The following is a 56,260-nucleotide window of genomic DNA, read 5'->3' as shown; positions in this document are numbered from 1 at the left end:
GGTGGTGGCAGCACCAGAGCGCGGTGGTCCGGCTCGGCCGCAAGATCGAGATCGGTCTCCGGTTCTCACTGGACGGCCTGCGGGTCCAGGGCGCCTGGTGGTACCCCGATCCCGGCCAGGTGGACATGTTCCGCAAAGCCGTGGCCTCCGAGGGGAGCGGCCGCGAACTGTCCGCCATCGTCGAGGACGTGCGGAAGAAGGGCTACGACATCTCCGGGGACGTGATGAAACGCCCCCCGCGCGGCTACCCGACGGACCACTCCCGTACGAACCTGCTGCGCCACCGTTCGCTGATCGCCGCCCGTTCCCTCGGCTGCGAGGAGTGGCTGCACGCCCCCGAGGCGGTCGACCGGGTCCTCTCGGCCGCCGCCGACCTGGACTCCCTTCTGATGTGGCTGGTCCGCCACGTGAAGCGCGCCGCCTGACATCACGAGAGCTCCGCGCGGCACGGGAGCAACCACACCCGTGCTGCCAGCCCCCGCGCTCAGCAAGTGATGTGCACCGTCCATCGCCCGATAACCGTTCGGCACCTCGGCAAGGGGGACGGCCCGGTCGAAGACGGGCCCCGGATCGAGGGCCGATTGGCCACGAATCCGAGACCGACTGGTCAGCCTGTTCGCTCTACGGAGTCAGTCGACGCGAGATCAGCTGAACCTGGTAGGGGTGGGGCAGCCACACCTCCAACTCGGCTCTCGTCAGCTGCGATTCCCGGTGTTGCCGCAGATAGGACCGGCGCCGACTTTGATCGATATGGCCCCGAGATCGCACGGTTTCGATACCGTCATGGGCGCGGTCGCCGTTCATGACGTCGTTGTACCGGAAAGTGACGAATGTTCATCGAGAAGCTCGTAGTGGAGAACTTCAAGTGCTTCGGGCCGGGGCGCACTTCCCTCCGCCTGGACCGGGGCATGACTGCCTTCATCGGGGCCAATGGTTCGGGCAAAACCGCGGCCTGCGAGGCGCTGCTGCGGTTGTTCGGGATATCTGGGCAGGAGCGGTCTGTACGTGTGGACGACTTTCACGTGCCCGTCAGCGAGACTGACCCGCCCGGTAGCCGCGAGCTCACAATCGAAGTAGTGCTCGCCTTCCCCGAACTCGACGGCAGCGGGGAGAACGACGAAGTCGGAAAGGGCGACGATGGTGATGCCGCGGAGGATGCGAAGCGCCAGCAACAGGCCGGCGCGTCCCGAGCGGTCCCGGAGTTCTTCCGGCGCATGGCCGCCACGGAGGATGGCGACCTGAAGGTCCGGGTGGCGCTCCGGGCCGAATGGGTCGATGACGGCACGGTGGAGGGAGCGATCACCGAGTCACGCGTGATCGTCAACACGCTTGCCGAGGAGTACGACGAGGACGACTACGTGCAGCTGACTGCTGCGGAGCGCAGCCGTATACAGATGATCTACATCCCGGCCTCTCGTGACGGCGTCCGCCAGGTGACGGCCTTCCTCCGCAGCCGGCTGTGGCGGGCTGCGCAGTGGTCAACTGGCCTGCGTGACCTCGTCAGTGGCCACGCGGCTGAAGTCGCCGAGAACTTCACCGAGGAGCCCGTGGTTCAAGCGGTCGAGGGCGCACTGACGGCCCGGTGGCAGGAACTGCACGACGCTGGGATGCACTCGGATCCGAAACTGCGACTCCTCGATGGCGACTTCAACCAGCTGGTCCGCGATTCCGAACTCGTCTTCGAGCCGGATCACAACGGTCGCCCCAGGCCGGCCCGCATGCTGAGCGACGGGCAGCGGTCGCTACTGCACCTCGCCCTGGTGGCAGCTGCTACCGACGTCGAGGCCGCGGTCTGCGCCGGCCAGCACATCGACGATTTCACGCTGCAAGCCGCTCATCTGCCGCACCTGACCCTGATCGCGGTCGAGGAACCCGAGAACAGCCTTTCGCCGTTCTTCCTGTCCCGGATCGTTGGCCAGCTGCAAGGTCTGAGCAGCGCCACGGCAACTCAGACGATCCTCTCTAGCCACTCCGCCAGTGTCATGCCCCGCATCCGTCCCGAAGACGTCCGATACTTCCGCGCGGAGTCGGCCACCGCGACCGCATCGGTCCGCGAGATCACCCTCCCCGACGACTCCACCGAAGCGGGCAAGTACCTACGGGAGGCTGTGCGTGCCCACCCGGAGCTGTATTTCGCTAAGTTCGTGGTGCTCGGCGAAGGCGACACCGAGCAGCTCGTCATCCCCCGGATCGCCCAGGCCCACGGGGTGCAGCTGGACCCGTCGTTCGTAGCGATGGTGCCGCTCGACGGCAGGCACACCAACCACATGTGGAAGCTACTCCACGACCTGGACATCCCCCATGCCACCCTTCTGGACCTCGATTACGGCAAAGTCGGCGCGGGCCCGGCCCGACTCCGTGACGCCTTCAACCGCCTCATAGACAATGGGCTCGACCCACTGGAAGATCTCGACGACTATGACAACGTCGACGACATCCACGACGGCCTCCTCCTCAAACACATCAGGCCGATCCTGGAACACCTGCGCACGTTCGCTGTCTTCTACTCCGAGCCGCTCGACCTCGATTACGCCATGTTGTGCGCGTTCGAGAACGCCTACAGACACCTCGAAGGCAAACAGCGCGGGCCTGACTCCAGTGACCCCACCACCACGGTCCTGGGAGAGAAGGCGACCAGGCCGGGCTACTGGAACGACACACGGGCCGAGTGGCTTAGCTGGTACCGATACCTGTTCCTGACGCGGTCGAAGCCGAGCACCCATATGAGCGCGCTCGGCCGCCTCAGTGACGAGGAACTCCGACTGAACGCGCCGGAGGTCCTCGTGGCCCTCGTGGAACACTTCCGCAAGGAGGTCTCGCTGTGAGCGCCTCCGACCACCTCGCCTCGACCACTGTTCCAACGCTGCGCCCAACGGCCCTGATCCCGGTGGAGGATTGGCGCCCGGCAGGCATCGAGGATCTGGAACCGGCCGCGTGGCAGGCCCTCCGGGACACCGGCAATGTGGCAGTCGTGGCCGGGCCGGGCGCGGGCAAGACGGAGTTCCTCGCTCAGCGCGCCGCCTATCTCCTGCAGACCGGGCTGTGCCCGTGGCCGCAGCACATTCTGGCGATCTCCTTTAAGCGGGACGCTGCCGCCAACCTCGGCCGCCGGGTCACCGCCCGCGTTCCGGACCACGCCAGCCGCTTCGCATCGATGACCTTCGACGCATTCACCAAAGGACTGGTGGATCGGTTCGCGCCGGCCCTTCCGCCGGACTGGCGGATGAACCACGGGTACGACATCCGCATGGCGCCCGACTCCGAAGTGAGGGCCTTCCTCAACACCGTCGCCTTCTCGGCGCCACAGACGCTGGCAAGGCAGCTCGGGTTCCAGCCCGGACGCTTCGTCTCCGACATCGTCGGGGGATGGAACCTGCCCGAGAGCGTGCCAACGGATGACGCCATCGACGCCGTCTCCTACGCCGCACGCGAGTGGTGGCGCGGCCGCTACCTGCGGCCGGGAAAGGCGGAAGTCGACTTCATCATGCTCAACCGGCTCGCCGAGCTGCTGGTCCGTGCGGTGCCGAGGCTCCGACGCGCCCTACGGATGACCTACCCCATAGTCTTCGTCGACGAATTCCAGGACACCACCAGCGCGCAGTTCTCCTTCCTCACATCAGTGTTCGGCGAGGAGACCGCGGTGACCACGGTCGGGGACAGCAAACAGCGGATCATGGGCTGGGCTGGCGCTGTGCCCGAGGCAGTCCAGCGCTTCACCAGCACGTTCCAAGCCACCACCTACTGGCTGGCGTGGAACTTCCGCTCCAGCGACGCCCTAGTCGAACTACAGCACGTGATCGCCAGCAAACTCGATCCGACCACAGTGCGGGCCACCTCGAAAGCAACTGCCGAAGACGGGCACGAACCGGCCGCGCTGTGGACGTTCTCCGGCGGAGACAAGGAAGCGAGGTTCATCGCCGACTGGATCGCCCAGGACATTGCCAACTCGGACCGTACACCAGCAGACTTCGCGCTCATCGCACGACAGAAGATCAAAGACTTCGAGCCGCTGTTTCGGGCGCGCCTCGCCGCACACGGCATCCGAGTCCGCAACGACGACGCACGGGTCGGCAAGATGACCCTCCAAGACCTACTGAAAAGCGAGACGACTCGCCTGTTCGTGGGGCTGCTCCGGCTGGCGCACCAGCCCCGTGGCCTCCCCGCAGTGTGGCAGGAGGTATCGGCGACGCTGGAGCGTGTACACGGCGCAACCGACGATGAGGCTGCCCAGCAGCGTGTCGGCCAGGACCTGAGCGACCTGACCACCCGGCTCCGTGCCTGGCTTCAGTCCCACCCGCCATCCGCCACGTCCGCGGCCGACGCCGTCCGAAAGGTGCTCGATCTCGTGGACAGCGCGACCCTGCGCCGCTACGTGAAGGCCACGGCACCTGGTGAGGAGTTCGATCTCATCACCGGCGCATTCGAGGCGCGCCTTGAGTCGGTGCTTGACGGGGCGGCCGACTGGGGTGTGGTGCTCGACGAGTTCGAGTCCGCCGATGCCGTCGTCTTGCTCACCACCCACCGCAGCAAGGGCCTCGAGTACCACACCGTTTTCTTCCTCGGTATTCACGGCAGACAATGGTGGGCGCTCGGAAGCGACCCACGTGAAGGGACATCGACCTTCTTCGTGGGTTTGTCCAGGGCAGCTCAACGGCTGGTCTTCACCACGGACCGGTCCGAGCGTGACGGCCCCATCGCGGCCCTCTTCGCGATGCTCACCGAGGCGGGCGTGCCCGAGATCGATCAAGGATAGGGACAGGCCCGTGAGACTCCCCCATCCGACACAGTGTGAGACGCCTTGAGAAGCCGCAGGCCCCGGCCTCGTTGTAGGACGCACGCTATGAGATCCCACAGCGGTAGCAGGCATCGTCAGTCCGCGATCGGAACGTAGCGGTTTGCAGCCACGTCCAAGCGGCGTCGCTCGACCGGTCCCACCCCGCGCGCCCGGTCCCATCGCATCAAGGTCATCTCGCCCTGGTCCCACTCTATGCAGCAGGCGCCGGTAAGACGCGGGGCGAAGAACTTCCAGGAGCCCGAAGGGCGCCATCCACTCGTTGCCTCGACCGCTGCAGCGGTCGCCCCGCGCTGCCTTTCATCCGTGTCCGTCACGTGACCCCGCAACCGAAAGGCGGTATGCGCAGCAGGCCCGCCGGAATTCCGGCGGGCCTGCTGCTCGAGTTTGGGTTAGCTGGTCGTCTCTTCGTCCTGCTCAGGCTCGGAGGCCGTCCGCCTGCGAGCGGCGACGACCGCACCCAGGCCAACGGCGAGGAGTAGTCCGGCCCCGCCGAGAATCCACGGGGTGGCGTCGGCGCCCGTGTGCGCGAGGGAACCGGCGGGAGTGTTCGGCGGTGCCGTGTCCGCCACGTCTACAGCCGGGGCGGGAGACGAATCGGCGTCGGACGCGCCGGTGGCCACGGTGTCCGGCTTCGACTCGCTGGTGGCCTCTTCGCTCGGCTTGTCCGCAGGCGAGGACGTGCCGGTCGGCTGCTGCGTCGGCTTGTCGGTCGGCGTGGGCTTCGCAGGGGTGCCGGTCTTGGCGTTCGTGACGGTCACGGTGACCGGGGCGCCGGGCCCGACAGTGAAGCTCTTGGTGGGCTTGTAGAGGTCGTAGCCCTCGGGTGCCTTGACCTGCCGGACCCAGCACTCGGTCTTCCTGCTGGCGACCGGCAGTTCGCCGGTGGTGGTGCCCTTCGGGCCGGTGGTGAGGGTGAGCAGGGTCTTGTCGCCGCAGCCGATGTTCACGGTCGAGCCGGGAAGGAGCTTGCCGGTCTTGTCGTCCTTGGCCTTCACAACGACCTGGGCAGGCTTGAACGGGTCGATGATCGTCAGGCTGGCGGTGGCGCCGGGGGTGACGATCACGTCCTGGTCGGCGACCACATTGTGGAGGGGACTGCCGGAGGAGGTCTCCTTCAGCCGGTAGACGCCGGGAGCAAGATCGGTGAAGGTCAGCTTCCCCTGGGCGTCGGTCTTGCCCGTGCCCGCTTCCTGGCCGGTGGCGTCGAGGAGGAGGAACGCCGCGCCCTGAAGAACATCGCCGGCCGGGTCCTTCTTGATGATGGCCACGCTGCCCGCGGCAGGCTCGGTCGCCTCGGTGGGAGCGGTGGACGGCGTCGGCTCGGGCATCTGAGCGCTGGCGGTCGGGGCCCAGGTGAGCGTGCCGGTCACCGCTGCGGCGACGGCGACGGCAGCGGGCAGGCGGCGGACGGGGCGGATACGCAAGAAGGACTCCTGAACGAAGAAATGAGGACGAAGGGGGTACGGGGGTGGGTTAGCGGGGTCGGCTTCCGCTGCGGGCGGGAGGCGGGACCGGTACCTTGCGCGCGCTGCGGCCAGGAGCGCGGGACGATGCGGTCGTCTTCCAGGCGCCGGGGAACCAGACGGACGCGTACTGCTCGATGGCCTCGCGTAGTCCGCCTGTGTGGGCGCCTTCCCATGGCACCCAGTCGGGGCGGTCGCGGAACTCGTGGAACGTGCCGTACCCCGACTGCCTTGGACTGCGCCCCTGGGCCGCGTCGCGGTGGTCGAAGGTCTTGTGATCCTCGAACCGCAGTATCACGACGTCGAGTTCACCGCGGTCCTGGTGAATGGTGGCGAGACGCAGACCGTCGTACTCACCGGCACGGATCGTCCCGGCGAAGTCGATGCGCAGCCGTAGCGGGCTGCCGGGGACAGGGGTCGCGTAGTAGGCGTTGCCGACGACGGCTGCCTCGGTGAAGGGGAGCTTCAGGTGGTCCACGAAGAACTCGTCAGCAAATAGGGCCAAGCGGATGTCTCCGGTCGTAGGGCGAGGTGGCGCGGGTCAGCGGCGGGGTCCGGGGAGTGCCGGACGGCTGGTGGTGCTCCAGCGCGGAACGCTTTGGGAGGTGGTCAGGGCGGCCGGGCGACGTGCGGCGCGCTGGACGTCGAGCGGGGTCGGGCCCGGCGGGCGTGGGGGCACGACAGGCGTGAGTCGGGCCATGCCCTGGACGTAGCTGTACGTTTCCTCCCGCCATCGCGGCAGGGGTGCGGGATCGGATACGCACTCGGTGACGGCCTTGATCAGGACCACGGGGGTGTCGGTACTGGCGGTGGCGTACCAGGCGGGGCGGTCGATGGAGGTGCCGGCCCACAGCTGCCAGCGGGCGTCGTGGGTGGTCAGCTCGGCTTCCGGGTCGAGGCGTCCAGTGGTGAACTCCAGGCCGGCGAGCCCGTCGGGTGACTGGATCGCGAACGCGCCCCAGCGGGGGCGGTCGATCTGCCAGCCGCGGTTGATGAGCGGGACCACGGCGAGGAAGGGGTCGCGGTCCGCGCTGCCGGTGTCCGGTGCCGCGAGATAGGCGTCCGGGCCCTGCTCGTACGCCTCGGCGAGTGCGGTAGTGAACGCGGTAACGAACTCCGTCGGGCACGAGTCGTTGAAGCAGACGCCCCAGGTCGGCGGGCCGAAGGGGTCCTTGTAGGCGTTGATGCGCCACAGGCCGTCGTCCTCGCCTTCCGGGAGGAAGCCGAGGCGGACCTTGCGGTCGGGGGCGGTCAGGTAGGCGTTGCCGAGGTCGTCGTGTTCCAGGTCCCAGCCGAGATCGCGGAGCGGTGCGAGGCCGGGGTCGCCGATCGCGGTGGTGCCGGCGAGGTAGCGCGGGGAGACATAGACGTCCCCGTCGATGGTGCGAAGGTCGTCGTCAGGTGACATGGGAAGTCCGGTGGGCAGGAGGGGGCGGCGGCCGGTTCGACGCGGGTGACGAGACGGCCGAGGGCAGTGGCGGCGCGGGCGCGGGACGCTTCTGCGGTTCGGCCGGTGGTGATGAGGTAGCCGATCCGGGCGGTGAACATGTCGCCCCCGTCAGAGGGGAGGAGGAGGCGGTCGCCCGGGCGGCGCTGGAAGTGGACCCTGTCCAGCCACGGCGGGCGGGGGCCATCGAATCGCAGGGCGGTGAGAGTGCCTGAAGTCTCGGGGTAGATCAGCTGGATCGCGGCGGCCGAGGACCTGGTCGGGGTGAGGTCGGGGGCACAGTCGCATGCGAGATCGGCGGCGGCACGCGGCAGGTCGATGCCGGTGGCGAGGCGGACCAGGTGGCCGACCATGTCCCCCGCGAGACGGCCGTTGACCTCGATGAGCCGGGGACGGCCGTCGACGAGGCACATCTCGACGTGGCTGACGCCGTCGGTGATCCCGAGCGCGCGGATCGCGGCCCGCGCGACGGGAGCGACCACATTAAGAAGAGGGTCGGCAGCGTCGACCGAGTGCGCCAGCTCCTCGAAGTACGGCTCGCTGACCGTCTTGCGGGTTACGGCCACCACGGTGGTCTCGCCCCGGTGCGTGACGCACTCGACTGAGACCTCCGGGCCGTTGAGGTACTCCTCGACAAGCACCTGCATGCTCTCGACACCCTGGCAGGCGGCTCGAGCGGCGACATCGTACGCAGCGGTGAGCTGGGCGGGGGTGTCGACGCGGATCACGCCGATGCTGGCGGCGTTCGCGGCGGGTTTCAGGACGACCGGGTATCCGATCCGCTCGGCCGCGAGCTGCGCCTCCTCGCGGGTTCGCAAGCTGACCGACGTGGCCGACGGGACACCGTGGCGGGCGAACAGGGTCCGCGCGGTGGCCTTGTTACGGCATGCCTGCATCACCTCGGGCGCGGTGGTGGGCAGACCGAGCTGGCGTGCGAGGCGGGCGACGGGGGCGAGGTACCACTCGGTCCACGTGAACACCCCGGCCAGGTCGTAACGCTCGGCCAGGGTCCGGCCGGCGGCGGCCAGTGCCGCCTGGTCGGTGGGATCGGTCACGACCACGCAGTCCCTGATGAACGGCACTTCCCACGAGGGCTCCTCGCCGGTGATCAGGACAACGTCGTAGGCGGCGGCCACGCTTTCCAGGCAGTAGCCGCGATACGCCTCGGCTTCCATGTCGGCCGCGGCCACGACCAGGACGACGGGTCGGTCGGACAAGAACGTGCTCCTTGAAGAATCAGTGGTGGAAGGCTTCTGCGGGTTCGCGATCAGGTGCTGCGCCGACGGCGGACCTCGATCGCGGGAGCCCACTGCGGGTGCTCGGCGAGCAGCCGTCTCGCGTACAGGGCCGTGTAGTTGTTGTTGAGGCCCTTCACGCCGTGCGGGTGGCGCCAGCGCAGGGTCTCGAGCAACGCCTTCATCCCGACTCTTTTCGCGCCGGCGGCGAGGCGCTGGGCAACGAGCTGCTCCAGGGCTCGGTACACCCATGGGTGTTGGGCGTCGAAGGCGTGGAACTGCTCAGTGATCGAAGGCCGTACGTCCCGGTGCGGGAGGTCAAGTCCGGGCAGTCCGTCCTGTGTCGTGGTCGCGGGCATGAGCGTCGAAGGCTCCTCTCGTAACGGGAAGGTCAAAGGGGCGATGCGGGCAGGGCGGGGAGTGTGCGCAGCCGCGCGAAGGCGGCTGCGAGGCCGAGTGCCTGGAGGACGGCGGCGATGGTGATGAGGTGCCCGAGATCGGCGGGTGGCACGGCCGCGACGAGCAGTCCGGCGGCGGGGAACGGCAGCAGGAGCAGCAGGATCGTCAGGCTGAGGGTGCTGCCGAATACCTCGGGCGGGATCAGGTGGGAGCGCAGGGTACGCAGGACAACGGTCAGCCCGCCTTCGCCAGCCATCAGGACGGCGATCAGCAGCAGGTAGCCGCGGTAGGTATCGGCCTGGGCGACGGCGAGCGTCGCGCAGGCCGCGACCGAGGCGGCCACTGCGCCGACCGGCCACAGGCCCCAGCGGTCGATCGCACGGCGGGCGGCGGTGATGGCGAGCAGGGAGGCGGTGGCGGCTGCGGACCAGACGAGTCCCGCGTCCGCGCTGGAGTGCCCCAGTTCGGTGACCACGATGACCGGCATGGCGGCCTGCAGGAGGCCGATCGCGCAGTTGGAGACGACCAGGCCCCCCACCAGCCAGGCGAGAGCCGGCAGCGACCGCAGCGTGGCCCAGCCCTTGCGAAGCCCGCCTGTATCCGCAACGACCGCCCCCCTCGGGGCGTGCCGTGATCGGGGAGCGAGCGCGGCACCGAGGAGGGAGAAGCCTGCCAGCGTTCCGAGCATCCCCGCCGGCCCGCACCACTCCAGGAGGAGACCTGCGGCGAGGGGGCCGGCGAGGGTTGCGGTCTGGTCGATGCCGAGCAGGACGGACTGCACGCGGTGCGCGCCGGCGCCGGCCTTCCTGCTCGCTTCGCCGCCGGCGGTCTCGGCAGCGACGTAGCTGAACTCGGTGAGCACACCGGTGGACGCGGCGAGCAGCATGACGGTGACCGTCGCAGTGAGCGTCTGCGCCTCCAGCGCGGCCAGGGCGCCGGCGGCGATGAGCACGACCAGGGCTCGGGCGAGGCACGCGGCGCGGAACACTCGGGTCGTGCCGTAGCGGTCGACCATGGTTCCGGCCACGGTGAACGCGCCGATGCGCGGGAACCACTCCAGAGCGAACGCCAGCCCGGTCAGCGCCGCGGACCCTGTAGTGGCCAGGACGAGCAGGGGGATGCCGTACGTGGTCATCGCGAACGCGGCGCCATCCGCTGTACGGGGGAGGTAGACGGCGCGCAGCAGACTGCTGGCAGGGCGGCGCGCGTACCGCGGTCCGATACGTGTCGTCACGCGGCAAGCTCGCCCTCGGCGATCTCGACCGCCTGCGGATTGGCGTCCAGCCATTGGGCCAGCGCATTCCACGGCTGGACGAGTTCCGCAGCGGCCTTTGCAGTCGACAGCCTGCCCGCTGCCGCGAGGTGCGAAGGGGCTTGTGCTGCGGCGAGGGCGGCGAAGACCTGCGGTTCGGCCAGCAGTGCGAGGGTGTGCCGGATCCGGCCGGTGAAGTCACCGGACCGCGCCGGATACTCGTGCCGCCGGGCCCAGCGGGCGGTCGCGTCGTAGACGTCAGCCAGGTCCGCGCCGGACTCGGTAAGTCCGAGACTGGCCCCGCGGCGGGCGTGGACGAGGCCGAGGGCGTGGGCCTGCTCGGTGGCGTGCCGGATCTGGTGCGGCGTGAGATCCGAAAGGGTGCGCGCCAGCCCCCTTGACGGGATGGAGCCGTTGTCGTCTATCTCAGAGATCAGGCGGATCAGGGCCGCGGAGGACAGCGCCGTACAGACAGGCTGGAGCTGCTCGGGGGACAGCGAGGTGGTCATCGGCGCACACCTCCGGCCCGAAGCGCGACCTGCGGGCGGGCCGGGGTGGCGTGGGAGAACAGGTCGCGGTTGTGCCAGGTGGGGCGGGTCGCCCCGGCCGGTGCCGGCACCACGGTTGGGGCCGGCAGGCGCGACTGGGCGCTGACCCAGGTCTGCGGAGCAGTGGGCGTGTCGCCGTCCGCTTGTCCCCAGATCGGGTGCCGGGAGGCGTGTGCGAGAGGCCGCCCAGCAGCCCACGCGGACAGCGAGGCGAACACGGCGTCCAGAGCGTTGCCGGACTCCGACAGACGGTAGGGCCGGCCGGGGGCGGTCACCACCAGGGCGTCGGCGGTGAGCTGGCGCAGGGGCGGATAGATGTTGGTCCACAGGCCGCCGGGCATGACGATGCTGGCCAGGGCCCGCGCGCTGGTCTCGTCACGGGACTTGAGCGCCCACAGGATCGCGGGGGCGTGCCGGCGGGTGAGCAGGGTGAGGCTGTCTTCGACGTGTTCGATCGCGGACAGCGGTGTGTCCGGCTCCTCCAGAAACTCCTTGCCCCAGGCGGCGATGACGGGCAGCACCGGCAGCAACGCGGTCCCACGTGCGGTGAGGCCGTAGGTGACGTGCCGCACGGAGTGTTCGGTGCGCTCGACGAGACCGTCCTCGCACAGCGAACGGAGCTTGGGATGCAGCTGGCCGCTGTGAAGCCACGACAGCTTGTTCGCGATCTCCGTGTAGCGCAGGGGACGGACGCTGAGCGCCAGCAGTACCTGCACGTTCCATCGCGGGGTGATCATGCCGAGGACTTCGGTGACCCGAGAAACGTCGGCATCGACAGCCGGGGGCAGACCGGTGGTGGCCAAAGGGGAAACTCCTGGGTGAAGAGAGGGCGCTGCCCGAGAAGGGTCAGCGGCTCGGCGCAGTGCTGGCGTGCGGCACGGGGCGCGCGGGCAGGGCGGGTACGGAGGCGGCCGGCGACTTGGGCGCGGATGTGCGGCCGAGGCTTTTCAGGACCGCGGTGACGGTCTTGGCCTGGGCGTCGCGGACGGCTACGGCTTCGGCAAGCCGGCGAGTGCAATCGAGGAGGTGGGATACCTCGTGGGGGCCGATGCTGCGGTCGGGGTGGGCGAGCCGCAGGAGCCGGTCTCGGTGGAAGGAGATGCTCTGCTCGGCGAAGGCCAGGTCGTTGTGGCTGGCGATGAGGGCGGCGAGCATGCCGGGCGGCTGGTCCTGGGCGTGGGCTTCGAGGCCGCCGAGCGGGGCGCCGTACAGGTCCTCGATCCGCGCGGCGATCTCAGCGGACGTGGGGTGGGTCAATCGGCAGGGCTTTCAGGGTCGGCGGCTGCGGGCCGCCCCGGCACGCGCGGGTGCCGGGGCGGCGGAGGAAGGAGGCAGGGCGGTGACCGTCCGCTGGACGAAGCGGACTGGCCGGGCCCGTGCCTGGAGCGGCGGCATGGTGCGCAGCAGGTCGTCGAGGGCGGCGCGGTAGCCGTCGCGGGCCTCCAGCGCCGCCGCCAGCCACTGCGTGTCCATCCGCAGCTCGTCCGCGGACAGCTCGTCCATGTCGCGCTCGGGTGCCATCGCCTCGTGCACGCGGTCGCGGATCCGGGCGACTTGTTCCTCGGCCAAGGCCAGAAACGAGCGCAGTCCGAGAGCGCGGGGCATCGCTACGGGGGCGTCCGGGCACGCGGCCATCTCGTACAGCTCGGCGACCGGGGCGCCGAAGACCTGCTGGAGCCGGCCATCCTGAGTGCAGGGCTGGTCGCGGACGCTCACCGCAGGACTCCTCGGCCTGTTGCCTGCGCCGTCGCGGGCCGGGCTGGCGGGCTGGTGGACACGGCCGGGCCCTGGCGGGCCCCGCGGCGGAGACGGGCCAGACGCTCGGCGGCGAGGTCCTGCTTGCCGGGCGCGTCAGGGTCGAGGAGCCAGCGCACGACCATGGCCGCCCATCCCGTGCGGTCACGGCTGCGTTGACGTGGTGGGCAAGGGCCATGGTGGGGTCGTCGACCTCGCCGGGCTGCGTCTCCAACGCGGCCAGGAGAGCGTCCTCCGCCCGGTCGAGCGCTGCCTGGGACTCGACCAGAAGGCCGTGCCACTTGACGACGTCGGTGGCGTCAGGGCTGGCAGCGGGTGCCGCAGCGACTGCGGCCTTCAACTGGTCCATGCCCATCCCGAAGCGGGCTTCAATCTGTTCGGTCAGCACGCCCACGACATTCTCTGTGCCGTCGGGTATGTCGTCGGACAAGGAGAACTCCTCTCCGAAAGGGGCACAGCGGCCCGGTTGTTCACGGGGGTGGGATACGGCGAAGGAGCGATTACTACGCCACGGGCGGTTTGCCCAGAACGCCGGTCAGCTGAGGCACATTCGGACGTCGCGGTAGACGTAGGTGCCAGAGACCCAGCCCTTCACGCCGGTGGTCTTGTCCGTGATGTAGAGCCAGTTCCCGCTCTTCTTGTGAACGGTGAACTTGTGGCTGCGATAGAGCACTCCCAGCGCGGTGGACTTCGTGGTGGCCTTGGACCGGATGGTCACGGCCTTGGCGTGGACCTCGTACGGCAGCGGCGGGAGAGACGAGCAACTGCTGGCGGGAGCCGCGGTTACGGCGGTGGCCACGGGGGCGGCGCTCGCGGTGGTGGCAGACAGCACCGGGAGAGCGAGTGCTCCGAGCATCGCCGCGGAGATGGCAATTCGGGTGGAACGCATGCGGAAGAAACCTCCGTAAAGGCACAGGGATTGCGTGGATGGCGCCGCGGGGTCGTCCCGGCGGCTGTATAAGAGTCCGGAGAAACGCCGGTTTGGCTAACCGGCGATCGTCGGCTATGTTTCGCCGCGCCCGCCGTCCTTGGCGCTTAGCGCGATCGGCCGGGCGGGCGCGGAGCAGGAGCCTTCGGCTGGGCAGTTGGGCGGGTGAATGCGGCTGCCGGGCGGACCGGCGGGAGGGGGCCAGCCGTGCCGGTGAGCCGGTCGTCGCACCACTGCAGGGCCTCGTCGACCGTGTCGAAGCCGCCCTCGCGCAGGGTGTGGGTCCACGCGTCGGTGTCGACCTCCTCGACAAGGACGCGGAACGGGCTGGGAGCTCGCTCGTCCAGGGCGCGCAGCACCACGATGGTGAACATGTCGTCCGGGTCGTCGCGGGTGTAGGAGTCGCCCATGGCGTAGTGGTCTCCGTCGCTTGCGAGACGGTGCTCCAGTGCGCGCGTCGCCTCGTCCGCCGACGGCGGCCCAAACTCGGGGTTGAGGCCGATGACCTCGTGCGGGCAGCCACGGTGGATGAGCCAGGACTGCGCCATCGAAGGCAGCGGCAGCCGCTCCCCCTCGAAGGCGAACGTCCCGTTCTCCCGGTCCCGTTGGAGATGCACGGCCATCAGCTGCGGCACACCGGGGACCCCCCAGGTGACAGAGCCGTCGAACAGCACGTAGTAGCTGTGCACGCCGTCGGCGGAGTGGTGCTCGGCGAGAGGGATGAGCATGTCCCGGCTGACGGCGACCTGGCGGTAGAAGTCGAGGTAAACCTCTTCGTCAGCGTCGAGGTCGTCCAGGTCGAAATCGACTTCGGGGATGGACTTCCGGCCAGACGCCGGTTCCGTGGAGGACAACAAATGCCTTTCGGTGGAGTTCAGCGCCGCTGCACTGGGGCGGACGGCCATACGCCGGGTCGAGCCGGAGGCTTCGGCACCTGGGTGGTGGTGGGTGGCCGGCGGGCGGCGAACAGCGTGGCGCGGCCGGCGTCGGTCAGAGCGACCGGCTGACCGGCGTGCACGGGGTGGCTGGTGTCCCGGGAGACCAGGCCGGCGTCTTCCAGCGGCTGCAGCTCGGCATAGGGGATGCGGGTGCCGGACGCAGTGGTCACCGACATCCGGCTGGTTAGGAGATGCTCGTAGAGCTTGGCTCCGCCGGCGATGGCGAGCAGCAGCGCCTGAGTGGCAGCCGAGATCGGTCCACTCTTGGCCACCGGTGACGTGCTGGCGGCGGCCTCGATCGGCTCCAGGGCCGCGATCACGCGGGCCGCGGCGGCCTCGCGCACGGCAGCGGTCTCCTCCAGCTGGTCCACCGTGCGGTCGATGCGCTCGAACAGGGCGGCATCGACGGGGAACTCGCCGCTGCTGAGCCGGTGAAGAAGGGTGCGGTAGAAGGTCACGCCGGTCTCGGCCGTGACCAGCTCGCGATGCCGGTCGACCAGGCGGGCATGGGGCTCGTCGAGGACGCCGCGGTCGCGGTGGGCCCACAGGGTGTCGACGTCGTGGCCGGTCACGGCCTCGACACGGTGGTCGAGCGGGGAGACCGTACGCCGGGCTCCTCCCGGCGCGGGATCAGGGGGCATAGGCACGTACTCCTTGGGTCAGCGGACGTGATGGTGCGCGGCGCCGAGGGCAGGGCGGGGCAGCCCCGGCATCGCTGAGGGCAGCGGTCCCGGCTTCGGGGCGGGCTGGCGCGTCGTGAGCTGCGGCGAGCGGGAGCGGGCAGCGTGAGTCCGGGCGCTGAGCGGCCGGCGCGTCATCCCCAGCCGTTGCCCGACGGTGTCGTACACGTCGTTGCGGGCCCTCGGCCGTACGGCAACGACGTGGATCTCGTTGCCATGAGCGGACGTCGGCGGCGCCGGACGCAGGGCGTACACGACCCTCCACTCCTTGCGGGAATCGACGACGAGCTTGCGGTAGCCCGACAGGTCACCGGTCAGCTTCGTACCGAACAGTTCGGCGTTCACCACGTCCTGCAGCTGGGCGAGGGCGAGGTCGCGGATGTCGCCGGGGGCCTGGAGGAGGTCGGTCAGGGCCCGTGGGTCGAAGCTGAGGCCGAAGGCCGGCTGCTGCCCGGTGTTCATGACGTCGGCTCTCCTGGCTCCCCGGAACCAGAGGTGTCTCTCTCAGCGGTGTTCGTCTTCTCAGCGCGTGCCGACGGCGGCGGGCCGGGCAGGATCCGGTGCGCGGGACGCTCCGGGGACGTCATGCACGCCGACAGCGGGCCGCCGGGTGCGCGGATCGCCGCGATGGCGTGAGTGAGGAAGTCCCGGTGCCACACGAACAAGCCAGACAGCCCCGCTTCGGGGTCCTTGTGCTGCTGGTAGGCGAGCCACAGCGCGTGCAGCCACGCGACGACGTCGTCGTGCTCCTGCCACTGCAGGCACCAGGGCGCGGCCGTGGTGACCTCGGCCCCGTAGACCGGCAGGAGGAAGTCGTCGACCCAGTCACTCAGCGAGTCGATCTCGTCCTCGTACTCCTCGCCCTCCAGCTCCAGGATCGGGCGCGGCTCGGGCGGAGTCACCGGGGCCGGCCCGCTCAGTCCCGGCATGCCGAACGCGGCGAACGGTGAATGACCTGGGGGCGGCGCGGAGGCGAGGTGGTCGAGCTGCTGGGCCTGCTGAGCGGACTGCTCCATCAGCCGCCGGACACTGGCCTCGATCCCTTCGAGGTGGGGGTCGGGAACACGAACCGGCTCCAACTGCCCCTCATCATCGGGTTCTACGGGTTCAGGCATGGAAAGGCAGTCCTCCTATGAGCCATGGGAGATAGGGGTGAAGCGCAATCACCGGTGCGGACCGGCCTTCCGGCTTTCCGGATATCCACGGAAGGATCGGGGCTCCGGACAAAGAAATCCCGAATGCCCGCTGCAAACCGGGGTTGAGACGTCAGACGGTCAGGCCGACGTCGTCCTGGCTGAGGGTCTGGCGGACGGTGTCGGTGAGCCGGTCGGCCGCGATGGAGGCGTAGTGCTCGGTCTTCTCCACGCCGACGAAGTCACGGCCTTCGAGCATGGCCGCGACTCCGGTGGAGCCGGAGCCGGCGCAGAAGTCGAGCACCGTGCCGCCCGCCGGGGCGATCTTGACCAGCTCGCGCATTACCTCCACCGGCTTCTGCGTGATGTGCTGACGCTTCGCGCCCGAAGGCTGAGAGGCGCTGTACAGACCCGGCAGGTAGACCGGGTTCCGGGAGGCGTCGATCGGCCCATTGGACGCCCAGACGATGAACTCACAGTTCTGCGTGAAGCGGCCCTTCTGGGGCCTGGCCTGCGGCTTGTGCCATGCCAGCACCCCACGCCACAGCCAGCCGGCCGCCTGGATCGCGTCCGTCGTGACGGGCAGCTGACGCCAGTCGGTGAACAGCAGCGCCGTCCCCCCGACCTTCGTCAGCCGATGGGCCTCGGTCATGATCTGCGTGAGCCAGAACCCGTACGAGCGCTGGTCCATGTTCTCGCCGGTGAAGTCGGCAAGGCCGTGGCCGGCGTCGGCGGAGGTGTACTTCTGCTTCGCGCTGCGCGAGGTGCGTTCCTTCGCCGTCCTCCCGCCGCTGTTGTACGGCGGGTCGGTGATCACGGAATCGACGCAGTCGCCCGGAAGGCCGGCAAGGACGCTGAGCGCGTCGCCCTGGTGCATGGAAAAAGGCAAAGAGAGACCCCGATTCGGGTGTGAAGGTCCAGGAAGAAGACCCCGTCGCACAAGGAAAGCCTCGCGGGCCGGAATTGGGCATGTAGGAGCCCAGGGGCCACAGACCGAGGAAGGGCGAGGGGAGTCCCAAAACTGTAGAGGCCAATGCGCCGCCGACCAAGAAGTGCCGTGCCGAGGTGTCGGTTTCCGACCCCTCACGCCGACTTTTTGGTCGGCCGCCAATCCGGCCCTACTGTTTTGGAACTGCCCGGCGGCCACCGCCGCTGGCCGAATCCCACCCTGCCTAGCGGAGGTTTCCCCCTGCCCCGGCACACCTAGGTCACCCCGGCACGCGGACCGAGCGGCAACTCGCCCGCACGCCGGCACACCTCGTTCGCCCACCCCGGCCGCCGCACCCTTCCACCACACGCGCACGCGGCAGGCCGGACACTGCATCCCCAAGGACATGTCTATGACGCCTCGTTACCCGCTCCAGCCCGTAAACGGTGACCTGCGAGCAGGCCGTACCGGTTGAAGGCGCTCGCCGCCGGCATCGGCGTCGTCTTCCTCTCCCCCCTCCTCCTCGGCGGCGCGGCCATCATGATGGCCTCCTCCAGCGAAGCCGCCACCGGTAGCAGCGCCACCTTCCAGTGCCTGCCCGACCTCGACACCGGCAAGGTCACCGAACAGGTCACCAAGGTCCTCGACGGCACGGACGCATCCAAAGTCCGCGTCGAGGGCCTGGACCTGCCCGGCGAGCAGATCCCCCACGCCCAGACCATCGTCGCCACCGGCATCAGCCTTGATGTTCCCAAACGCGGGCAGATCGTCGCCCTCGCCACCGCCATGCAGGAGTCCCGGCTGCGCAACCTCTCCTACGGAGACCGCGACTCCCTGGGCTTGTTCCAGCAACGCCCGTCGCAGGGCTGGGGCACCGCCGACCAGATCCGAGACCCCGTCTACGCCAGCGAGCGCTTCTACAAGGAGCTCATGAAGGTCAAGGGGTGGCAGCAGATGACCGTCACCCAGGCCGCCCAGGCCGTGCAGAAGTCCGGCTACCCGGACGCGTACGCACAGTGGGAGCCGCTCGCGACCGCGCTGCAGAAGGCCATCGCCGCGACCTTCCCCGGCGCCGGCGGCAAAGACAAGCCCGCCAAGGGCACCGACCCATCTCCCGCCCCCTCCGGGTGCGGCGAGGACGGCTCGTCGTTCGGGAAGATCCCCGAGGGCGCCGTCCCGAAGGGCTACGAGATCCCCAAAGGCACCGACCCGCGGGCCCGTAAGGCGATCGTCTGGGCGATGCACCAGCTCGGCACGATGTACCAGTGGGGCGGCACCTGCACCGCCCCGCATGGGCCCGACCCGATGGGCCGCTGCGACTGCAGCTCACTGATGCAGCAGGCATACGCCAAGGCCGGCATCAAGCTCACCCGCACGACGTACACGCAGGTCAACGAGGGCAAGGCCGTCTCCCAGAAGGCACTGCAGCCCGGTGACCTGATCTTCAGCCGCGGCACCGCCGCGCGCCCCGAGCACGTCGGCATGTATCTGGGCGAGGGACTCGTCATCGAGGCCCCGCGCACCGGCAAGCCGGTGCGGATCACGCCGATCAAGGACTGGACCGTCCTGAGCGCTCGCCGCGTCCTCTGACGCCGCCCCGCAGCCGTTCTGCGGCTGGCCTTCTCGCGCCCCTCGCGTACTCCCCTCTCTCCTCTTCTGCCCTCTCGCGCGTGCCCTTTGGCCCGCGCATGCAAGGAGCCCTCCATACCCATGCCACCGCTCGCCGACCGGATCGTCTATCTCGCCTTCGACCCCGGCATCACCCCCAAGGGAGGCGGCCTGCCGGGCCTCGCCGTTCTCAAGAACGTCGTCAGCTCGATCAACATGTTCGGCATCATCGCCGTCGTCGGCGCACTCGCCGTCTCCCTCGGTGTCTGGGCGTGGGGCCACCACACCGGTGGCCACCAGGCCGAGGCGAACGGGAAGAAGGGTGCCGTCGTCGCCGCAGGCGCGGCCCTCGGCCTCGGCGCCGCCAACGGAATCGTGGCCTTCTTCTCCGCCCTGGGCTCCCAGGTCCAGTGATGAAGAAACGATTCTCACTGTCCGGATACGGCGTGGGCTGGTCATCCACCCGCCGCACCCTCCTGATCGCCGTCGTCCTCGTGGTCCTGCTCGCCGTCGCCGGTGCGACCGCCTACTTCACCGGCCGCGGTGAACAACACCGCGCACCCTCCAGCACCCCGGCCCCGGCCTCGACGAGCAGCTCGCCGACCCCGGACGACGTGCAACAGCCCGCCAAGGTTGGTTCGGTCCCCGCACCTCCGCGGATCTCCGACCCCCTCGCGTACTCGAAGGAAGCCGCGGCGATGCTCTGGTCCTACGACACCCGGAACACCAACCACGCCCAGCAGCTCGCCGGCATGGAGGCGTGGATGACCAAGGAGTCGCAGTACAGCGACTGGGCCTCGGTCTCCGCGCAGATGCCCGACCCGGTCCTGTGGTCGCGGATGGCGGACCAGAAGCAGCACGCCACCGCCACCGTCACGGGGGCGCACTACCCGGCGGCGTTCAAGCAGGCCCTGGCCGAAGACCCTTCCGCGATCACCGAGGCGTACATCTACGCCGTCACCGTCACCGGCAAGCAGACCATCGCCTGGTCCAAGGGCGGCGGAGGAGCGGAGGACCGCTCCATCACCCTCGCCGTGCAGTGCCGGCCCTCGTCCGACTGCTCGCTCGTCGCCATCGCCCCGCGCGTCGCGCCCTGACCGTAAGGAGGTAGCTCCCCCATGGGATTCTGCGACCTTCCCCTCGCGGACAAGGTCTGCGCGGTCGGCGAGGCAGTGGACTTCGCATCCGACCCCGGCAAGGCCATCGGTGACTGGATGGCGAAGTCCGCCGGCGAGCTGGCCGCGGCCTCCGCCGACCTCGCCGCCAAGGCGGTCGACGCCACCACCCGCGTCGACCTGAACGCGACATGGTTCCGCGACAACTACGAAACGATTCTCCCCATCGGCCTGATCGTGCTCGTGGCCACGTTCTGCGCCCAGCTCATCCGGGCCGCGATCAGACGCGACGGGCAGGCACTGACGCAGGCATTCACCGGGACGGCGTCCGGCGTGATCTTCGCGTTTGCCGCCATCGCCCTGACCACCGTCGCGATCGAAGTGATCGACGCCCTGTCCGCCGGACTCCTCAAAGCCTCCAACCTCTCGATCGAAAGCGCGGTGCGCCGGATCGTCAAGGTCGGCCAACTCGGCGCCCTCACAGGTCTCGGCTGGCTCGTGACGGTCTTCGCCGCACTCGGCGCCGCGATCGGCGCGTTCCTGTACTGGTGCGTGATGATGGTCCGCAAGGTCGGCATCCTCGTCATGGTCACCCTCGCCGTGTTCGCCGGCGCGGGAGGCGGCTGGGAAGCCGCACGCCGCTGGCGCAAGGGCTGGATCGAAGCAACCGCCACCCTCGTGGTCAGCAAGCTGCTGATGACGATCGTCTTCGTGCTCGGCATCGCCGCGATGGGCAAGACCGAGAGCAAGGACGGGCTCGCCGCGCTCGCCGACGTCATGGCGGGCATCGTCATCATGGTCTTGATCTTGCTGTGCCCCTACGCCACCTTCAAGTTCGTCCACTGGGCGGCTGAAGGATCCGACGGCGAGTCCCTCCACCGTGCCGGCGGCGCGGGTGCGCAGCTCGCGAAGCAGCACGCGGAGAAGGCGACCCGAAAGGCCGCCGCGATGGCGGCCACCGCCGGAACCGGAGGTGCCGCCGCCGGAGCCGGTGCTGGAGCGGGGGCCGCTCCCCAGGGACCGGACTCCATTCCTGGTGGCGGGTTCCCCGGTGACATCGCCCCCAACTCGACCGGCGGAAGCGGTGGCCAGGACAGCGGGCAAGGCGAAGGATCCGGCGTCTCGCCTGGTGGCGATGCCGTCAAGTCCGGTCTGGAGAAGGCCGTGCAGCCCCCGCCGACCAGCGTCTCCGACGACACCAGCGGCCAGGTCGGCGGCACCCCGGGCACGGGCGGCTCCGGACCGGCGAGTTCCGGAGCGGGCGCTGCGGCCGGGCAGGCAGGCGGATGGCAGTCCGCGCCGGCGACCACGACCCCGCCTCCGCAGGGCGCCCCGCCCACGTCCACCCCGGCGGCCGGGAGCAGCGGCACGGCCTCCCCGCCGCCTGCGCCGACCGGCACCTGATCGGCCCTTCCCACACCCCCTGGGCGGGAGGCCCCCCCGCCTCCCGCCCTCGGGGCCCCGTCCCGCGTCCCCAGGAACCAATCCTTATGTCTGACCTCTCCGTCGCCCCGGTCACGGTGAAGTTCCCCCACCGCTCCCGCCGCGGCATCCTCCTCGGCCTCTCCCTGCCGCAGCTCGTGCTCGTGTCCGCGGCCTTGGCGCTGCTGCTGGCGACCGTGGTCTCCGCCGGGCTGCTCGGCGCCATCGCGCTCGCCCCGCTGTGGGCGGCGGTCGCCGCGCTTGTCGCGATCCGCCGGCACGGCCGGTCACTGATCGACTGGGCTCCGATCGTCACCCGCTACGCCCACCGCCGCCGCACCGGGCAGACCCTCTGGCTCGCCCGACCGGTCACCCGGCCCCGGCAGGACGGCATCCTTCACCTGCCCGGCACCGCCGCCTCCCTGAAGGTCGTCACCCCCGGGGACTCCGCCAACGGCGCCGCCGCCGTTCACGACCCGCACCGGCACACCCTGACCGCCATCGCCCGGGTGAGCAGCCGCGCGTTCGCGCTGCTCGACCCTGCCACGCAGAACCACAACGTGAACGGGTGGGGGCGCGCTCTGGCGGGCATCGCCCGCACCGGACACGTCGCCACCGTGCAGGTCCTGGAGCGCACCGTCCCCGACTCCGGCGACACCCTCGCCCGGCACTGGGCCCAGCACGGACAGCCCGAGGCTCCGGTCGCCGGGCAGGTCTACTCCGAACTGGTCGCCTCCGCCGGACCCGCCGCCGCCCCGCACGAGACCTACCTCGCCATCTCCCTCGACCTGAAGGCCGCCAAGCGTCTGATCTCCCAGGCCGGCGGAGGGCTGCCGGGCGCGTTCACCGTCATGGAGCAGACCACCGCCTCCATCGCCCAGGCCGCCCGCAACGCCGGTCTGATGGTCACCGGGTGGCTGAGCGCCCGGGAGATCGCCGCCGTGATCCGCACCGCCTACGACCCGGGGGCGCTCGCCGCGCTCCAGCAGTGGTCCGACACCGGCCGTGCCGAAGCCGACCCGGCAGCCGCGGGGCCAGTCGTCCAGTTCGAGGAGTACGACCGGCTCGCCACCGACACCGCCCGCCACGCCACCTACTGGGTGGAGAACTGGCCTCGCACGGAAATGGGAGCCGGATTCCTGCACGGGCTGATGTTCACCGCCGGAGTCCGCCGCAGCCTGTCCCTTGTCTACGTGCCGCAGGGACTCGAGTCCGCGCTGCGCGACGTCCAGCGCAAGAAGGCGGCGATCATCGCCGACGCCAGCGAACGCGCCCGCCGCGGACAGGTCGACAGCGAGGAAGACTCCGTCGAGTACGCCGACGTCAAAACCCGCGAACGGCAGCTCATCGCCGGCCACGCCGACGTCGCCCTGACCGGCCTGGTCACCGTCACCGCCGACACCGACGCCCTCCTCGACGCCGCCTGCGCACAGATCGAAACCGCCGCCGTCACCGCCGGAGTCGACCTGCGCCGCCTCAACTACCAGCAGCCCGACGCCTTCACCCTCACCGCGCTACCCCTCGCCCGCACCGCCCTGTGATCCCTGTCCCCGGCGGCAGGAAGGAACCTAGCCCTTTGACCTCTCTTCCACGCGCCGACGACGCGCACCCCTATCTCCGCGCCGCGACCGCCGGAGTGCACCACCACACCCTCGCCCTCAACCGGTCGGCGCCACGCGGGCCGGCGGACCGAGTCCACCTCGACGTGCTCCACGCCCACCTCACCGCCCTGCACCAGCTCCTCGACCAGCTCGCCGAGACCACGCGCCCCGCACATCCCACCGCGGGCCGGCACCTCGCCACAGCGAACACGCGGCTGTGGCAGGCCACCGCCGAAGTCCACACCGCCTTCCACCTCATCCCCGCCGCTTCAGCGAACGCCACCGATTGCCGACCCGAGCGACTTCCGGAAGGACCGCCGGTCCTCACGATCTGCCAGCGCCACCTCTCCGCCGGACACACCATCCGCCGCAAGACCACCCCCACCGACCTCCGTTCGCACACCACGACGTGCGTCCGATGAGCACCATCCGCCGAAACGAGGGCCCCCGATGAGCCACCGGCCCGCCCGCCGCGCCCGCCGTGCCACCGCCAGCCCCCTGTTCACCCCGCACGGCACCGACCGGGCCAGCCGCAAGGCTGCCCGCCGCCAGCTCGCCGAAGCCGCCGCCAAGGCACGCGCCGAAGCAACAGCCCACCACGCAGAAGCCGCACCGGCGGAACGTGAAACTCCCGCACCCCTCTACCCGCCGAACGGACGCCCCGGACCTGCATCCGCACGCGGGAACCGCCTGAAACTGCCGGCCCACCGCATGACCACCGCCATCGCAGCCGGCGCGTACCCCTTCCTCGCCGAAGGAGGACTCGGCGCCGAAGGCATCTACATCGGCCGCGACGTCCACGCCGAAGCATCCTTCGTCTTCGACCCGTTCGCCCTGTACGGCAAAGTCGAAGGCTTCACCAACCCCAATGTGCTGCTCGCTGGCGTGATCGGCCAGGGCAAGTCCGCGCTCGCCAAGAGCTTCGCGCTCCGGTCGGTCGCCTTCGGCTACCGCATCTACGTACCCTGCGACCCCAAGGGCGAATGGACACCCGTCGCCCACGCCCTGGGCGGTACATCCGTCGCCCTCGGCCCCGGACTGCCCGGCCGCCTCAACCCGCTGGACGCCGCGCCCCGGCCGGAGAGCATCACCGAGGCGGACTGGGTCGGCGAGATCCGCAAGCGCCGGCTCCTCCTGCTCGGCTCGCTGGCCCGCACCGTCCTCGGCCGGGACCTGCTGCCCATGGAGCACACCGCCCTCGACGTCGCCCTCGACGCCGTGGTCACCAACGCTGCCGCCGCCGGCCGCACCCCGCTCCTCGGCGACGTCGCCGCCGCCCTGAACAACCCCGACCAGCTCGAAGAAGCCGCCGGGATGATGTCCGGACGGCTCGGCGACGCGGCCCGCGACCTCGCCCACGCCATGCGCCGCCTCGTCCACGGCGACCTCGCCGGCATGTTCGGCGCCCCCTCCACCGTGCGCTTCGACCCGCATGCGCCGATGCTCACCATCGACCTGTCCCGGCTCGGCGGATCCGGCGACGACACCGCCCTCGTCCTCGCCATGACCTGCGCCTCCGCTTGGATGGAATCCGCACTCACCGACCCCCGCGGCGGCCGGCGATGGATCGTCTACGACGAGGCATGGCGCCTGATGCGTCACGTCGGCCTGCTCCAGCGCATGCAGGCCCAGTGGAAGCTGAGCCGCGGCCTCGGCATCGCCAACCTCATGGTCATCCACCGGCTGTCCGACCTGCTCACCGCAGGCGACGCCGGATCACAGGGCCGCGCCCTCGCCGAGGGCCTCCTCGCCGACTGCTCCACCCGCATCATCTACCGGCAGGAAACCGACCAGCTCCACGCCGCCGCCTCCCTGCTCGGCCTGACCTCCGTCGAATCCGAAGCCATCGCCCACCTCAACCGCGGGCGCGGCCTCTGGAAGGTCGCCGGAAGATCATTCATTGTTCAACATCTTTTGCATGGGCACGAGCTGGCGCTGTTCGACACCGACGCCCGCATGCACTGACGGCGCCCGGGCGCCCGGAGAACCACACCCAGCAGGTACTACGCCTTCCCCGACGGAGATCATCATCGAATCCCACCCCACGAACTCCCTCATCCCGCCGCTCGACGAGGACGACCTGGCTGTCCTCATGCACGACATCCAGGAGAACGGACTTCTCCAGCCCATCGTTCTGGACCGCTCAGGCCGGATCCTCGACGGTCGCGGCAGGCTCGCGGTCTGTGAACGTCTGTACATCGAGCCGGCCTTCATCACATACGACGGCGCCGGGGCCGACATCTACAGCCTGTCCGTCAACCTCAAACGCCGCAGCTTCACCAAGGGCCAGTCCGCGATGATCACGGTCAAAGCCCGGGCGACCATGGGGTACGAAGCCTGTCCCGAGAAGGGACATGAGGCTTGTCCCGATGGGGGACACGAAGCGCGTCCCGAAAAGGGACACACGGTCAGGGACATTGAGGAGCAGCTCGGAGTCGCGCGCGCCGTAATCGGAAGGGCGAATGTCGTGTGGCAGCACGCACCTGAACTCGTCGATTCTGTGATCAGCGGCGCCGTCGGGCTGGACCGCGCCTACGAAACCGCCAGGCAGAAGAAGGCGCTGACCGACTCGGCGGAAGCCCAGCTGGCCAGACTCCGCAACGAGGATCCGGCCCTCGCCGCCCGCGTGGTGGAGGGTGAGCTGACTCTGCAAGGTGCCTGGGCAGAGCGCAAGGCACGGCAAGAGGAAGAGACGCGACAGCGACGGGTTGCCACGCAGCTCCTGTGCGAAGTTCTGCCGTCCCTCGCGCAAGTCCGCGGCAGCAAGACATTCGCCCTCTACGACGCGGAGTTCGCTCCTCCAGGACGCGCCGTGACCCGGGAGGTCATCGCACACGCGGCGACGGCACTGCAGGAGATCGCGTCGGTATGGAAGGAGCGTGACCTTCCCTGAAGAACCCTTTCGACCCGGCACTCCGAAAGCTCGCTCTCGAAGTAGCCCTGCAGGTCACCACAGACGTCGGTCGCATACACACATCAGAATTCCAGGAAGCTCTGGCCAAACGCCTGTGCCAGGACCAGGAACTGAGCGATGCAGCCTTCCACAAAGCTTCCCAAGCCGTCGCGCGCGACTTCGGCGAACGCCGCAGTCCCCGGCGCCACCGCAGGACCGGCGGGCTGTACCACCCGCACAGCGTCCTCCGGCTCGGCCAGGGCATCTGGGTGTGGATGAAGGACGCCACCCCCACCGACACAACCCAGTGGGCCCGCATCTCCTCCCGGAACACCGCCCAGGTCATCGCGGCAGAGGCGGAAAAGCAGCAGTACGCCCTCGACCGCACAGACGCCTTCCGTGCGAACCCCTCCTGCGAGCGGCTCTCCCAGCTCGAAGAGACCGTCTTCCACTACCGGCAGGGAACCCTGGACGATCTCGCCTTCGATGAGCCGTAACCCGTCGGCAGGTCCCTGGTCGCGAACGCCTCCCATATGCGGCCCTGACCAGCGGAGAGCACTGGCCCAGCAGCGCCATGGACCACCTGGTCAGCAACGGACCATCGACCTGAAACCGCTCGCCACGAGCAACCAGATCGGACCTCTCCTTGCCGTACCCAGATCCCGAACAGCATGACGCCTCACCCAGCACACTTCACCGCTATGCCCGTCGCGACGCCGAGCCCTTCCTGGCCGCGCACCCGTTCCCGCACGAGCCGCTACCGCTCCCCGATCTGACTCCATACCTCACCGCACTCGCCGAGGCCGAGACGCCCGCCGAGGTCAGCGCCGTCACCCACCGGCTCGTCGACGCCACCGCGCCCCTGCTCGACCACATCGCCGGCCACTTCGTGGCCGTAGCCCTCTGGGCCGGCCACGAGCACCGTCACACGCCACAGGCAGTGCGCCTCCTGCGCGACGCCGCCCACGGTGTCCGGTCGGCCTCGACGCAAGTCGCCCAGGCCGACCTGGAGAATCTGCTGGCCCACTACGCCCCGCCCGCAGGGAGCCCAGGCGAAGAACAGCCCGCCCGGCCGGCCGCAGCACGCCCCTCGCCCTTGGGCCCTTCGGCCGCCTCCAGCCCGCCGCGCTCCCGCCGCTAGAAGCGCACCCGCCCCTTCATCGCCTTGGGAGCACATGCTCACACCCCGCACGGATCTCTCCGCGTTCGCCACCGCCCTGGCAGACCGGCTGCCCGGCCAATGGAACAGCGAGTACGTCCGACACAACTCCTACGACGAGCAGTTCGGCACCGGCGAGAGACTCTGGGACGTCGGCCACGTCGATTACATCGTCAGCCAGTACGTCCTCGGTCACCACGCCGTCCTGCACGACCAGGATGGACGACAGCTCTACGTCACCGACCGGCCCTTGTACCGGCACCAGTTCGTCGTGGCACCGCTCGAGCCCGATAAGCCCGGCATCAAGCCCCACCACTTCTCCGGCGTCAAGGAACCAAACGGCATCGCCGTCCCCGACCAGCCGGCACAGGCATCCGCCCAGGTCACCCTTCGCCTGCTGCCCCGCTACCAGCAGGCCCTGGACACCGTGCTGCGCAACGCCGCCGGCCAGCCCGAACCCCCGCTCCGGCCCGGACCGCCGCAGATGGCCGACGTCGTCACCCTGACCTGGTACGAGGACGGCGCACTCGGCACTCCGTACAAGAGCGTCCCCGCGGACGCCCGTACGACGCTGTACGCCCTCGGGTTCCAGTACCACCCGCACCAGGCCGCGTTCCTGCTGCCCGCCGCGTACGGCGAGGACGGCCGCGCGCTCCGCCTGCGGGCACTGGTGCACCACCTCGCCCAGAAGGGCATCGGCGTGAACCTCCGCCACACCACCACACCGACCACCACGCCCCCGCGCCTCCCCGTTCCCTCGCCGACCAGCGCCGCTGCCGCCGCGCGCCACCGGTAAACCGACACCGGACCGGAGCCCCGACACCGGCCCCGCCACCCCCTTCCCCTTTTCCACAGCACAAGGAGCACCCATCCCCCACGCTCGCCATCGCCGCACCCTGCCCTTGATCACCGCGGCTCTCGCTGTCGCCCTGGCCGCGACCGCCTGCACCAACGCCGACAGCAACCCCTCAGCCAAGAAGACGGCCCCCAGCGCCAGCGTCGCGCCGACGCCCGCCCCCGCACTCACCCCTGCGCAGGCACGCGACGCCATCACCCACTACTCGACGACCAACAACCTCGCGCACGCCGAGAAGGACCGCGCGCTCCTCGACACCGTCGAGGGCGGCCCCCGGTACGCGATGTCCCTGGCCGACCTCAAGCAGGACGAAGCCCTGCCGAACGCCGACCAAAAGCCGTACCGGCCCTGGTCGTACGACCTCTCGGCCACCGACCTCTACATCCCGCGCCTGAAGGACGGACAGCAGCGGTGGTTCGCCGCCGTCACCCGTGCCGACAGCCAGCAGCAGTACGCCCGCGTGCTGATACTGGCCGAGAATACGAAGTCGAAGCAGTGGGAGATGGTGGCCGCCGTCGACCTCGACGATCCGAAGCAACTCCCGGAAATCGTGCTCGACAAGGACGGGTACGCCACCGCGGTCGACGCCTCCTCGAAGTACCTGGCCGCACCAGTGGGCGTGCTGCGCTCGGCCGTGACCGACAACTTCGCCACCGGCGGCGAGACGACGGGGAAGAAGGTCTTCAACCCGTCGGAAGCCGCCCAGCGTCAGATCAAGGTCCACGACGAGACGACCCGGAAGTTCGGTCCCCGCGGCACCACACGGTTTGCCGCCGCCGATCCTGAGTTCACCGACGCGTACGCGCTGAAGACGACCACGGGCGCGCTCGTCGTCTTCTCCCACACCCACACCCAGCACGACGCGGTCACCGCCCCGGGCCTGGGGATCGTTCCGGAGAAGCACGACCGGGCCTGGCTCGGCACCAGCCCCAGCCCCGCCTTCACCTACACGTTCACCTGCTCGGACATCGCAGCAGTCCCGAGCGTGCCCCAGCCGTCCAGCCTCCTGGGCTACGGCTGCCGCCGCACCGACGCCGAGGCCGTCGGCCCCAGCACCTCCGTCTAGAAGGTCCCGTGCCCCAGAACCCCGACTTCGAGTTGTACGACAACGTGGGCCGCGACGCCGAACAGATCGCCGCCGCCCGCTACGGCATCGCCACCCGCGGTGATCTGCTCCGCTGGGCCAGACGGGACGCCGAGCCGTTCCTGGCCAAGCACCCGCTGCCGGACGAGCCGCTGCCGAGCCCTGACCTGACCCCGTATCTCGCCGCACTCGCCGCCGCGCAGACCCCGGCCGAGGTCAGCGCCGTCACCCAGCGCCTTCTGGACGCCGCCGACCCCATCCTGCGTGCCGTGAGCGAATACCTCTTGGCCGCCGCCCGGTGGCGCGGCCAGCACCGGGGTGCGGAGAAGGGTTCGCCGCCCAAGCTGCTGATGGAAGCGGCCAGCCGCAGCCTGTCCGTGACAGCCATCGCGGACCAGGCCGACCTGACGATCCTGCGCGCCGCATACGACCCCGCGCCAGCACCCAAGCCGCCGCCGCCGGGCCGGCCTGAGACAGCGCCAGGGCTTCCTCCGGCTCCGCCGCCTGCCTCGCCCGCCGGCCCGACACCCGGCCGGTAGTCCCGAAGCCTTCTGGAGGCCCCTTCTGTCGACTTCTTCCTTCATCGCCCGCCCCACCGACACCGGCTACACCGGTATCTACGTCCATTTCGACGGCCAGCCGAGCGAGAAGCTGCCCATGCTGCTCGCCGCCCACCAGTATCGGTTCGGCCATGACGTCGAGGCGATGGCGCGGCATCTCGTGGATGGCGTCGCCGTCGGCTGGGATGAGCTGGGCACCGATCTCCTCGACGGCACCCCGCCCCAGATCGTGGCTGCCCTGACCGGCGGAGAGCACTGGCCCAGCAGCACCCTGGACCACCTGGTCAGCCCCGACGGCTCACCGCCGGTCCGCATGACGGTCACCGAGAAGACCGCAGCCGATCAGAACCTGCACTGGGGCTATGTTCTGCGCCCCCACGGGATCGAAGTGATCAGCGTGCTCCACGCCGAGGCCGGACCCGTCGTCGCCTGGAACACCGACCCTCGCCTCGGATTCAGCAACCACCCGGCTCACTGGCCCGCCCCCTCGAAGGCACCCGTCACCACTCCCGCCCCGGCCGCTGGGCCCAAGACCACTCCCACGTCGAGCCCCTCCCGTTCAACATCTCGCCGCTGACCCCACCACCTGCCCTCCCCGGAGAATTTCCCCTGCCCACGCCCCCGATCACCGTCGTCATCGCCACCCGACTTCGCGAGGACCGCCTCGACTACCTGACCGCCATGCACGCCAGCCTCAGCCGGCAGTCCGTGCCGTGGGAGGCAGTGATCGCCCTCGACGGCGCCGACCCGAGCCGTCTGCCCGCGCCTCTCACGGCCGATCCCCGCGTCCGCACGCTCGCACTGCGCCGCCCGGTCGGCGCCGCCTGCGCCCGCAACCTCGCCCTCACCCACGTCCGCACCAAGTACGTGAACTGGGCAGACGATGACGACGAGTTCACCGACGACGCCATGGCCGTACGGCTGTCCACCCTGGAATCGACCGGTGTGGGCTGGTGCGCCGGGTGGAGTGAGGACCTGCACCCCGACGGTACGACCGCCCTGTGGCGGTGCCCGGTGCCGCCCGGCCGGCACGAGGCCGGCGACGTCATGAACTACTGGACTGACCCGCAGGACACGATCCCGATCGGGCCGACCACGATCCTCGCCCGCACCGACCTCGTACGCGCAGCCCCGATGGGCGGCCTCGTCCAGGGCGAGGACTACATGGCGGCCGTCGGCGTCACAGCCCTCGCCCCGGGGATTCTGTTGCGCCTGCCGGTGTACCGGTACCGAAAGCACCCGGGGCAGATGACACAGCAGACGTCGTACGACCAGTTGGAAGCAGCGGCCCGCGAGCACGCGCACGCCTACGGACTCAGCCTGCGCTCGGCCGTACGAGCCGGTCAGGCCCTCGCCCGTGACTGACGCACACATCACCCTCGCCTACAGCCGGGATTCCGGCATCGTCGCCATCGCCGGCGGCGAGCAATACCGCTGGGCCCACACGGCGTTGGAGGAGTCCGGCTTCCGCCGCGGCGAGGCCGGCGTCTACTGCCTCGCGGCCGACGACCCGGACGCCTCCCGCACGACGGTGGCTGGTCTGATCCGCTGCGCCGAGCGGCACCGCACCAGCGTGTCCACCAGCAGCCGGCGCTTCATCGGCGACGCCGCCCGTGACATCGCCCGTCTGCTGCCCGGCCAGTGGAAAGCGCAGGTCGAGGTCTACTCCCACCCCATGTGGCAGGGAGACCTCGTGCCCTGGCTGTGGGACAGCGGCGAACTCGGCCGCGCCGTACAGAGCTGCCGCATCCCGTACGCCGCCACCCTCACCGACACATCCGGGACGACCCTGCTGCTCGTCGAACGGCCCGGCCAGCAACTCGGCTACCTCGTCGGCGCCTTCGTCCCTGAGTTTCTTGGAGAAGGCTACGGCGACCGGCACGCCCCGGCGAGCATCGTCCTGCCGCCCTTTCCCGGCCGGGCGGCGAAGGCGATCACCGAGCGGTACCTGCCCGCGTACGACCGCGCTGTCCATGCTCGTCGGACCACGGCAGTTGCCGACGCGCTCGACCGCATCCGCACCGAGCACGACACCTGGGCGGCCATGGTCGCCTCCGGCCGGTACAGCGACGCCACGCCGCTGGCCATCGACGCGCTCGGGGCCGCGACCGATCAGTTCCTCGACGACGCCTGGCGCGAGTTCCTAACCGTTCTGGTCCACGCTCCCGCCCTGCTCGACCGGCGCGGCCCCACCGACACCCACCGTCCCGAGGACACCGATGCCCTCGCGCGGCTGGCCGGCGCGCTCGGCGACGCCGAGACGGTGCGCGAGGAGCTGATAGCCGGCACGCCGCTCAGCCGCCCGGAGCGCAACACGCGGACATGGTCGGCCATCGAAGCCTGGATCACCCACGGCGAACCGTTCCTTCGCCAGGCACGAGCAGCAGTCCCGCACCAGCGCCCCGCCCTGGCCGTCTCGGCGCCGCCCCGCCCTCTCCCCCCGGGTCGGCCCGCACCATGCCGCTGACCTGCGGCACCGCCACCGTAAGGAAACTCCCTCTTTGGATCCTGGCACTCACTTCGCCTTCGGCACTCACGAGCAGCACGGCTTCGTCGCCGCCTTCACCGCCTCCATGCCCGCCCACCTGGCCCACTGGTTCCTCGTGCGGGAGCAGTTCGAGCCCGTACCCGACCAGCCGGGTCTCTTCCGGCTCACCGAGCCCGAGCGCGACGGTCCGCGCCGCACCCGCCAGGCCGTCCACGACCTGCGCCGCCACGGCTACACGGTGCAGGCCGACGTCGCCCTCGACCCCGCAGCCTCGGCGAGCCCGCCCCGCCCTGTCCGGCCCCACGGGCTGATGGAACGGCGCAGCCGCATCGCACAGGCCGCCGGCAGGTCATCCCAGCACGGTAAGGCGCCCACCACCACGCCGCCGGCAGCCCGGCTGCCGATCCCGCCGAAGCCCACCTACGCACCCACCGTCCACCTCACCGCCTCCGCAACCGGACGGTCCCGATGAGACCTGACAGCAGGCCGATCCGCATCACCCGCGGACAGGGTGGCGAGGTCGAAGTCGACGGCGCCTTCGATGCCTTCGCCGCCGACGTCCTGCGACGGGCGGGCTTCCTGTTCGAACCGTCCCTGCGCGGGCACTGGATCCGCCTCCCGTTCGACCTGGGCGAAGCGTGGGAGAACGAGCACGCGACCTGGGCCGCCGAAATGCTGTCCGCCGCCCGCTACCGCGTCGACCTCGACCCGTCACTGCGCACACCCACCACCAACGCGCCGCCGGCGGCCAACCGCCTCACGAGGACAGCAATGACGGCCCAGGCACCGCCGCCGCCCGCACCCCGCCGACCCCGCTCCTGAGCGGCCCCGGCCTGACTACCAGCGCTGGCCGTCACCGCTGACACCGACCCCCTGGAGGAACTGATACCCGACACCTCAGCGACTGCCGTGGCCGACCTCGTCTCACGGGCCCGCGACTTCCGTTTGCGGATGGCTGTCATCGACCGCGCGGCCGAGGCCGCACTGGACACCACCCGGGACCGCTACGGGCGCACGGTCCACCACGACGCCGCGTCCGCTGCCCGTGCCCGGCGCAACCAAGCCGCTGTCGAGGCGTACGCCGCGTATCTCGCCCGGCATGCCGATCAACTGCTGGACGCAGCGGGCCGCGCTCTCGACGAGCTGCCGCCCGCCCGACACGTCCCGGCGTGGCGAGCGCTGCTCGACGGCCTCGCCGCCTCCCACACGGAGATCGTCCGCGTCCTCGACCGGCCCGCCGTCCCCGGCTCGGACGCCGAGCGCGAGCAGCACACGGCCGTGTGGCCGCACCTCGCCGTCTGGGCGGATCACAGCTCCATCGCCACCGACCTCGCAGACCAGCACCACCAGCCCGAACGTGAGCTGAGCTGCGAGGAACGGCAGATGTGGACTGCGAGGGCCCAATCGGCGCAGCTGCGAGGCGCACTGGACCTGATCGAGTCGTGGTACGTGGCCGACGGCCGCCGCATCACGCTCGCCCATCTCGTCCAGGACGACGACTCCACGGTGGTTGCTCTCGCCGGCGACCCCGGCGCGCCGGGCTGGGAGGTCATCGGGCACTACGAACACGAGTACGCGGCCGGGCAGGCGCTGTCGCGAGCGGTCCCGCCCGGAGTCCTGCGGCCCGATGCCGCGTCCCGGTTCAACCGTCCCGAGCCTGCTCCCGAACGGCCCTTGCAGGAGCTGGTCCAGGAGGTTGTCGAGGCCCGCGCCGCCGGCGACGTCTCCGAGGTGCTGCTCAGTGCCACGCAACAGGGCTACGGCGCCGGTCCTATGGTCCGCCTGCAGCACGTCCTGTGCGCCGCAGCCGAGTTCTCGTACGCGCTCGACACCGTCCAGGGCCGGCAGATCGGTGCCCGGCTCGACGTACTCGGCCGGCAACTCGACTTCCTCGCCCGCGAGGTCCACGACGCCGCAGAGGACCTCGGCGCCACCGTCGCCGTCCTTCCACCGCACCGCGCCCCCAAGCCCCCGCGGATCCGCCCGCGCCCCGCCCTGGGCACCACGCCCCCGGCGCCTCCCCGCACCACGGCACCCGCGCGCCACCCATAAAGCTCCCTGACAGAAAGCTCCCGTTGTCCCTGACCGCTCCCTCGGCGGCCCCGGCACCGCGCATCACCTACCGCGCGGTGCTGGGCAGCCCGTACGTCGCCCGCCTCCTCGGCGGCACCCTCACCGGCCGCCTCCCCAACGGCATGGCGCCCATCGCGATCCTGCTGTGGATCACCGCGAACGGCAGCAGCCTCGCCTTCGGCGGCCTGCTCAGCGCCCTGTACGGGCTGGCCTCCGCGCTGGCACAGCCGGTCAAGGGACGCCTGATGGACCGCTACGGACAGACCGCCGTACACGTCCCCACCGCCCTGCTCAACTCCAGCCTGCTCCTGGCCCTCCCCCTGGCCGGACCCCACGGGGAGCGGGCGCTCTCCACGGTCATCGTCGTCGCGGCCGGTCTGAGCACGCCTCCCCTGGAAGCCGGCATGCGAGCCCTGTGGCCCAGCGTGCTGCCCGACCAGCGACTTCGGCACGCCGCCCTCGCCCTGGACACCGGCACGCAGGGCCTGCTGTACATCGTCGGCCCCCTGCTCGCCGCCGCACTCGCCGCCGCACACAGCCCCTCCCTCGCCCTGGTCGCCACCGCCGTCCTCGGCCTGGCCGGCACGACCGTCGTCGCCACCGCGCCGCCGTCGCGCCGATGGGCTCCCGCAGCGGGGAACCCCGGCGGCACACCGGCACAGCGGCTGCACTCCCCCGGCCTGGTGCTGCTGTTCGTCTCCCTCGCGGGTATCGGCTTCGCGATCGGCGCCCTGAACGTGTGGGCCGTCGCCATGGCCGAGGCCCATGGCCAGGACATGCTGTCCGGCCTGCTGCCCGCGGCCTTCTCCACCGGCAGTTTCCTCGGCGGACTCCTCTACGGGCGCCGCACCTGGCCTGGGTCCGCCACCCACCAACTCCTGGCCGGCACCGCCGCCTTCCTCGCGGGGTGGCTGCCACTGCTTGCCCTCCCGGGGCCGTACGGCGCCACCGTCGCGGTCGTCGCGCCCGGCGCGTTCCTCACCGTCGTGGTCGCCTGCGCCTACATAACCACTGACACCCTCACCCCCGCGGGCCGCACGAGCGAGGCGTACGCGTGGCTGATCCTGTCGATCGGCGCCGGGCAGGCCGCCGGCACCGCCCTCGCCGGCCACCTCGCCGACCACCCCCTCGCCAGCGCCGCACTGCCCGCCGCCGGAGCAGCCTTCGCCGTAACCGTCCTGCTCCTCGCCCGACCCCGCCTCTCCCCGAGCGGGCACGGCACGCACCGCCGCCGCCTTCGGCCGACCCGGTGCGCACGCACCTGAACGGTCGGCACCCGCAACTCCCCCCTTCTGCAACCGATCAAGGAGATTCATCCATGGCTGTCCGTACGACCTGGAATGTTGTCCACACCTGTGGACACAGTGTGGATCACGACCTTTCGAACCGTCCCGCCGACAAGCGCGCCGGCTTCGCCCGCTGGCTCGGTGGCCGGGACTGCACCGACTGCTGGAAGGCATCGCGCGAGGCCGACACCGAGTCCAAGGAGCAGTGGCTCGCCACCAAGCGAGCCGAGGAGCAGCAGGCCGCCGCGGAGTGGGCCGCGAAGTTCGACATGCCGACGCTGGAGGGCCCGGAGCGGGCTCTGGAGTGGGGTGAGCGTTCCCGCCACCAGCTGATGTCTGCCGCGCATACCGCTCTCGTCGTCGAAGGCACCTGGGACGAGGCGGACTGGGCGGAGCTGGAGGAGAAGGCCCGCATCATCAGCCGCGCCGGATGGTGGATCGACCAGCGGGACACGGAAGGCTCTGACCTGCTCGAACTCCTCGACGCGGCCACCGAGACGGATAAGGGGACGGAGAACCCGTTTCGCTGACAGCGGCGGAACATAGCCGAGGATCGCCGGTTAGCCAAACCGGCGATCCTCCGGACCATTGATCCTCCCACCGCCACCCCCGCCCCGTGTGAGGATCCACATGAGCCTGCCCCCGACCACCCCGGCGTTCGCGCCGACGCCCGACCCGCTCACCCCGGCCCGGGACATCACCCACGCCCACTTCCAGGCCGGCGACCAGGTCGTCGTCCTCAAGGGAGTCGCGGGCGGGGAACTGTGGGGGGATTCGATGCGCATCGTCGCCCCGTCCTGGCACACCCCGACCGACGAGGACGGATGGCGACTGCGCGACGCGACCGGCGGCGCCCAGACCTACATCACCGCGCACCCCCGCTACCTCGTGCATCTCTCCCGCCGGTGCCCGGACTGCCTGATCTACCTGCGCGCCATGGAGGACCACCTCCTGCCGAAGCACAACGGACACGACACGCTGATCGACTGCGGCTGGTACACCATCACGGCGCTCAACCAGCTGGTCCACGTCGCCGATGCCCGGGGGAGTCGGTGATCCCGCGCGTCAACGAGCGCGCCATCGCCGCCCACGAACCGCTCGGCGACGCTCTGGCACGCCCGGTGTCAACCGACGAGGGCCTCACCGAGCACACAGTCGTCGCCTACTGGCCGGGCATGGACTTCTACACCCTGGACGACGAGCAGGCCACCTGGACGTCCGCCCAGTGGGCCGGACACCTCGACGATCCGCTCATCGAGCACCCTTTCGCCGCCAGCCCCTACGAGGACCGGCGGGCGATCTTCCACCTGGGTGTCCGGCTCCACCCCGACGACCGTGATCTGACCGGTGCGCAGTGGGCCGAGGTCGCCCACCGCCTCGCCCGAGCCGCCGGGATCGAGATCCCCGGCAACGAGAACGGCTGCCGCTGGATCGCCGTCCAGGCCCAGCCGAGACGCCTTGATGTGATCGCCAACCTGATCCGCCTCGACGGCACGTGGCAGCAGCAGCCTGCCGATCTCCTGCGACGGCTTTCTGATGAAGCCAGCCGCATCGAGCAGGACCTGCACCTCCTTCCCGTACGCACACCTCCGGAGCCCCGGATCGCCGCCCGGCCGGCACCGACCGCCTCGGCACCGCTCGCCACGGTCCTCTCGCAGCTCGCCGACGAGCAGTCCGGCCCGCTGGCCACGGTCCGCGGACTCGTCGAACACGCCGCCCACCGGATCGCCTTGCAGCCCGGCGCTACCGGCCGCGACACGGCGCACGCCCTGGAGCTGATCGCCCACCGTCTCTACCGCATCCAGCAGGACCTCGACGCAACGGCAACACGCCTGACCGCCCCGCCCCTTGTCACCGCAGCGCCGTCCCCCGTGCGGCACACCGCACATAGATCACTCTAGGAGAAACGTCTCTTTGCCCCTGGCCGACCGCTTCCTGCTCATCCGCCGCGACCCGCACTCCGCAGAGGTCCTGGCCCGCGGCGGCGACGGCGAGGCCCACAGCGTCCTTCAGCGCGCGGGCTTCGTCCCGGTGGTCCGCGTCCATGAGACCTACCACCGCGCTCCCACCGGCCTGGACGGGCACGACGAGGCGCGTCTGGCCACCGAAGCCGTGGCCCGGCTGCGGGCCGTCGGATACCACGTCGAATGCGACAACGACTTCGACACCGAGCGCCGCCCGGCCCGCGACCTGCCGCTGGGTGCCTCCATCGCCCATCTCGCCGAGCGGATCCGGCACGCCACCACCACCGAGGAGGCAGCCGACGTCCTCACCGAGCTGACCGCCTCGCACGACGGCATCCTCACCGCCCTCGACGACGTGCTCGTCACGACAGCCGAGTTCCACGACGGCCTCGGCGGCGCAGCCGACCCACACATCGCCCGCCGCCTGCGCTACCTCGCCGACGAGCGCCTCCACATCATCCGCAGCGATCTCGCCCACACGCGCACCGCCCTCGCCGACCGGCACGCTGCGCACCCCGGCCGCAGCACCTGCACCCAAGAGGTCCCTGCCGGCGAGCGTGAACGGTCGGCCGTGTGCGCCTGCCCACCGCCTGCACGCACCGTGCCCCCGCCGCCCCCGGCCAAGGCCGGGCTGCGCCGCTGACCCCTATCTCCCCGCCCAAGGACACCATGCACGACCACGAAGATTCCGAACGCCTCGCCTCGTTCGCCGACGTCCTCGCCGGCGAACTGCCCGACACCTGGGCCAGCGCCTACCACTCACCCGAGCACAAGGACGACCTCGCCGAACTCACCAACCGCATCTGGGATATGGACCTCGTCGCCGAGTCCCTCGCCGAGCACCCGCTGCGGCACGCCGCCGTCCTGACCCGACAGGACGGCGCCCAGGTGGCCGTCATCGACCGGCACGACGAACTCGGCGGCTTCCTCATCGCCGCCGTCGGCCCGCGCGATGTGCCCGACGAGGCGTACCGCGGCATACGGGAACCGTACGGGATCGCCCTGAGCGACGACCCCTTCCTGAGCGCCGAGCTGGTCGCCGGCGACCTGCTCGCCCGCTACGACGCCGCGCTCGCCCAGGCCCGCCACAACGCAGCCGCCGCCGTCCGTCCGTCCCAGCCTGACCGTGTCGTCCTGACCTGGCAGGTGGACGGCAGCCTCGCCGCCGCCCCGGTCGGCGAGACGGCCTCCGCCATCCTGGCCGCGGGCGGCTTCGTCCACGACAAGCAGACCAACATCTACCGGCTGAACGGCGACGACACCGCCGAACAGGCCCGCGCCGTTCGCGAGACCGGACAGCAGCTGGCAGCCCACGGCATCACCGTCGCACTCCAGCACCCCTCCGGCTTCATCGCGCCCACCGCCACCGCGCCGGCCACGCCGCCGGCCCCGGCCAAGGCCCGGACCACGACCGCCAGGGGCCGATGAGCCAACAAACGAAGCCCGACTTCCTGGTGCGGCCTTGCGCTGGTCCGCTGAAGCCACCGACCGCCCCCACTGCGCGCCGCCGCTGAACAGGAGCACCACCTTTGGGCAATCGTGCCGACGATTGCGGCACCGACGTCGAGATCTACACCAAGGCCCTGACCACCACGATCTACGCGGCCACCCCGACCGGAGCGCCCGAGCAGCTCCTCGACCTGCTCGACCACCTCGGCCTGGAGCGCCAGGAGGTCCGCACCGCCGGCCCCTGCTACGTCTGGCACATCGTCCCCGAACACCTCGACGACGCCGACCAGAAGCGCCTGGCCAGCCGCGCGATCCCCTCCCTCCTCATGGCCGGATACAAGGTCAACATCGACCCCGATCTGTTCGACGAACCCGCCTACCAGCAGGCCGCGCACGAGGTACGCGCCCGCCGGGCCCGGCCCGCCGCGCAGAGCCCGGCCTCGTCCGCTGCCCCAGCTCCCCGGGCGAGGAGCCGACGTAGCCCGTAAGCCCGAACGGCGGCCCCGGCGCCCACGTGCCGGGGCCGCCCCCGACCGCACCACCGACTGGAGCTCCCGCAATACCCCGCACCACCCCGCCGATCTCCCGGCGTCTCAAGCCCAGCCTGGCCACCGCCCTGTTCCGCCGCTACCTCCGGGCGTGCATCGCCACCGGCCCCGACCGCGTCTCCCCGCTGGCCGGGACACGCCCGGAGGCCGTCCTCAGCGAAGCCCGGCGGATCGGCCACCGCCACCACCACTGACCCCACCCGTCCTGGAGGAGCATGCCCCACCCCACCCCGTACCAGGTGCGGCTGGCCGACGAGATCGCCCGTCAGCTCGGCCAGCTCGCCGACCAGCTCGCCATACTTCCCCCTCACAAGGCCACGCAGGTGATCGCACGCGTCGTGGACCCCGCCGACGGCGTCCTCGGCGGCGTCACGCACCTCGTTGCCGTCAGCAGCATGTTCGCCAAGGTCCAGGCCGAGCGCGGCGGGCTGCCGCCCGAGGTGTGGCTCGCCCTGGGGCGGGCCACGAACGAACTCGACGCCATCGGCGACGACCTGGACGAACACCGCGAGACTCTCCAGCACGTCGGCGACCGTCCCCGCACCGAACCGGCGAAGCCGTCGTCCCCTGCCCCACTTGTCATCCGGCGGCACCGGTGAAGAAGAAGCAGTGGCAGGGCTGGGGCCCGGGCGAGCAGGCCGAACAGCACTACCTGGTCGAACCCCGTGCGCTGGCCGGCGGCGGCGACCTGCGCCACGTCTCGGAGTTCCTGCGCGCCTCCGGCTGGCGTGACAAGTCCAAGAGCGGCGGTCCGCTCTTCCTGGAGAGTCCCGACCGTACGGTCCGTATCTCCTACGACCCCTACGTGCTGCCGGGCGGGTGGACGATCCACGGCAAGGCGGCCGGGCACCAGGAGGAGTGGCGGGTGAACCTCGGCCGGCAAACCCCGGTGGAGATCGTCGCCGGTCTGACCGATGCCCTGACCCGCCCCCGCTCCGCCCACGCCCCCAACGTCTGGGCACCTCTGCACGAACAGCGTTGGCGCACCCCGCCCAACGCTGAGCACGTCACCGCAGTGAGTCCCGACGGATCGGCGTGGATGCAGTTCCACCAGGACCCGAACGGCGAGGCGATGTGGTGGTCCGGCGCCAAGGACCAGCAAGGCAACGGCTGGACCGCCAGCTTCACCGCCACCACCCCGATGCACCTCGTGCAAGCCTTCTCCGCCGCGCTCGCCAGCCCCGAGCGCGTGATGCGCCCGCGAGGACGCGTCCCGCACAGCGGACAGATCCGGACCACGTCCGTCTCCGTCCTGCCCTCCCAGCTCAGCGCCTGGCAGCAGGCCCGCATCACCGCCGCCCGCGCCGCCACCTGGGCCCGCAACTCCTGGGCCGCCGGCCGGCCCCGCACCACGACCCGCCCCCACGCCACCGCCGGCGGCGCCCGCGCCCGCCGCTGAACCCACCCCCGACGACCCAAGGAGCCCTGTGCCCGCACTGACCCCGGACGCCATCCGCACCGCTACCGAAACCCTGACCGACCTCACCGAGTACCTGCGCGAGCACCCCGACCCGGCCAAGGCGCTCGCGCTCGTCGAGCCGCTGCTGGACGAGTACACGGGCGTGCCCGTTCAGCTGGCCGACATCCTGCGCACCCTCGCCCGCACTCTGCAGGACCACCCGGCCATCCCGCGCACCGCAGAAACCGACCTCCTGATCGCAGAGCTGCGCACCGCGGCGTGGGAGCAGTCCGACCAGCACGTCCTCCACTACGTCCTCGACGGCTTCCGCGATCACTTCGACAGCACTCCTTCTGACGTGTCGGGGTGCGGCCGGTGTCGGTGAGCGAACGGCAGCTTGCCGCCTTCGCCGACACGCACGCCTGGCGGATCCCGTTCGACACCACCCCCCGTCACCTCGCCGGCCCCGGGGACGCCCGCCACGTCACCCACGGTCTGGCCGCGGCCGGATGGACCCGCACGTCCGACCCGCTGAGCCCCGAGATCGTCCTGCGCGGCCCCGACCACCGTCACAGCCTGCAGTTCGACCCGCAGTCCGCCACCTCCGCATGGTGGCGGCTGCGGGCCGAGCCCACCGACACCGAGCCGGGCTGGTACGCCGAATTCGGTGAACTCGTCCCCGCCGAGATCCTCAGCGGACTCACCGACGCCCTCATCGCCCCCACCCCGGCCCAGCGCATCGAACCGTTCCAGGTGCTGGAGTCGGCGGGCTGGCTGCTCGACGGACACAACGCTGCTCACACCCCTGACGCCATGTGCCACGTGGAGCAACGCTCCGAGCGGGGCGAGAGCACCGCGTACTGGCATGTGGAGACCTGTGAGCCGGGACACGGCACCGCGATGGGCCGCCGGATCTGGCACGCCTGGTTCGACGGCCGCACCCCTGCCCATCTGGTGAGCGCCTTCGTCACCGCGCTCGCCGACACCGCCCCGCTGCAGCGCGGCATGTACGACCGAACCGCCCACCACAGCGTCGTGCAGAAACCGAGCCCGCTCACACCCGAGCAGATCGTCGAAGCGCACACCGCCCGACTCGCCGGCATCCGCCGGCAGGCACGCGCCGCACACCGTCGGCACCGGCTGGACGCCGTGACGGCGCCGCCGAGGGCCGGCACCGTCCGTTCACCCGCTCGCCGCTGACCCCGACAGGACACCCCACCATTTCCTTCGATCCCTCCGCCCACCGCGCACTCCTGCGCCACCTCGACGGCTTCGTCCGCGACAGCAAGAAGATCCTCGACGCCTGGGACGCCTACTCCGACGAGCACACCGGCCTCGACGGATGGCCCTACGACGACCACGCCTACGGACTCCGCCAGAGCCAGCGCGACGCCGACACCGCCGAAGCGTTCGAAACCGTCCACGCCGGCGCCCGCCAGCTGCTGGCCACCGCCGAGACCCAGCTCGCCCAACTCCCCGCCCGCGCGGCGCAGAACCACTGGGTGTGGCAGCTCGGCGTCCTACGGGATGCACTGGACCGCCTTGACGCTCTGCGTGAGGAGTGGCTGCAGACCCGCGACAGCCTCCCCGTCGCCGCCCGGCCCGGCACCCCGGCCTACGACGACGCTCTCGCGGAGTACCACGCCGAATCGTGGAGCTACCTCGACGACTGGGCCTGCCACGGCCAGACCGTCCTCGACATCAACTCTGCGGCCCGGCACGCCCCCTCAACCCTGGCCCCGCCGCCGACCGCGACCACGGTCCCCGCGTCCGGCCGGACCTACACGGTGCGGAAGTGACCATGCTCAAGACCCCCGAGATCGTCGATGTCAACTTCATCGCGCCGCGTCACCTGGCCGGCGGCGGGGACCCCGCCTGGGTCACCGTCCCCCTGCACCGGGCCTGCGGCTGGAGCTACGGCCACGACCCCCTGATGCCGCGCGTCATCCTCTCCAGCCCCGACCAGAAGGCCCTGCTACGACTGGAGCCCGACCCCGACGGGCAGTGGTGGACCCTCCACCACGCCCACCAGCCGGACCGGCCCGCCTGGTACGCGAGCTTCGGCGCACGCACCCCCGTCGAGATCATCGCCGGCTTCATCGACGCCCTGACCGACCCCGCGGCACACCACGCTGCGAGCGCAGACCCGTACGAGCCTCTTCTGGACGCCGGCTGGATGCCGGCGCCCGGCCGGGATGGGCTTGTCTCGCCCGACGGCAAGGCTCACGTCGAGCGCTATGTCAGTGCAACGTCCGGGTGGGCCACCACCACCCTCAGCGAGACCGAGGGCCCGGTATGGCAGGCCCGCTTCGGCGAGCACGCCCCGCCGCACCTGATCGCCGCGTTTACCCGCGCGCTCGCCGACCCCAGCCCGCTCCCGCGCACCGGCACGCCGGTCAGCATCCCGGCCTACGGCACCAAGCTCGTCACCCGCACGCAACGGGAACTGCCCGCCGTGCAGGTCGCCGCCGCGCTGGAAGACCGCGTCGGCGTACTCGCGGCACGCCGCCCGGCGCCACCGGCGAAGTCGCCGAACCCGCGACGCCCTCCGGCCAGCCCGGGCCGCACCCGCTGACCGCCACCGCCCTCCCCCACCCGGAAGCACACATCCCCCTTGCCTCCTTCCACCAACAACTCCTCCGACGGATACGACATCGCCTTCCGCCTCCTGCTCGGCGTCCTCGGCATCGTCATCCCGCTGTCCCACCTCGCCTGGTTGTCCGGCAACATCACCGCGTGGCTGACCGGCAACGACTGGGCGCCCTACCAGCCAACCGCCGCCCTGCTCCACCCCGACCAGCTCTGGCCCCACATCGGAGAAACGTCCCTGCTGGTCGGCGCCCGGATCGTGCCGATCGCCGCCCAGATCGCGCTCGGCGCCGTGGCCGGCGTCCTGTGGTCTCGTCACAAGGTCAGCGGCAGCGGCCGGAAGAAGAAGATCACCGGCATGGCCAAGGCCCGGGACATCGAGCCGCTGATGGCCAAGGCGATCACCGCCAAGGCCCGCGCCCTGCGCCCGAGCCTGAAGACGGCCAAGCACATCGACGCCAAGGACACCGGCATCCTCCTCGGCAACCTGCAGGGCACGCGCCACGAGGTCCGCATGGGATACGAGGACGTCGCCGTCGCGATCATGGCCCCGCGCTCCGGCAAGACCACGTCGCTGGCCATCCCCTCGATCCTCGCGGCCCCCGGCCCGGTCCTGCTCACCTCGAACAAGGCCGCCGGCGATGCCTACACCGCCACCCTCGACGCACGGTCGGCAGTGGGGCGGGCCTGGTCGATGGACCCGCAGCAGATCGCCCACGCCGAACGCTCGATGTGGTGGAACCCCCTTGCCGACGCCAAGACCCTCGACGGAGCGGGCCGCCTTGCCGGCCATTTCCTCGCCGCTTCCGTAGACGCGAGCCAGCAGGGCGACTTCTGGTCCAAGGCCGGATCCAACATCCTGTCGCAGCTCTTCCTCGCCGCCGCGCTGGACAACCGGCCGATCACCGACGTGATGCAGTGGCTGGCCTTCCCCGCCGACCGCACCCCCCTCGACATCCTCCGTGATCACGGCTTCAGCGCCGTCGCCGCACAGCTCAAGGGCACCGTGGAAGGCCCGCCGGAGACACGGGACGGCATCTACGAGACGGCCCGCCAGTACGCCGCCGCGCTGCTCAACTCCGAGATCGCCGCGTGGGTCACCCCGCAGAAGGACGTCCCCGAGTTCCGGCCGCCCGAGTTCGTGACCTCCACCGACACGCTCTACCTGCTGTCGAAGGACGGCGGCGGAGCCTCCGCGCTGATCGCCGCGTGCGCGGACTCGGTGATGCGGGCCGCTACCGCACAGGCCGAGCGCGCCGGCGGACGCCTCGACCCGCCGATGCTCGCGATCCTCGACGAGGCCGCCAACGTCTGCAAAATCTCGGACCTACCGGACCTGTACTCCCACCTCGGCAGCCGCGGGATCATCCCGATCACCATCCTCCAGTCCTACCGCCAAGGCCAGAAGGTCTGGGGCGACGCCGGCATGGACGCCATGTGGTCCGCCTCCACCGTCAAGGTCATCGGTTCCGGCATCGACGACCCCGACTTCGCCGACAAGCTCTCCCGTCTCATCGGCGACCACGACGTCGAGACCACCAGTACGTCCCACTCCGAGTCCGGCAAGTCGACCTCCGTGTCGATGCGGCAGGAGCGGATCCTGCCCGCCGACGCGATCCGCGCCCTGCCCAAGGGCACCGCGCTGTGCTTCGCCACCGGCATGCGCGCCGCGATGCTCGACCTGCGCCCCTGGTACCTGGAGCCCGGTGCCGCCGAACTGTCCGCCGCCTCCAAGCGCGCCTCCGACGGCATCACCAAGCGAGCCGTCGCCAAGCACGCACCGCGGCAGACCGACTTCGGGACCGCAGCATGAACCCGATACGGCTCCCGGACGGAGCCCGGCTCGCCACCTACATCGACGGTCCCGCACACGCCCCTACGACGGCAGTCCTCGTCCACGGGCTGTCGGTCACCGCGGACCTGTGGCGCTCGCACGTACCGCTCCTGGCCGGTCAAGGGATCCGCGTCGTGCGCTACGACCAGCGCGCCCACGGCCGCTCCACCCGCGGCACCGCCGCGCTGGGCCTGGACCAGCTGGCCGACGACCTCGCCCACGTCCTTGCGACGACGGCGCCACGCGGACCACTGCTGCTCGCCGGCCACTCCATGGGAGCGATGACCCTCATGCGCCTCGTCGCGCGCCACCGCGAACGCGCGCCACGCCTCCGCGGACTGCTGCTGATCTCACCCCCGTACGGCGGGATCAGCACCCGCACCGGCACCGGCCCGGCCCAGTCGCTCCTCACCCTCAGCCGCAACCTGCTCGCGTCCGCGTGCACGCACACGCCGCACCTGCTCGACGCCACCCGGCGACGTCTTCCCACCAACAGCCGGTGGGCCCTACGGCCAGACACCCACCCCGCATCCGACGGGCTGCCCCCGTCGTGCCGGAAGGGCCTGCACGCCACAGCGACCAGCGACATCGCGGCCCTGTGGCACGACCTCGCCGGCCAGCAGCCCGACCCCCGTCTGCTGCAGCACCTCGGCAATCGGGTCCACCTTCTGGCCGGGAGCCTGGACACGCACATCCCGCCCGAACAGACCCGGCGCCTGGCCGCCTTGCTGCCCGACGCCCAGCTGGAGATCGTCCCGGACGCCACCCACTCGCTGCCCCTGCGTCACGCACAGCTGGTCACCGACCGAATCACCCGCCGCGCCGCCGCCCTGTTCACCTGCGGATCGGAGTCTTCCCGTTGGGTCTCCTAGACCACGCCGACATCACGTTCGGCACCACCGACACCGGCGGCACCTTCGCCGTCGTCAACAGCGACCTGCCTCAAGCCCACACGATCCTCGCCAGCGCGGGCTTCACACCCCGCGAGTACCAGGGCCAACTGCTCTACCAGCTGCCCCTCGGCACCTCCCCGGAGCATCACCTCGACGCCGTCGGCGAGGTGTACGACACGCTCCTGCGTTACACCCCCCGACATCGCCTACCTGTGCACGCCGCCGCTCGACGGCCCCGGCGAGCACGCCCATAAGCCGGATGTTGAGATCCACCTGCCCTCGCCTGTCGTGACGGCGACGGCGCATCAACCGCACGTGCACGAGGTCCTGTTGCGATACGGCTGGCAGCCCGCCGACGCGCTCGGACTCCACGTGTACGCGCTGCCAGACGAGATGAGCGACGCCGACAGGCTCGGCGTCGTGGTCATGACGAAGGCGAATCTCTACGCCATCGGCGAGAGCGTCCGAGTCGACTGCGGCGTCCCCTGCCTGACCGCGGACTCGCTGAGCGGTCGCGCCCGGCCTCCTGCCCTGGCCTCTTTCGCCGCCGGCCTGGCCGCGCGGCTGCCAGGGGAGTGGAGCCTCGACTACCAGCGCCATGGAACCTGGGCCGACCGTGCACTGAGGGCCGACCGGGTCTGGACCGCCGGCGAGCCCCGCCCCCTCGCTCGGCCGTCCCACCGTTGACGACGCCGTTCTGCAGAACGCCGACGGCCTGCAGCTGTACATCGTCAACCACCGGGCCAGCCGCTTCCTGGTCTGCCCGCTCATCCCCGCCGACATCCACGAGGACACCGCCGACCGGCTCCCTGCCCCACCCGTGATCGGCGCCCATGCCGATCCCCGCCGCCCAGCCTGGCGTGTCGCCGATCGCCTTCTGCCGCACTACCTCGCCGCAACGCGCGAGGCCCGCCGCACCACAGCCAGGGCCCGACATCAGCCGCGAACCGCCGCGCTACCGACAGCCGCACAGCTCCCCTCCGCGCGCCGCCGCTGAGACGGACGCACATCTGCCCGCCGACGCCACAGGCTCCGCTCCCCAACCTGCCGGGTCACCGTCCGGTAGCCGCCTGACTGCAGGCCGCCCGCCCGTCCCCGCCCCACACCGCCACCGCCCCGGACCCCTGGAGTTGCCACGTCCTCCGAAGCCCTCACACCTCATGACCTCGCCCTCGCTCTCGCTCTCGCCCACCGGATCGACCCCAACGCCTCACCCCGGGACGTGATCGTCAGCTTCCGCGTCCGGCCCCAGGCGGCAGCCGAGTTCGGCCACAAGTCCACCGGAGGGCCGGCCACTTCGCTGGCCCAGGTGCTACACGCCCAGCTCTACGGTCTGCCCGCGGATCCCGACCCGCTGCCCACCGCGCTGGACGCCCTCCTACAGGCCACGCACTCCGCGCGCACCGGAGAGCAGAGGGCAGCAATCTTGCAGCGGCTCGCCGACCAGCTCCGCAACGCCGCCGAGATCCTCCAGCGCTTCCAGTACGAAGCCCAGTGGGACCGCCTCCCCTCACACGCCGCCGCCCAGCTCCGCCAAGCGCACGACCACGCCGAGCAGATCGCCGATGCCCTCGAAAACGTCGCCCCCGTGTTCACCGATGCGCCGCCCAACGCGGCCTCATCGCCGCCGCAGCAGACCCCTCCGCCGATGGCTGCTGCTCACGCACGCACCACGGCGCCACCGCCGGGCCGCCAACGCTAGCGCCCCTTGGCGACCTGAAGGCACGGGCCGCCGCTGTGCAACGCCTCCGTTGTGCCGACCCTGCCGAGCCCAGCGGCGACGCCCGTGCCCCTTACCCCCCGCCCCCGCCGTCTCACCTGCCAGGAACCACTATTTCCTCCACCCCGCAGTTCCGCGCTATATCCCTGGGCGCTGGAATTCAGTCCAGCAGCATGCTCGCCCTGTCCGCCGAGGGGATTCTCCCCAAGGTCGATTACGCGATCTTCGCCGACACCGGATGGGAACCCGCCGCCGTATACGCACACCTCGACCGACTGGAAAAGGAGATAGCCGAACCCGCCGGAATACCCGTCCTGCGAGTGTCCTCCGGTAACATCCGAAACGACGCACTCGACCCGCATCACCGATTCGCGTCCATGCCGCTCTACATCCTGAACAAGGACGGGAAGCAAGGCATGACCCGGCGGCAATGCACGGGCGAATATAAAATCAAGCCAATCAAGAAAAAGGTCCGCGAACTTCTCGGATACCCGTACCCACAGCGCATCCCCAAGGGCGTGTTCGTCGAGCAGTGGGTCGGCATCTCCACCGACGAATTCCACCGCGCCAAGGACGCCGACGTCCGGTACATGCGCAACCGGCATCCACTCCTCGACCTGGGCTGGTCGCGCAGCGACTGCGTCCGCCACCTCACCTCGCTGGGCCTGGCGGACACGCCCAAATCGAGCTGTCTCGGCTGCCCCTTCCACGGAAATGCGCAGTGGCGGAAAATCCGCGACAGCAGCCCGGACGAGTGGCGGGACGTCGTGGAATTCGACGCCGCCATCCGGCAGGGAAACGCCCGCGCGAACGAGAGCGGCAACCCGCTGCTCGGGCAGGCGTTTCTCCACCGCTCCCGGGTGCCGCTGAGCGAGGCGCCGATCGACCACGTCACCGCAGCCGAGTGGGCCGCCCGCCAGCACGAGCTGACCGACGCCAATGAGCTGGAGCAGGGCGCGGTCGACGGCTGCTCTCCCTGGGCATGCCGCGGTGACGCCGAGCCGGTGCAGGACGACTTCGGGCTGGCTTCTTGATACTGGACCTCTTCGCGGGTCCGGGAGGTTGGAGTCACGCGCTGACCGTGCTCGGCGTACGGGACGTCGGCCTGGAGTGGGACGAGTGGGCGTGCAAAACCCGCGCCGCGACCGGGCAGTTGACGATCCGGACCGACGTGGCGATGTATCCGGCATGGCCGTGGGTCGGCCGGACGCAAGGACTGATCGCGTCTCCGCCGTGTCAGGCGTGGTCGATGGCCGGCAAGCGCCTCGGACTGGTGGACCAGCCACTGGTGCACCAGGCGGTCGCCGACCTCGCCGCCGGACGCGACACCCGCGAGCAGCTCCTCGCCGCCTGCCGGGACGAGCGCTCGCTGTTGGCCGCCGAGCCCATGCGCTACCTCCACGCCCTGAACGCGGCCGGGGAGCCGGAGTGGGTCGCCATGGAGGAAGTACCGGACGTCCTGCCGCTGTGGAAGCAATACGCGGCGATCCTGCGCCGCTGGGGATTCTCCGTCTGGACCGGCATCCTCAACGCCGCCGACTACGGCGTCCCCCAGACAAGGAAGCGGGCGATCCTGCTCGCCTCACGGGTCCGCCCCGCCGAGCCCCCGCCCCCGACCCACGCCAAGCTCCCGGAGCCCGAGTCGCTGTTCGGGCCGGGCCGCGCCCGGTGGGTCTCCATGGCTGAGGCCCTCGGCTGGGGCGCGACCGACCGGCCCGTTCCCACCGTGTGCGCCGGCGGCGGCCCCGGCGGCGGACCGGAGCCCTTCCCCTCCGGCTCCCGCAAGATACTCTCCGACGCGCGCGACCGCGGCACCTGGACGCCCCGGCCGGACGGAATCGTCCTGCGGTCCCGCAGGGAAGGGGCCGGCTGGGCAGCCCGGCACGGCACACGCGACAACCGGCCCGCCGACGCCCCAGCACCCACGTTCACCGCTGAAGCGCACCGGTGGTCGTGGTCCCTGCGCAGCAACAACCAGGCCAATGCCACCGTCCGGTCCATCGAGGAGCCGGCCGGGACGCTGCTCTTCGGGCACCGCGCGAACGAGTGCACCTGGATCGCCGAACCTCGCGCCTACCAGTCGGACACAGAGCCCCAGGCCACGCCGGAGCCGATCCGGATCACCGCCCGAGAAGCGGGCCTGCTGCAGACCTTCCCCGCCGACTACCCCTGGGCCGGCAACAAGGGCCCGCAGTTCTCCCAGATCGGCAACGCCGTACCTCCGCTGCTCGCCGGCCACCTCCTCGCCCCTCACCTCAACCGGACCCTCAACCCCGACGACTTCACCCTGGCCGCCTGATGGCACCCACCTCCGACCCCTACGAGGACGACGACCTCGACACCGTCCCGCCGCCGCAGCCGGTGTACTACGCCGAGCAGGCCCTCCTCGGCGCCCTCCTCCTCGAGCCCCAGCGCCTGGGCGACGTGCCCGGCATGGGTCCGGACGCGTTCTCCACCGCCGCGCACGCCGCATTGTTCGCCGCGATCCGCTCCCTGCCGGTCCCCGATCCAGTCCAGCACGCACGGAACGCCAGGTGGCTCGACATGGTGCTCACCGCTGCTCGCGAGCAGGCCCGCGGTCTGACCGCCTCCTACCTCCACACTCTGATCCAGGTCTGCCCCTGGCCGCGGCACGCGCCCGCGTACGCGCGGATCATCGAGGCAGAGCACGCCCGTCGGCGCCTGCGTGCCGGCGGCCAGCGCCTCGTTCAGACCGCGCGGGACACCTCGCTCCCGCACCCGGTCGCGACCACCCTCGCAGAAGCCGACGCCCTCGCCGGCGTCGTGGACGACCTCGCAGCGCGATTCCCTTCGCACGCCGGCTCCCTGCCCCGCACCCCCCAACCCGCGCCGACCACCGCCCCGTACGACGTCGAGGAGGCGGTCGACGAGGAGCGGCTGCTGCTCGCCACCGCGACAGCGCACCCCACGGACGTCGAACAGATGCGGTGGCTGACCCCGGACGACTTCACTCACCCTCTGCACGCCGGGCTGTGGCAGTGCCTGACCGCCCTGACCCGGCGCCGGGCCCCCGTCGACCCGGTCACCGTGCTGTGGGAAGCACAGCAGCGCCACTTGCTCACCGCAGGCGTCGAACCCAGGGAACTGCTCGACCTCCTCGGAACACCGGCCGGCTGCCCGCAGCACTGGGGCGAACAGATCCTCCAGCGCGCCGTCCTCACGACCGCGCACCAGGTAGGCCGCCGCATCGAGGCGTTCACCGACGACCCGGCAACAACGCCGTATCAGCTCGTCATCGGCAGCCGCCGCGCGCTCGCCGACCTGTCCGCAGTACGCACCCGCTGGCAGCACGCCACCTCACCCGCACCCACGACCAAGCCCGCACGGGCCAGGGCAACGCCCCCGCCCCGGGCCGGCCCGCCGCCGTCCACGGCGCCACCCGCTGCGCGCATCTCCCGCTGACCCCGACCCCGCCGGTGGCCGGACCCCTACGGCCCGGCCACCGGCAGAAACGAGCGCCCCTTCGTGCCGACACCCGCCACCGACGCGCATGTCCGCCTCGACACCCACCCCATACACCCCAGCGCCGTAACCGCCACGGTCACCGGCCCCCGGCCACACCTCGCCCGCGCTCTGCTGACCGCCCGCGGCTTCGAAGCCGTCAACGAGCACACCCTGGTCATGGCCCGCATCGACCACGAGGAGCCCTACTGGGCCGAGAAGGCCGCTCAGGCGATGACAGCGGATGGAATCACCACCGAGATCAACCCCCGGCTCCGCGAGGCGATCGACGAGGAGTGGACCTGGGCCAACTATCCGATGCCCTGGTGCAGCCGAGACGAGATCCGGGAGGTCTCCAGCGAAGCCCAGAAGATCTACGACGACATCCGTCGCGGGCGCCTGATCATCCACGCTCATGCTGACGACAGCGGCACCATGGTGGCTGTCGGCACCTACCCCGACAGCGGCAAGAGTGTCTACCTGCACGGCGAGAACCACCTGCGGCAGGTCGCCGACACCTACGACTCACTCGCCCAGGCCCTGACAGCCTTCGAACGCCTCCACGGCGACACCATGCGTCCCGGCCCCGCACCGCTGACCGACACCGAGCGCCACGCCGCCGACGCCCGCACCACCCTCGTCACACCAGCCGCACACCCGGCGCCCGCCGCCCAGAAGCCGGAGATCGTGCCGGCCTACGCCGCCGACCCCGGCGACCACGACTCCATCCTCGACCTGTTCCTCGCCGCACACGGCGACTGGGAGAAGTGGAGGACCTGGTCCGACGACACCACCCACGCGATCCACGAAGCCCAGACCCTGCGCATCGAGCACGTCCACGAAGCCCACCCCCGCGATACCGCCTGGACCGTGGCTGCGTACGAGACCCCCGTCTCGGAACGAATGTGGCACCTCACCGCGACCGGCGCCACCCCAGCCCCCGTGCTCCAGACGCTGCTGCACCACCTCGCCCACGAAGAGAGTTGGGGTACAGCCATCGGCGGTGCGGTCGACGAGCAAGCCGTCACCGCCGCCACCCGGCCCCTCACCGACGCCGGATGGAAGCACACCGTCGACGGCCGCTGGATCCGCTGGACGAACCTGGCCGGGGACGCCGGCGTCCAGTTCGACGCCTTCGTCGCCCAGACGCGGCACAGCACCCTGGCCACGTGGACCGTCTGGGCCGGCCCCAGCATCGACCATCCCACCTGGACGCTCACGGCGTCCCCGAACACCCCCAGCTCGCTGCTCGCCGACCTCACCGAAGACCTTGCCCACGGAACCGGTACACGCCAGCCCAGCGCCGCACGGACCGCACGCGCGCGACTTAGCAGCACACCGCCATCTATCCCGCCAGCAACGGTTAGCCACACGAGCAGCCGCATTCGCTGAGTCGGGCCACTAGGCATCGACGTTGTCCACCCGTGCCGAGCACCTTAATGTCCGCCGATTGTCAGCGCCGCGTGACATCCTCACCTGCCATGATCATGGTCAATGGGATTCGTCGAGTACGGCGCACTCGTGCCCGACGCCGGATGGACAAGCAGGTGGCCGATCTGCGCGCAGCGCTCGATCGCCTCGGATACGACTGGTGGCCGATACCGCGCGGATTCCGCGTGGCCCTGCGCAAGCACGATGCTGCGGGATTGGGCTGGTTCATCAACCTGCAAGCCTGGGGTCTGGTCGCGTGGCTGTTCCTGAGCTTCGAGGCAGCGGCCCTCTGGTGGCCGGAGGAACTCCTCCATGACAGGGTCATCTTGGCCTTCCTCGGGGTCGGGATGGTCTTGGCGGTGATCGTCGGGCAAACAAGGGGCTCGGCATGTACGACACGCCGCAATCGCCTGGCCTGGCTCTGCGCCGAGGTGATCGAGAGTTGCGCCGAGGCCCACAGGCGCGGCGGAGACCGCCGGCACGAGGCTCTGGTCGAGGTGTCGAGGAGCCTCCGGAGACTGGAGGGCGATGTGCTGGCGGCGTATCGCAGGCGTGGGTCAGTGCTGTCCTTCTCCCCTCCTAACGCAAACCTGCGGCGCCATGCCGGGCAGGTGGTCGCCAAACTCCGCACAGTTGAGGAAGAGATGCACGGCGACCATTCGCAGCACGCATTGGAGGAGTTGGCGGGACTGGTAGCGACGATCGCGGAGCAGTACACGAGTAGCAAGGTCGCAACCCTGCTGCCAGTGGGGTCGATTTCGGACCTTGAACCCGTACGTGACCGCGAACCGATTCTCGTGGGCGTCACCGTGGTGGTGATCGCCGGCGGGGCCGTCGCTGTCTCCTTGCTGAATCTTCCCGACATAGCCTCAGGCGCTGTGATCGTCGCGATGGCAGTACTGGTGCTGCTGGTCCTGTTCGGGCGGCGTTGGCACCGGTACCTGCCGATCATCGACATGTTCAAGCCCGGACCATGATCCGCACTACCGTTCCTCGTGTCCGCTATCGCCTTGATCGCACCGGTCGTCCACGACCGACGAAGCCCCGGCCTCTACACCCCGTACCCCTCGGCTGCGACCGGGTCGAAGACCCCGACTGCGGTCCCTCTCCCGCTGGATGGTCGTCCGCCTGCCGCCGGTCGGCGGACGGCACTGGGACCGCCTCTTGGCCCACGTCCAGCACCATTCGAACGCCGTCGGTGAGGTCGACTGGTGGGTCGCTGGTGTCGCTACGACTCGTCTGTTCCCGTTCGGGGCGCGTCCCCACCGAACCCAAGACTGGCCCCCACCCGTGCCTCGCCTGGAGGGGCAGCACGGGATCGGTCTCTTCGGCGCTACGACCGGCTACGCCTTGCCCCGAATCTCGCTCGTAGCGGGGCTGGGACTTGGTACGTTCGGGCGCATGACACCGCGTTCAGTGGATCTGCGCAAGGAGCCCGTGGAAGCCGTGCTGGACCGTGTCGAACGGTCGCTTGGGGTGCGCCTGAGCCGGGAGGCTGTAGTGCGTAAGCGCCGGTCTGTGGGGGCGCGTACGGACCGCGATACGTGGGTGCGGATCGAGCGTCGTGGACTCGATCGGATCGGGGTCCAGGGAGGGGATGGCACCGCGTCCGCCGAGGCTCTTCGCGGGATCGCGAAACCTGCCTGGCTCACAGGCGTCGCGTGGCGGGACGACACGGAGCTGGTGATGTGGCGGGCGGACGAGACGGGGTTGCTGCCGGCGGCGCCGGTGAGCAGCGCCGTGGTGGCGGAGGATCCACAGCTGCCCGAGGAGTGGTGGAAGGCGCTGAGCACCTCGCTGGATGCGCTGGCCGCGCAGCACACCAACCGTATCGCGACATCGGATACCGAGACCCTCACGCAGGAACTGGTCACGGGAACGATCCACAGCGTGTTCCCGGGTGTCGATACGGCCGTGGCCGAGTGGCGGCCGGCCCATGCGGATTTCAACTGGGCGAATATCACGGGGCCGGTGTTCTGCGTGTTCGACTGGGAGGACTGGGGCATGGCCCCCCGCGGCCTGGACGCGGCAAGTCTGTGGGGGGCCTCCCTCGCCGTCCCGGCTCTGGCCGACCGCGTCCGCAGCGAGCGGCGTGAGGACCTGGAGAGCCGGGACGGCATGCTGATGACGCTGTTCGTCGCCGCGAAGATCCTCGGCCCTTACGCCGATCCTGAGGACCCCCGCCTGGTCCCCGCGCGGAAGACGGCGGAGCAGCTGCTGCAGGAACTTCAGGCGGCCTGACGGGCTTTGAGGAGCTGTCTGTACTCCCGGACCACGTTCTCGTCGACCTCGTACGCCAGGGCCTCGGTCAGCTCCCGCAGATGGTCGACGTCGTCCGTGCCGACCGCGACCGCGTCGACCCGGGGCAGGCCGTAGGAGGATCGGAAGGCGGCCTGGATCTTCGTGGCCGGCGGGGAGTTTCGCAGGAAGATCCTCGGATCGAAGCGTTCCCACACCGCCTCGGCCGTACTTCCGCCGAAGGGGCTCATGCCCCACACCTGCGACGGGCACCACCCCATGACCAGGGCCTCGGCCGCATCGAGGACGTCGACCCCGACCAGCAGCCCCGCTCGGACCATAAGGACATCAGGGCTTGGCACGTCGAAGTCCAGGAGCGAGCGCGGATCCCAGGTCGAGACGCCCCAGGAACGGCAGAGCCCGGCCTGTGCTGCATCGGCCAGGGCCGTGCACGCCTGTTCCAGCGTTTCGGCGTCGGGTGCCGAGTGTTCTGGGTTGTGGAGAAGTACCAGATCAGGCTCCCGCCCCAGGTCCTTGATGGCTTGCTCGGCGGCTCTGCGGAGCCGGGCGGGAGCGAGGCTGTGTCCCTCGGGGAAGAACCCGACCTTGGTGGAGACCGAGAATTTCGGCAGAAGATCGCCGGCCGTCCTCTTCAGGACCTCGTGGGAACGATGGCGGAGGTAGTTGGACGCGGTGTCGAGGCGTGTTACGCCGAGGTCGGCGGCTGCTTCGAGTAGGTCACGGGCGTGACCAGACCGGTGTAGCCCGAGGACGATAGTTCCGTCAGCGGTTCGCACAGCCCCTCCGTGATCAGCAAGTCGGCCAAAGTGATGATGTCGTCGGGGGCGCCGTCGAGGTAGACCGGGTGACCCGACAGGAGCGCCCGCAGGCTTGGTTCTGCGCGCTCGTGGAAGGTCAGCCGCTTGCCGCCACCGCACACTTGGACGGTGTCACCGGAGCGGACGATGGAGGGTTCGAACTCGGTGACGGCTGCGACTCCGTCCGGCCGGCCGAAGGCGGCCACGTGCGGCATGTGGCGTGCGGGCGGGGTGCTGGACCGCAGTTCGTCCAGGTACCGCTCGGGGCT

General features: G+C 70.6%; 64 protein-coding genes and 3 pseudogenes (1 of these 67 cut by a window edge). 47 read left to right on the top strand and 20 right to left on the bottom strand.

Annotated elements, in window-relative coordinates:
- From ACFXOM_RS34000 to ACFXOM_RS33990, 3 genes are all read left to right on the top strand, one after another.
- Window positions 1-425 carry the 3' portion of a DUF2461 family protein gene (locus tag ACFXOM_RS34000; protein WP_385041259.1) on the top strand. Its footprint begins 208 nt before the window's first position, so the window shows 425 of its 633 coding nt (coding positions 209-633); its start codon lies beyond the left edge, outside the window; the stop codon is at window positions 423-425.
- Window positions 426-830: 405 nt separating this feature from the next.
- A complete protein-coding gene (locus ACFXOM_RS33995; protein WP_385041256.1) occupies window positions 831-2,825 on the top strand; it encodes an ATP-dependent endonuclease in 1,995 nt (664 codons plus the stop codon).
- Complete coding sequence (locus ACFXOM_RS33990; protein ID WP_385041253.1) at window positions 2,822-4,753, top strand: UvrD-helicase domain-containing protein; 1,932 nt, start codon at window positions 2,822-2,824, stop codon at window positions 4,751-4,753. Before ACFXOM_RS33995 ends, ACFXOM_RS33990 begins: the two co-directional genes overlap by 4 nt.
- Before the next feature lie 431 nt (window positions 4,754-5,184).
- Here the strand turns inward: ACFXOM_RS33990 and ACFXOM_RS33985 are convergent, their stop codons facing one another.
- The 17 genes and pseudogenes from ACFXOM_RS33985 to ACFXOM_RS33905 all read right to left on the bottom strand — a co-directional run bounded on the left by ACFXOM_RS33985 (window position 5,185) and on the right by ACFXOM_RS33905 (window position 17,462).
- A complete protein-coding gene (locus ACFXOM_RS33985; RefSeq protein WP_385041250.1) occupies window positions 5,185-6,219 on the bottom strand; it encodes a SpaA isopeptide-forming pilin-related protein in 1,035 nt (344 codons plus the stop codon).
- A gap of 49 nt (window positions 6,220-6,268) precedes the next feature.
- Window positions 6,269-6,763, bottom strand: coding sequence for a hypothetical protein (locus ACFXOM_RS33980; protein WP_385041247.1), 495 nt, complete (start codon window positions 6,761-6,763; stop codon window positions 6,269-6,271).
- Between the two features lie 36 nt (window positions 6,764-6,799).
- Window positions 6,800-7,666: a DUF317 domain-containing protein gene (locus ACFXOM_RS33975; RefSeq protein WP_385041245.1), complete on the bottom strand. Its 867-nt coding sequence runs from the start codon at window positions 7,664-7,666 to the stop codon at window positions 6,800-6,802.
- Between the two features lie 23 nt (window positions 7,667-7,689).
- Window positions 7,690-8,880 (bottom strand): annotated as a pseudogene (locus ACFXOM_RS33970) (ATP-grasp domain-containing protein); the annotation flags it as partial.
- A 92-nt stretch (window positions 8,881-8,972) separates the two neighbouring features.
- Window positions 8,973-9,299 carry a hypothetical protein gene (locus tag ACFXOM_RS33965; RefSeq protein WP_385041243.1) on the bottom strand — a complete coding sequence of 109 codons (327 nt, stop codon included), beginning with the start codon at window positions 9,297-9,299 and terminating at the stop codon, window positions 8,973-8,975.
- 32 nt (window positions 9,300-9,331) lie between these two features.
- The gene (locus tag ACFXOM_RS33960) at window positions 9,332-10,573 is read right to left on the bottom strand and encodes an MFS transporter (RefSeq protein ID WP_385041240.1); all 1,242 of its coding nucleotides are present in this window, start codon (window positions 10,571-10,573) and stop codon (window positions 9,332-9,334) included.
- On the bottom strand, window positions 10,570-11,100 hold the full coding sequence (locus ACFXOM_RS33955) for a hypothetical protein (RefSeq protein ID WP_385041237.1): 531 nt from the start codon (window positions 11,098-11,100) through the stop codon (window positions 10,570-10,572). Before ACFXOM_RS33955 ends, ACFXOM_RS33960 begins: the two co-directional genes overlap by 4 nt.
- Window positions 11,097-11,942: a winged helix-turn-helix transcriptional regulator gene (locus ACFXOM_RS33950; RefSeq protein ID WP_385041234.1), complete on the bottom strand. Its 846-nt coding sequence runs from the start codon at window positions 11,940-11,942 to the stop codon at window positions 11,097-11,099. The genes ACFXOM_RS33955 and ACFXOM_RS33950 overlap by 4 nt, the downstream gene beginning before the upstream one ends.
- A gap of 43 nt (window positions 11,943-11,985) precedes the next feature.
- Window positions 11,986-12,396, bottom strand: a complete 411-nt coding sequence (locus ACFXOM_RS33945) for a hypothetical protein (protein ID WP_385041231.1) — start codon at window positions 12,394-12,396, stop codon at window positions 11,986-11,988.
- Window positions 12,397-12,408: 12 nt separating this feature from the next.
- Window positions 12,409-12,855, bottom strand: coding sequence for a hypothetical protein (locus ACFXOM_RS33940; protein WP_385041228.1), 447 nt, complete (start codon window positions 12,853-12,855; stop codon window positions 12,409-12,411).
- Window positions 12,852-13,324, bottom strand: a pseudogene (locus tag ACFXOM_RS33935) (hypothetical protein). Before ACFXOM_RS33935 ends, ACFXOM_RS33940 begins: the two are co-directional and overlap by 4 nt.
- Window positions 13,325-13,429: 105 nt before the next feature.
- Window positions 13,430-13,750 carry an SH3 domain-containing protein gene (locus tag ACFXOM_RS33930; protein WP_385041322.1) on the bottom strand — a complete coding sequence of 107 codons (321 nt, stop codon included), beginning with the start codon at window positions 13,748-13,750 and terminating at the stop codon, window positions 13,430-13,432.
- A gap of 179 nt (window positions 13,751-13,929) precedes the next feature.
- The gene (locus ACFXOM_RS33925) at window positions 13,930-14,727 is read right to left on the bottom strand and encodes a hypothetical protein (RefSeq protein WP_385041225.1); all 798 of its coding nucleotides are present in this window, start codon (window positions 14,725-14,727) and stop codon (window positions 13,930-13,932) included.
- Complete coding sequence (locus ACFXOM_RS33920; RefSeq protein ID WP_385041222.1) at window positions 14,697-15,401, bottom strand: hypothetical protein; 705 nt, start codon at window positions 15,399-15,401, stop codon at window positions 14,697-14,699. The genes ACFXOM_RS33925 and ACFXOM_RS33920 overlap by 31 nt, the downstream gene beginning before the upstream one ends.
- An 18-nt stretch (window positions 15,402-15,419) precedes the next feature.
- Entirely contained in the window at window positions 15,420-15,902 is a 483-nt protein-coding gene (locus ACFXOM_RS33915; RefSeq protein WP_385041219.1) for a hypothetical protein, read from the bottom strand.
- A complete protein-coding gene (locus tag ACFXOM_RS33910; RefSeq protein WP_385041319.1) occupies window positions 15,899-16,456 on the bottom strand; it encodes a DUF4913 domain-containing protein in 558 nt (185 codons plus the stop codon). The genes ACFXOM_RS33915 and ACFXOM_RS33910 overlap by 4 nt, the downstream gene beginning before the upstream one ends.
- A gap of 250 nt (window positions 16,457-16,706) precedes the next feature.
- Window positions 16,707-17,462, bottom strand: a complete 756-nt coding sequence (locus ACFXOM_RS33905) for a DNA-methyltransferase (RefSeq protein WP_385041216.1) — start codon at window positions 17,460-17,462, stop codon at window positions 16,707-16,709.
- Window positions 17,463-17,972: 510 nt separating this feature from the next.
- Between ACFXOM_RS33905 and ACFXOM_RS33900 the strand changes: the two genes are divergently transcribed.
- The 8 genes from ACFXOM_RS33900 (at window position 17,973) to ACFXOM_RS33865 (ending at window position 26,140) form a co-directional block, all read left to right on the top strand.
- Window positions 17,973-19,091, top strand: a complete 1,119-nt coding sequence (locus ACFXOM_RS33900) for a C40 family peptidase (protein WP_385041213.1) — start codon at window positions 17,973-17,975, stop codon at window positions 19,089-19,091.
- A 120-nt stretch (window positions 19,092-19,211) separates the two neighbouring features.
- Entirely contained in the window at window positions 19,212-19,523 is a 312-nt protein-coding gene (locus tag ACFXOM_RS33895; protein WP_385041210.1) for a DUF6112 family protein, read from the top strand.
- Window positions 19,523-20,206 carry a hypothetical protein gene (locus ACFXOM_RS33890; protein WP_385041208.1) on the top strand — a complete coding sequence of 228 codons (684 nt, stop codon included), beginning with the start codon at window positions 19,523-19,525 and terminating at the stop codon, window positions 20,204-20,206. The genes ACFXOM_RS33895 and ACFXOM_RS33890 overlap by 1 nt, the downstream gene beginning before the upstream one ends.
- Before the next feature lie 21 nt (window positions 20,207-20,227).
- Window positions 20,228-21,628 carry an ATP-binding protein gene (locus ACFXOM_RS33885; RefSeq protein WP_385041205.1) on the top strand — a complete coding sequence of 467 codons (1,401 nt, stop codon included), beginning with the start codon at window positions 20,228-20,230 and terminating at the stop codon, window positions 21,626-21,628.
- 86 nt (window positions 21,629-21,714) lie between these two features.
- On the top strand, window positions 21,715-23,187 hold the full coding sequence (locus ACFXOM_RS33880; protein WP_385041202.1) for an SCO6880 family protein: 1,473 nt from the start codon (window positions 21,715-21,717) through the stop codon (window positions 23,185-23,187).
- 35 nt (window positions 23,188-23,222) lie between these two features.
- A complete protein-coding gene (locus tag ACFXOM_RS33875) occupies window positions 23,223-23,669 on the top strand; it encodes a DUF6238 family protein (RefSeq protein WP_385041199.1) in 447 nt (148 codons plus the stop codon).
- A 28-nt stretch (window positions 23,670-23,697) separates the two neighbouring features.
- A complete protein-coding gene (locus tag ACFXOM_RS33870; protein WP_385041196.1) occupies window positions 23,698-25,212 on the top strand; it encodes a VirB4 family type IV secretion system protein in 1,515 nt (504 codons plus the stop codon).
- Window positions 25,166-26,140, top strand: coding sequence for a ParB N-terminal domain-containing protein (locus tag ACFXOM_RS33865; protein ID WP_385041193.1), 975 nt, complete (start codon window positions 25,166-25,168; stop codon window positions 26,138-26,140). Before ACFXOM_RS33870 ends, ACFXOM_RS33865 begins: the two co-directional genes overlap by 47 nt.
- An 83-nt stretch (window positions 26,141-26,223) precedes the next feature.
- Here the strand turns inward: ACFXOM_RS33865 and ACFXOM_RS33860 are convergent, their stop codons facing one another.
- Window positions 26,224-26,373, bottom strand: a complete 150-nt coding sequence (locus ACFXOM_RS33860) for a hypothetical protein (protein WP_385041190.1) — start codon at window positions 26,371-26,373, stop codon at window positions 26,224-26,226.
- 42 nt (window positions 26,374-26,415) lie between these two features.
- Between ACFXOM_RS33860 and ACFXOM_RS33855 the strand changes: the two genes are divergently transcribed.
- From ACFXOM_RS33855 to ACFXOM_RS33680, 36 genes are all read left to right on the top strand, one after another.
- On the top strand, window positions 26,416-26,637 hold the full coding sequence (locus ACFXOM_RS33855) for a hypothetical protein (protein WP_385041187.1): 222 nt from the start codon (window positions 26,416-26,418) through the stop codon (window positions 26,635-26,637).
- Window positions 26,638-26,786: 149 nt separating this feature from the next.
- Window positions 26,787-27,281 carry a hypothetical protein gene (locus ACFXOM_RS33850; protein WP_385041185.1) on the top strand — a complete coding sequence of 165 codons (495 nt, stop codon included), beginning with the start codon at window positions 26,787-26,789 and terminating at the stop codon, window positions 27,279-27,281.
- Window positions 27,282-27,315: 34 nt separating this feature from the next.
- Entirely contained in the window at window positions 27,316-28,095 is a 780-nt protein-coding gene (locus ACFXOM_RS33845) for a hypothetical protein (RefSeq protein ID WP_385041183.1), read from the top strand.
- 106 nt (window positions 28,096-28,201) lie between these two features.
- Entirely contained in the window at window positions 28,202-29,221 is a 1,020-nt protein-coding gene (locus ACFXOM_RS33840; protein WP_385041180.1) for a hypothetical protein, read from the top strand.
- A gap of 8 nt (window positions 29,222-29,229) precedes the next feature.
- Window positions 29,230-29,778 carry a hypothetical protein gene (locus ACFXOM_RS33835; RefSeq protein ID WP_385041177.1) on the top strand — a complete coding sequence of 183 codons (549 nt, stop codon included), beginning with the start codon at window positions 29,230-29,232 and terminating at the stop codon, window positions 29,776-29,778.
- A 118-nt stretch (window positions 29,779-29,896) separates the two neighbouring features.
- Window positions 29,897-30,376 carry a hypothetical protein gene (locus ACFXOM_RS33830; RefSeq protein ID WP_385041174.1) on the top strand — a complete coding sequence of 160 codons (480 nt, stop codon included), beginning with the start codon at window positions 29,897-29,899 and terminating at the stop codon, window positions 30,374-30,376.
- A gap of 47 nt (window positions 30,377-30,423) precedes the next feature.
- A complete protein-coding gene (locus ACFXOM_RS33825; protein WP_385041316.1) occupies window positions 30,424-31,164 on the top strand; it encodes a glycosyltransferase family 2 protein in 741 nt (246 codons plus the stop codon).
- The gene (locus ACFXOM_RS33820) at window positions 31,157-32,266 is read left to right on the top strand and encodes a hypothetical protein (protein ID WP_385041171.1); all 1,110 of its coding nucleotides are present in this window, start codon (window positions 31,157-31,159) and stop codon (window positions 32,264-32,266) included. Before ACFXOM_RS33825 ends, ACFXOM_RS33820 begins: the two co-directional genes overlap by 8 nt.
- Before the next feature lie 34 nt (window positions 32,267-32,300).
- Window positions 32,301-32,759 (top strand): hypothetical protein, encoded by a 459-nt coding sequence (locus ACFXOM_RS33815; RefSeq protein ID WP_385041167.1) that lies wholly within the window; start codon window positions 32,301-32,303, stop codon window positions 32,757-32,759.
- The gene (locus tag ACFXOM_RS33810) at window positions 32,756-33,109 is read left to right on the top strand and encodes a hypothetical protein (protein ID WP_385041164.1); all 354 of its coding nucleotides are present in this window, start codon (window positions 32,756-32,758) and stop codon (window positions 33,107-33,109) included. The genes ACFXOM_RS33815 and ACFXOM_RS33810 overlap by 4 nt, the downstream gene beginning before the upstream one ends.
- Before the next feature lie 129 nt (window positions 33,110-33,238).
- Window positions 33,239-34,339 (top strand): hypothetical protein, encoded by a 1,101-nt coding sequence (locus ACFXOM_RS33805; RefSeq protein WP_385041162.1) that lies wholly within the window; start codon window positions 33,239-33,241, stop codon window positions 34,337-34,339.
- Window positions 34,340-34,362: 23 nt separating this feature from the next.
- On the top strand, window positions 34,363-35,625 hold the full coding sequence (locus tag ACFXOM_RS33800) for an MFS transporter (protein ID WP_385041159.1): 1,263 nt from the start codon (window positions 34,363-34,365) through the stop codon (window positions 35,623-35,625).
- A 53-nt stretch (window positions 35,626-35,678) separates the two neighbouring features.
- Window positions 35,679-36,176: a hypothetical protein gene (locus ACFXOM_RS33795; protein WP_385041156.1), complete on the top strand. Its 498-nt coding sequence runs from the start codon at window positions 35,679-35,681 to the stop codon at window positions 36,174-36,176.
- A 100-nt stretch (window positions 36,177-36,276) separates the two neighbouring features.
- Window positions 36,277-36,702 (top strand): hypothetical protein, encoded by a 426-nt coding sequence (locus ACFXOM_RS33790; protein ID WP_385041154.1) that lies wholly within the window; start codon window positions 36,277-36,279, stop codon window positions 36,700-36,702.
- Window positions 36,699-37,547, top strand: a complete 849-nt coding sequence (locus ACFXOM_RS33785; protein ID WP_385041151.1) for a relaxase/mobilization nuclease — start codon at window positions 36,699-36,701, stop codon at window positions 37,545-37,547. The genes ACFXOM_RS33790 and ACFXOM_RS33785 overlap by 4 nt, the downstream gene beginning before the upstream one ends.
- Before the next feature lie 13 nt (window positions 37,548-37,560).
- On the top strand, window positions 37,561-38,253 hold the full coding sequence (locus tag ACFXOM_RS33780; protein WP_385041148.1) for a hypothetical protein: 693 nt from the start codon (window positions 37,561-37,563) through the stop codon (window positions 38,251-38,253).
- Between the two features lie 26 nt (window positions 38,254-38,279).
- Window positions 38,280-39,038 (top strand): hypothetical protein, encoded by a 759-nt coding sequence (locus ACFXOM_RS33775; protein ID WP_385041145.1) that lies wholly within the window; start codon window positions 38,280-38,282, stop codon window positions 39,036-39,038.
- A gap of 101 nt (window positions 39,039-39,139) precedes the next feature.
- On the top strand, window positions 39,140-39,547 hold the full coding sequence (locus tag ACFXOM_RS33770; protein ID WP_385041142.1) for a hypothetical protein: 408 nt from the start codon (window positions 39,140-39,142) through the stop codon (window positions 39,545-39,547).
- 26 nt (window positions 39,548-39,573) lie between these two features.
- Window positions 39,574-39,801, top strand: a complete 228-nt coding sequence (locus tag ACFXOM_RS33765) for a hypothetical protein (RefSeq protein ID WP_385041140.1) — start codon at window positions 39,574-39,576, stop codon at window positions 39,799-39,801.
- Between the two features lie 21 nt (window positions 39,802-39,822).
- Window positions 39,823-40,206, top strand: a complete 384-nt coding sequence (locus ACFXOM_RS33760; protein WP_385041137.1) for a hypothetical protein — start codon at window positions 39,823-39,825, stop codon at window positions 40,204-40,206.
- Window positions 40,203-41,006, top strand: coding sequence for a DUF317 domain-containing protein (locus ACFXOM_RS33755; RefSeq protein WP_385041135.1), 804 nt, complete (start codon window positions 40,203-40,205; stop codon window positions 41,004-41,006). Before ACFXOM_RS33760 ends, ACFXOM_RS33755 begins: the two co-directional genes overlap by 4 nt.
- Before the next feature lie 28 nt (window positions 41,007-41,034).
- The gene (locus ACFXOM_RS33750; RefSeq protein WP_385041132.1) at window positions 41,035-41,391 is read left to right on the top strand and encodes a hypothetical protein; all 357 of its coding nucleotides are present in this window, start codon (window positions 41,035-41,037) and stop codon (window positions 41,389-41,391) included.
- Complete coding sequence (locus tag ACFXOM_RS33745; protein WP_385041129.1) at window positions 41,382-42,206, top strand: DUF317 domain-containing protein; 825 nt, start codon at window positions 41,382-41,384, stop codon at window positions 42,204-42,206. Before ACFXOM_RS33750 ends, ACFXOM_RS33745 begins: the two co-directional genes overlap by 10 nt.
- A gap of 302 nt (window positions 42,207-42,508) precedes the next feature.
- A complete protein-coding gene (locus tag ACFXOM_RS33740) occupies window positions 42,509-42,805 on the top strand; it encodes a hypothetical protein (protein WP_385041127.1) in 297 nt (98 codons plus the stop codon).
- A gap of 2 nt (window positions 42,806-42,807) precedes the next feature.
- Window positions 42,808-43,581, top strand: coding sequence for a DUF317 domain-containing protein (locus ACFXOM_RS33735; RefSeq protein WP_385041313.1), 774 nt, complete (start codon window positions 42,808-42,810; stop codon window positions 43,579-43,581).
- Window positions 43,582-43,620: 39 nt separating this feature from the next.
- Window positions 43,621-45,408, top strand: a complete 1,788-nt coding sequence (locus ACFXOM_RS33730; RefSeq protein ID WP_385041125.1) for a type IV secretory system conjugative DNA transfer family protein — start codon at window positions 43,621-43,623, stop codon at window positions 45,406-45,408.
- Complete coding sequence (locus ACFXOM_RS33725) at window positions 45,405-46,301, top strand: alpha/beta fold hydrolase (protein ID WP_385041122.1); 897 nt, start codon at window positions 45,405-45,407, stop codon at window positions 46,299-46,301. The genes ACFXOM_RS33730 and ACFXOM_RS33725 overlap by 4 nt, the downstream gene beginning before the upstream one ends.
- Complete coding sequence (locus tag ACFXOM_RS33720; RefSeq protein ID WP_385041119.1) at window positions 46,289-46,576, top strand: hypothetical protein; 288 nt, start codon at window positions 46,289-46,291, stop codon at window positions 46,574-46,576. Before ACFXOM_RS33725 ends, ACFXOM_RS33720 begins: the two co-directional genes overlap by 13 nt.
- Before the next feature lie 61 nt (window positions 46,577-46,637).
- A complete protein-coding gene (locus ACFXOM_RS33715; RefSeq protein WP_385041116.1) occupies window positions 46,638-47,009 on the top strand; it encodes a hypothetical protein in 372 nt (123 codons plus the stop codon).
- Window positions 47,010-47,544: 535 nt separating this feature from the next.
- Entirely contained in the window at window positions 47,545-48,024 is a 480-nt protein-coding gene (locus tag ACFXOM_RS33710) for a hypothetical protein (RefSeq protein WP_385041113.1), read from the top strand.
- Window positions 48,025-48,215: 191 nt separating this feature from the next.
- Window positions 48,216-49,076 carry a hypothetical protein gene (locus ACFXOM_RS33705; protein ID WP_385041111.1) on the top strand — a complete coding sequence of 287 codons (861 nt, stop codon included), beginning with the start codon at window positions 48,216-48,218 and terminating at the stop codon, window positions 49,074-49,076.
- Window positions 49,073-50,341, top strand: a complete 1,269-nt coding sequence (locus ACFXOM_RS33700; RefSeq protein ID WP_385041108.1) for a DNA cytosine methyltransferase — start codon at window positions 49,073-49,075, stop codon at window positions 50,339-50,341. Before ACFXOM_RS33705 ends, ACFXOM_RS33700 begins: the two co-directional genes overlap by 4 nt.
- A complete protein-coding gene (locus tag ACFXOM_RS33695) occupies window positions 50,341-51,465 on the top strand; it encodes a DnaB-like helicase N-terminal domain-containing protein (RefSeq protein ID WP_385041105.1) in 1,125 nt (374 codons plus the stop codon). Before ACFXOM_RS33700 ends, ACFXOM_RS33695 begins: the two co-directional genes overlap by 1 nt.
- Window positions 51,466-51,528: 63 nt before the next feature.
- Complete coding sequence (locus ACFXOM_RS33690) at window positions 51,529-52,896, top strand: DUF317 domain-containing protein (protein ID WP_385041102.1); 1,368 nt, start codon at window positions 51,529-51,531, stop codon at window positions 52,894-52,896.
- A gap of 89 nt (window positions 52,897-52,985) precedes the next feature.
- Complete coding sequence (locus ACFXOM_RS33685) at window positions 52,986-53,912, top strand: hypothetical protein (protein ID WP_385041099.1); 927 nt, start codon at window positions 52,986-52,988, stop codon at window positions 53,910-53,912.
- Between the two features lie 424 nt (window positions 53,913-54,336).
- Window positions 54,337-55,176 (top strand): hypothetical protein, encoded by an 840-nt coding sequence (locus ACFXOM_RS33680; RefSeq protein ID WP_385041096.1) that lies wholly within the window; start codon window positions 54,337-54,339, stop codon window positions 55,174-55,176.
- Here ACFXOM_RS33680 and ACFXOM_RS33675 read toward each other — a convergent pair.
- Complete coding sequence (locus ACFXOM_RS33675; RefSeq protein WP_385041093.1) at window positions 55,164-55,970, bottom strand: aldo/keto reductase; 807 nt, start codon at window positions 55,968-55,970, stop codon at window positions 55,164-55,166. The two genes, ACFXOM_RS33680 and ACFXOM_RS33675, sit on opposite strands and share 13 nt — an antisense overlap.
- Window positions 55,880-56,260, bottom strand: a pseudogene (locus ACFXOM_RS33670) (cupin); the annotation flags it as partial. The pseudogene ACFXOM_RS33670 and the gene ACFXOM_RS33675, both read right to left, overlap by 91 nt.

The sequence above is a fragment of the Streptomyces sp. NPDC059169 genome (assembly GCF_042755225.1).
GTDB lineage: Bacteria > Actinomycetota > Actinomycetes > Streptomycetales > Streptomycetaceae > Streptomyces.
Note: the sequence above shows the minus strand (reverse complement) of the source record. Positions and strands in the feature narration are given on the sequence as shown.

Bases quoted from the DNA above. Each gene is read 5' to 3' on its own strand.
- ACFXOM_RS33995 (WP_385041256.1), top strand. From the start codon at position 831: ATGTTCATCGAGAAGCTCGTAGTGGAGAACTTCAAGTGCTTCGGGCCG.
- ACFXOM_RS33975 (WP_385041245.1), bottom strand. From the start codon at position 7,666: ATGTCACCTGACGACGACCTTCGCACCATCGACGGGGACGTCTATGTC.
- ACFXOM_RS33965 (WP_385041243.1), bottom strand. From the start codon at position 9,299: ATGCCCGCGACCACGACACAGGACGGACTGCCCGGACTTGACCTCCCG.
- ACFXOM_RS33955 (WP_385041237.1), bottom strand. From the start codon at position 11,100: ATGACCACCTCGCTGTCCCCCGAGCAGCTCCAGCCTGTCTGTACGGCG.
- ACFXOM_RS33930 (WP_385041322.1), bottom strand. From the start codon at position 13,750: ATGCTCGGAGCACTCGCTCTCCCGGTGCTGTCTGCCACCACCGCGAGC.
- ACFXOM_RS33925 (WP_385041225.1), bottom strand. From the start codon at position 14,727: ATGGCCGTCCGCCCCAGTGCAGCGGCGCTGAACTCCACCGAAAGGCAT.
- ACFXOM_RS33920 (WP_385041222.1), bottom strand. From the start codon at position 15,401: ATGCCCCCTGATCCCGCGCCGGGAGGAGCCCGGCGTACGGTCTCCCCG.
- ACFXOM_RS33915 (WP_385041219.1), bottom strand. From the start codon at position 15,902: ATGAACACCGGGCAGCAGCCGGCCTTCGGCCTCAGCTTCGACCCACGG.
- ACFXOM_RS33910 (WP_385041319.1), bottom strand. From the start codon at position 16,456: ATGGAGCAGTCCGCTCAGCAGGCCCAGCAGCTCGACCACCTCGCCTCC.
- ACFXOM_RS33895 (WP_385041210.1), top strand. From the start codon at position 19,212: ATGCCACCGCTCGCCGACCGGATCGTCTATCTCGCCTTCGACCCCGGC.
- ACFXOM_RS33890 (WP_385041208.1), top strand. From the start codon at position 19,523: ATGAAGAAACGATTCTCACTGTCCGGATACGGCGTGGGCTGGTCATCC.
- ACFXOM_RS33885 (WP_385041205.1), top strand. From the start codon at position 20,228: ATGGGATTCTGCGACCTTCCCCTCGCGGACAAGGTCTGCGCGGTCGGC.
- ACFXOM_RS33880 (WP_385041202.1), top strand. From the start codon at position 21,715: ATGTCTGACCTCTCCGTCGCCCCGGTCACGGTGAAGTTCCCCCACCGC.
- ACFXOM_RS33870 (WP_385041196.1), top strand. From the start codon at position 23,698: ATGAGCCACCGGCCCGCCCGCCGCGCCCGCCGTGCCACCGCCAGCCCC.
- ACFXOM_RS33865 (WP_385041193.1), top strand. From the start codon at position 25,166: ATGGGCACGAGCTGGCGCTGTTCGACACCGACGCCCGCATGCACTGAC.
- ACFXOM_RS33855 (WP_385041187.1), top strand. From the start codon at position 26,416: ATGAAGGACGCCACCCCCACCGACACAACCCAGTGGGCCCGCATCTCC.
- ACFXOM_RS33845 (WP_385041183.1), top strand. From the start codon at position 27,316: ATGCTCACACCCCGCACGGATCTCTCCGCGTTCGCCACCGCCCTGGCA.
- ACFXOM_RS33830 (WP_385041174.1), top strand. From the start codon at position 29,897: ATGCTGCTCGCCGCCCACCAGTATCGGTTCGGCCATGACGTCGAGGCG.
- ACFXOM_RS33810 (WP_385041164.1), top strand. From the start codon at position 32,756: ATGAGACCTGACAGCAGGCCGATCCGCATCACCCGCGGACAGGGTGGC.
- ACFXOM_RS33805 (WP_385041162.1), top strand. From the start codon at position 33,239: ATGGCTGTCATCGACCGCGCGGCCGAGGCCGCACTGGACACCACCCGG.
- ACFXOM_RS33795 (WP_385041156.1), top strand. From the start codon at position 35,679: ATGGCTGTCCGTACGACCTGGAATGTTGTCCACACCTGTGGACACAGT.
- ACFXOM_RS33790 (WP_385041154.1), top strand. From the start codon at position 36,277: ATGAGCCTGCCCCCGACCACCCCGGCGTTCGCGCCGACGCCCGACCCG.
- ACFXOM_RS33775 (WP_385041145.1), top strand. From the start codon at position 38,280: ATGCACGACCACGAAGATTCCGAACGCCTCGCCTCGTTCGCCGACGTC.
- ACFXOM_RS33760 (WP_385041137.1), top strand. From the start codon at position 39,823: ATGCCCCACCCCACCCCGTACCAGGTGCGGCTGGCCGACGAGATCGCC.
- ACFXOM_RS33735 (WP_385041313.1), top strand. From the start codon at position 42,808: ATGCTCAAGACCCCCGAGATCGTCGATGTCAACTTCATCGCGCCGCGT.
- ACFXOM_RS33725 (WP_385041122.1), top strand. From the start codon at position 45,405: ATGAACCCGATACGGCTCCCGGACGGAGCCCGGCTCGCCACCTACATC.
- ACFXOM_RS33705 (WP_385041111.1), top strand. From the start codon at position 48,216: ATGCTCGCCCTGTCCGCCGAGGGGATTCTCCCCAAGGTCGATTACGCG.
- ACFXOM_RS33695 (WP_385041105.1), top strand. From the start codon at position 50,341: ATGGCACCCACCTCCGACCCCTACGAGGACGACGACCTCGACACCGTC.
- ACFXOM_RS33685 (WP_385041099.1), top strand. From the start codon at position 52,986: ATGATCATGGTCAATGGGATTCGTCGAGTACGGCGCACTCGTGCCCGA.
- ACFXOM_RS33680 (WP_385041096.1), top strand. From the start codon at position 54,337: ATGACACCGCGTTCAGTGGATCTGCGCAAGGAGCCCGTGGAAGCCGTG.